Raw genomic sequence first — 55,470 nt, forward strand, 5'->3', positions numbered from 1 at the left:
AGTGAAACGCGGTAGCGCCGATGGTAGTGTGGCATTCGCCATGCGAGAGTAGGACACTGCCAGGCACCCAATTAAACAGCGATGTGAAGAATCACGTCACTGGCTGCGAGGATGACACCTCAGAAGAAGCAGCAAAAGATTTAGCGAAAGCTAACCGAATGCGGAGCGGTAGTTCAGTCGGTTAGAATACCGGCCTGTCACGCCGGGGGTCGCGGGTTCGAGTCCCGTCCGCTCCGCCACTAATTTTAAGGCCTTCCCTGATGGGAAGGCCTTTTTGCTATGTGCGATCTTGCCCATAAGTCCCACAGATTTGTACGCAAGAACGAGTACAAAAGCCCAGTCTCACGACCGCGCGTTGGTGTTTTTAGCGTGTTAAACAGCCAGTGTTAGCATTTATCTAGAGGAAGAGAACTAAAACCCTGTCATCTCCTCCATTTTCTATCTATATCAAGATCTTATCTGATGGATTGCTGGCCATTTTAACTGGTTTACTTTTGGCCAAACTCTGTTCATGGTGCGCGATTAGGGTTGTATCTCGCTTATAACTCGGTAGAGTAAGGGCATCTTGAGTTTGCCTGTCCCGTGCCGAGTTTGCCGGGTTCCAGGTGTAACTTGGCCAGTTTTTATCAACCTTAAGTCAGTGGTATCGATATGGAACAAGTAAACAAGTCCACCTTCAGCGATGTACTGGAATATGTGCGTATGTCCCGTCGCCAGAACAAACTCAAGCGTGAAATTGCGGATAACGAAAAGAAGATCCGTGACAACCAGAAGCGCGTACTGCTGCTCGACAACCTGAGCGACTACATCAAGCCGGGCATGAGCATTGATGATGTACAGGCGATCATCGCCAACATGCGTGCCGACTATGAAGAGCGCGTGGATGACCACATCATCAAGAACGCCGAGCTCTCCAAAGAGCGTAAAGAGCTGAGCACCAAGCTGAAGGGCATGAGCTCTCACAAATAAGCGTTCAGCTTTCGCTTAAGAGACACCGGCCACTGGCCGGTGTTTTGTTATCAGCTCGGATCTCTGCCACTCCTGCAACAATCGGCTCCCCTTTTTAGAATTGCCCTGTTACCATCACTACAAAGCGGTCAATAGTTTCAAGCCATTGACTTGAAAAGACTAAGCTTGAGTGAAACACAATAAATTGCGCAACCATGGTGGGGCTGATATGGGCGCATCAGAACAGACGGATTTGACACAAGTGGCATCTCACGATTCATCTGTCCAGACCTCGGACGGGAACCCAAAGCGCAAGCGTCGTCCCTGGTGGCGTTGGCTGTTCTGTTTTCTCTTTTTATTGTGCCTGGGGGCGGTGATCGCTCTGGTTGGCTATGAGATGAAAACCTCGAAGCTGCAATCTCAGGAGATCTCCCGCTATGCTGCCAAGCTCACCTATCAGGTCGAGCCAGGCCAGAGCAAACAGATCGCCTTCCCTGAGGATGGCCCGTTCGACAAGCGGCTCGGCTATGTGCAACTGCCGATGATGCAGGAGCGTCTGCTGCAACGGGGTTATGAAGTCAGCAAGCAGGTGCATTTTTCCGACGCACTCTATGACTACGCCAGTCGTGGCTTCTTCGTGCCCTATACCGAGAAGGTACAGGCCGGGCTGACGCTGCACGATTGCCGCGCCGAGCCCTTCTATCAATTCAAGTATCCGACCCATCACTATCCGGATTTTGACTCCATTCCGCCGCTCGTCATCCAGTCGCTGCTGTTTATCGAGAACCGCGACTTGCTGAGCAATGAAGAGCCGTTGGCCAACCCGGCGGTCGACTGGCCCCGTTTTGCCAAGGCGGCGCTCTCCCAGGTGGGCAAGGCGCTCGATATGCAGGATCAATCTGCCGGTGGCAGTACCCTGGCGACCCAGGTGGAGAAGTATCGCCACTCGCCGGATGGCCTGACCCTGTCGCCGACCGAGAAGATCCGTCAGATGGCCTCTGCCAGCGTGCGGGCCTATCGTCTCGGGCCGGAAACCCTCGAAGCGCGCAAACTGGTCGCCTGGGCCTATCTCAACTCGGTGCCGCTCTCGGCTGCGCCGGGATATGGTGAGGTGCATGGTTTGGGAGATGGTCTCTGGGTCTGGTTTGGTGCCAACGTCGATGACGTGAACCGTCTGCTGGATCCCGCCCGCAACCAGAATGCGCCGCTGGCCGAACAGGGACTTGCCCTGCGTCAGGTTGTCTCGCTGATGATTGCGCACCGCCGTCCCTCTTACTATCTGGCTCAAGGGCGAGAGGCATTGGCTACCCTGACCGACAGCTACCTGCGCCTGTTTGTGCAGGAGGGGATGATCACGCCATCTCTGATGGAGGCGGCGCTCAAGGCCAAGATTACGTTCCGTGACTTCCTGCAGTCCCCGGCTATCACCCGGGTGAACAATAACAAGGGGTTGCAAGTTGCCCGTACTCGCCTGAGCCGCCAGCTCGGGGTGCAGCTCTATGACCTCGATCGGATGGACCTGACTGCCGATACCAGCCTCAACATGCCGCTGCAGAACGAAATCTCCCGTTATCTGCAACAGCTGGCCGACCCGACGTTTGCCGCCCAGGTAGGGCTGTTTGGTGAGCGCCTGCTCTCGCCTGAGAAGACGGGCGATGTGCGCTACAGCTTCACCCTGTTCGAGAAGTCGCCGGAAGGGTTCAAGGTGCGGGTGCAGACCGACAACACTGATCAGCCGTTCGATATTAACGAAGGCTCCAAGCTGGAGTTGGGCTCAACCGCCAAGCTTCGGGTGCTGACTACCTATCTGGAGATCGTGGCCGAGCTGCACGACAACTATGCCGGGATGCCGGTCGATAATCTGCGTAAATTGGCTGCCGTCTCTCAGGACAACCTCAGCCGCTGGGCCATCTCCTATCTGATGACGGCTCAGGACAAGAGCTTGCCTGTAATGCTGGAAGCGGCGCTGGATCGCAAATACTCCGCCAGCCCCAACGAAGGGTTCTTTACCGGTGGCGGCATGCACACCTTCAACAACTTCCGCCGCGAGGATAACAATCGTATTCCGACGTTGCGTGACTCTCTGCGTGAGTCGATTAACTTGCCCTTTGTGCGGCTGATGCGCGATATCGTGCGCTACAGCCTCTACAAGGAGGGCAACCGTGCCCAGTTGCTGAAGGATGACAAGGATCCCCGCCGTCAGGAGTATCTGGCCAAATTTGCCGACAAAGAGGGCCAGACCTATCTGCTGCGCTTCTGGCGCAAATATCGCGGCAAGACCCCCGAGGAGCAACTCGATACCTTCCTCGACGGTCTCAAGCCGAGTGCGGTACGTCTGGCGGCGGTTCACCGCTACCTGATGCCGGAAGCCAGCGAAGCCGCATTTGCTGCCTTCCTGGCGGAGCGGCTGCCGCGCGAGAAGCTGAGTGCGAAACGGATCAATCAGCTCTATGTGAGCTATGGCCCGGGCAAGTATTCACTGCCGGATCAGGGCTACATCGCCCGGGTTCACCCGCTGGAGCTGTGGTTGCTGGCCTATCTCAAGGAGTTCGACAAGACGACCTTTGCCGACGCGGTGGCGGCCAGTCGTGACGAGCGGCAGGAGGTTTACAGCTGGCTGTTCAAGACCCGTCATCGCAGTGCCCGTGACAGCCGGATCCGCACCATGCTGGAGGTTGAAGCCTTCCTCGATATCCATCAGCGCTGGGCCAAGCTCGGTTATCCGTTCGACCATCTGGTGCCTTCGCTGGCGACCGCGTTGGGTAGCTCCGGCGATCGTCCGGCTGCACTGGCCGAGCTGATGGGGATTATCCAGAATGGCGGTGTCCGCTCGCCAACCTTGCGTATCGAGCACCTCTCGTTTGCCAAGGGAACGCCCTTCGAGACCGAGTTTGAGCCGCAGCACACCGAGGGTACCCGTGTGATGCCGGCAGAGGTGGCGGCCGCCCTGCGCAGTGCGCTCTCCAAAGTCGTTGAAGGGGGCACGGCAAGACGTATTGCCGGTGCCTTTACCCTGCCGGATGGCACTGTGCTGCAGATGGGGGGCAAGACCGGAACCGGGGATAACCGGATTGAAACCGTGGGTCGTTATGGCAACGTGACCAGCTCACTGGCGCGCAACCGCACCGCGACCTTCGTTTTCTATCTGGGTGAGGATCACTTCGGTACCCTGACCGCCTATGTACCGGGTAGCCAGTCTGACAAGTTCCGCTTCACCTCGGCGCTGCCGGTGCAGGTGCTCAAGGGGATGGCTCCTCTGCTGACGCCTTACCTGCAACCGGGTTCCCATACCCAGTGTCTTGCGAACCAGTGATGCGCACGAATTACCGCTCATCACGCAGATAACTAACCAGAGAAAAAACGGGGAGGCTGACAGCCTCCCCGTTTTTATATCCTCATCGGGCGCAGCGGCGCTCGATTGCGATCAGGCGTTCAGTACGAACTGTTCGATCACCTGAGCTACACCATCTTCATCGTTGCGGGCGGTGGTGTGCTGGGCGAGCGCCTTGATCTCGTCGGTGGCATTGCCCATCGCAACCCCGAGGCCTGCGTACTCGATCATATGGCGATCGTTGCCCGCATCCCCGACGCAGATCACCTGATCGGCGGTCAGGCCAAGATGCTCGGCCAGTGCGGCCACGCCTGTTCCCTTGTTGCTCTGCTTGTTCATGAACTCTAGGAAGAAGGGGGCGCTCTGTACCACGGTATAGCGCTCATAGAGCTCTGCAGGCAGTCGCTCGATGGCGCGGGAGAGCTGGGGCGGCTCGTCGATCATCATCACCTTCATGATCTGCTCGTCGGCAGGCAGGGTGGCGAAGTCGATCAGATTGATCGGCATGCCGATCAGGCGAGATTCGTGCTCGGTGTAGGTGCTGACACGGGGACTGATGAGGCCCTGGGTGACCGAGAAACCGTGGACGTTCACTTCCAGCTCATCAGCCAGTTTGGCGACGGCGCTGGCGTCACTGCCGGTCAGCAGCTGGCTGCGGATGATGCGCTGATCGGCCACCTGCTGCACCAGAGCGCCGTTGTAGCAGATGACATAGTCATGCTCTGTGGTGAGGCCGAGCTCTTCCAGATAGCGGCTCATCCCTTCCAGCGGGCGGCCGGAGGCCAGCACAACGGTGACCCCTTTGGCGCGCGCGGCACTGATGGCGGCGTGGGTTCGGGGAGTAATCTGGCCCTGCGGGTTGAGCAGGGTGCCATCCATATCCAATGCGATCAGCTTGTACATCTCTCACTACCTGAGTCTGGGTGGCCCGCCCGGTGGGGCCAAGGAAGTGGCGAGTGTAGCGAAAATCGGCGGCGGGATCACGGCCGGTTCAGCGATGGGGCCGTGCCGGTTGAGCTATTTGTGTCCCTCGTAAGGGGTCATCTCCAGGGTTTCATCATGGATGGTCAGGCGGGTAGGGCCTCGGGTGATGGTAACCTTGCGTTTGAAGCTGGCCATCTCGACCTCGATGCCGGAGTAGAGGTGCTGGGTGGCAATGACCTCCATCTGAGCCATCAAGTTTCGTAGCTCCTCCTGGTTAGCGGTGAGCTGCTCATCGAGCTGGGCCAGTTCGGCCAGCTGATGGTCCCGGATCGGTTTGAGCTTGCGCAAGGTATCCGGATTGCGCTTGTCGCTGGGCAGTTGCAGCAACTTCATGACCAGCTCCTTGATTTTCTCCAGCTGGGCCTGACACGCCTGCTGGCGCAGCTTGAGCTGGTGTTCCTGCTCCTTGTGGGTGAAGTAGCCGCCAAGGATCTGCAGTCGGGTATGGTTGGCGGCCTCGGCCCCCAGGCTGGGAGCCATGATCAGGCGATTGGCAATGCTGGTGCCCCCCAGCAGAGTGCCTTTGCGCATGTTGCTATCGCCCACCTTGATATCTTGTCCGCTGCGGGAGTAGCAGTGGCTGAGCTGGCTCTGGATCTGGATATCCCCCCCCGCTTCCAGCTGGGCATATTGGGCGTAGCTGGCGTGGATCTCCCCCTGCGCATTGAGTTGGCAAAGGTACTCTCCCTGCTCGTTGCGGCGGCCAATGATGCCGTGGCGTACCGTGATGCTGCCCCCCGCCTCGATCCAGCCCCCTTCGATAAAGCCGCCGATGACGATATCACCGCTGACTCTGATCTTCATGCCCGGGTTGACGTCGCCGCTGACGATTAAGCCCCCTTCAAAATCAATGTGGCCGTGGCGGGCATCCACCTGTTTGACGCTGAGCACCTCGTCCACCTTCATGCCCGCTTTCTCCTGACAGGGCAGGCCAGCCCGACCGGCAATCAGCAGGTCGGGATCGTCGGGGGAGATGAAGGTGCCCTCGCCAGCGCTCATCGGACTGTCTTTGCCATCTTTGGCGGGCAGGTCCTGACCGGTCACGGTAAAACCGGGCACCCCGACGGTGGCCGGATGACGGCGCATCAGCGGAGCGCCGGCCTTGACGGTGACGATGGAGCCGAGATCCCGCAGGTCGACCTTGCCATGCCCCAACTCCTGCGGTTTGAGGATCCGTTCGGCCGGGGTCTCCACCAGCCGCTCATAGCGAGTGTCCTGACCATTGACGGCAGGCTGGCCGTTGGCAATCACCAGCTTGAGCTGACTGCCGGGGGCGGCCTCCTTGGCCGACTGGATGGCAGCGGTGAGCAGTTGATCACTCACCCCCTGTTTGATTTCGCTGATGGCGATCGCCTCTTTCAGCTGTTCCAGCGTCACATACTTGCCCCCCCAGTCGGCAGTGATCTGGGCGATGGCGCTCATGCGATCCTTCTCCACTATTACGGCGAGTCGGGCATCCTGACGCTTGCCGACAGGGATGGGGTTGGCGGGGACGGGGGCGGCAGGGTTGGTGAGCAGGGTATTAAGCAGGCTGATAGCCTGTTTGATCCCCTCGGGCAGCGGCTGATAGCGGCGACAGTTGGAAGCGAGCAGCAGAGCCTGCACATCTTGTTCCGTGACAGGTTTGGTGAGACCGGCGGCAATCCGCAGGCAGACCAGCTCCATATCGCTTGATAGCAGCAACCACTCTTTGCTTAACACCGCATCTCCTTGCTGGATGAGAACGGAGCGATCGGCTCGCTCCTCTACTGTCATTTAATCTCTCAATGATTAATAAAGCGAGTCGCCAACCCTGAGAGTGGGCAGTATTCAGATATTTCCTCTGAATGGTCAATGAATTGAAGTCAAATCGGTGATGGCGGCCAGATAAATGTGGGCGCTGTTTGGAAACGGAGTGAAAAGACGGATCGTAGCGCCAGCGACCTAGGGTCGCTGGCAGGTGAATGGCGGTTCTTATCAGCTGCGCTGGGCTGTTCTGGCCAGGGTGAGGTAATCGCCGAGCACCGGCTCACCCAGCATATGGCGGCGCAGCATGTCGAGGGCGGCAAAGGCGAGGATCTTGCGGCGACTCTCCGGGTCGGGGTGGCTGACCTTGACCGTCTGACCGACGTGCTTGCCATCGGCGCTGAGCAGCAGTGGTACCCCCTCTGTGCCCTCTCGCCCTATGGTCAGTTGCAGGCCCGCATCGGTTGTCGGCAGTTGCGCCAGCTCATCGGCCAGTTGCGTACTGAAGTTGGCCTCCAGCCGGGGATGGCCGTGACAAAGCGCCAGCAGGGCGCCGCCACTATCTCCCTCCAGCAGAGCCAGCGGTTTGCCTTGCAGCAGCGCGAGGATCTGCTGCGCCGGTTCCGTATCTCCGCTGCCAACCAGCCAGGGGCGGATCGTATCCAGCAGTCGGCGCTCTGCACTCTCCATGTCAGCGGTACTGGCGCCGTGGCCGATCAGTTTCAGCTCGATAAGGGGCATGGAGGAGCGGTAACCCAGCTCAAGACCAGCTGGCCAGGGTTCGGCATCCAGCATATCGCTGAGGGCTGATTCCGAGATGCCGAAGGTGTAAAAGCGACGCAGCTCGGTATCAATCTGCGCACCGGCCAGCTGTTTGAGGCGCGGCAGAATTTGCTCGCGCACCATCTGCTTGAATTCGAACGGCACGCCCGGGGTGAAGAAGAGCTGACTCTGGCCACTTCGCACCACAAAGCCGCAGGCGGTGCCAACCGGGTTGTCGAGGATTTCGCACCTCTGTGGCAGCCATGCCTGTTTGGCATTGCTTTGTGCCATGGGGCGGCCACGGCTGGCGTAGCGCGCTTCGATGGTAGCGAGCCAGTCGGGGAAGAGGGTGAGCGGTTGGTCAAAGGCCTCGGCGGCGGCCTGAGCGGTGAGATCGTCGGCAGTGGGCCCGAGCCCGCCACACACCAGCACCACCTCGGCGCGGCTGGCACTCTCTTGCAGCACCGTTTTCAGGTCGGCGAGGTTGTCCCCCACTGTCAGGCGACGGCGCACCTGCCAGCCCTGCTCCAGCAGCAGAGCGCTGAGCCAGGCTGCATTGGTATCCACCACCAGACCCGTCACTATTTCGTCTCCGGTACTGATGATCTCGATACGCATGGCAGGCTCCTTGGATTAAACGGGTGGCAACGGTTGGTCTTGGGCCAACACAATCAGGCTTTGTTGTGCTCGAAGTAGTAGCTGATCCGGGTACGCGGATTGAGGTACTCGAACACGGCGGGCGGCAGCCGTTTGGGGTGGATCACCTTGGCGATCGACAGTTCGGCTTGCTGCAGGTCGATGATGGCGGCTTCCTGACGGGGAATGCGCGGATCGTAGACCAGCACCGAGGGGTAGAGCAGGCGGGAAGCGTTGACCGACATCACCAGCCCCACCTGACCGTTGGAGAGTTGCACCACGCTGCCGGGGGGGTAGATCCCCATCAACCGGATCAGCATGCTGAGGTACTCCGGATTGAACTGCGCCTTGCGCTGCTTGTAGAGGCCGCTCAGGGCCGAGTAGGGCACCTTGGCCTGCATGTGGCAGAGGTTATCGTACTCGTTGATCAGCGACACCATCTGGGTCAGCGGATCGAGCTGGCCACCCTTGAGCCCTTCCGGCCCGCTGCCATCGAGATATTCATGGTGATGGAGCACGATCCCCTTCGCCTCGGCCGGGAAATCCTTGGCCAGATTGAGCAGATCCAGCCCATAGCGCGGGTGCTGGGCCATCAGGTTCTGTTCCGGCTTGGTCAGCGGCTCGGTCTTGCGCAGGATCTGGCTCGGGATCTTCAGCTTGCCGATATCGTGGAACAGCGCCCCCATGCCGACCTGACGGATCTCGTCGGCCGTCATGCAGCACTCCTTGGCCAGCAGCATGCTGAGCACGCTGACGTTGAGGGAGTGGAAGTAGAGGTTGTTGCCATCCTCACTGTCGGAGACCAGATGCAGCACCATCTCGTCCACCGAGAGCAGCTGTTCTGTCATGGCGTTGACCAGCTCCTGCGCCTCGCCGATGGCATTGAGGGGGCGGGACTGGATCTTGCTCATCACGCTGCGCACCTGCGCCAGCGACTGCTGGAACTGCTTCTCGCACTGCTGCAGGTTGCGGCGATAGAGTTGCAACTGCTCGATGCGGCGATCTTTCTCCTGCTGCATCTGGGCCTGACGCTGGGCGGCGTCTGCGCTCTCTTGTTGCTGAGGCTGTACCTGATTGAGGGGCTTGGGCGGAACGTCGCTCTTGTCGGGAATGATGGTGACCAGTTTCAGGCCGAGACGGCGGATCAGCTCGATCTCTTCTTCACTTTTGATTTTGAAGCTGGAAAACAGGAACGGGTGTTCGCGCCACCCCAGTGGCAGGGAGACATAGTTGCCGACTTGCAGTCGATCTACGGAAATCTTGATACCGGTCATTATCTTGGAAGCAGGAGACACACTGAGCCGTATGCTAGTCAAAGGCGGGGGTGAATACAAAAGGTATCTGATGACAGGGCTGGAGCTTTATTATAGGCTTCTGGATGTCCAGACATATTTACCGATGCAGTACAGGGAGTAAGCATGCCGATCAAGATCCCGGATCAGTTACCCGCCGCCGAAGTGCTGGGGCAGGAGAACATCTTCGTGATGACGGAATCCCGGGCCGTCACCCAGAACATCCGCCCGCTGCGGGTGCTCATCCTCAACCTGATGCCAAAGAAGATTGAGACCGAGATCCAGCTGATGCGGATGCTCTCCAACTCGCCGCTGCAGGTGGATGTGGATCTGCTGCGCATCGATGACAGGGAGTCAAAGAACACGCCGCAGGCGCATCTGGAGAACTTCTATCACGACTTCGAGCAGGTGCGTGGCAACAACTACGACGGCATGATCATCACAGGGGCGCCGCTCGGGCTGGTGGAGTTCGAGGAGGTGGTCTACTGGCCGCGCATCGTCGAGATCATCGAGTGGTCCCATCAGCATGTCACCTCCACCCTGTTCCTCTGCTGGGCGGTGCAGGCAGCGCTGAAAGCCTTGTATGGCATGGAGAAGCAGACCCACGGCGAGAAGCTCTCCGGGGTTTACCGCCACCATCGCCTCGATGAGCACGAGCCGCTGCTGCGCGGTTTCGATGACGAGTTTGTCGCCCCCCACTCCCGTTACGCGGCGTTTGATGGCGATCTGATCCGTGCCCAGACCGACTTGCAGATTTTTGCCGAGTCAGAAGAGGCGGGGGTCTATCTGGCGGCGACCAAGGATTGTCGTCAGGTGTTTGTCACCGGGCACCCGGAGTACGATGCCCTGACGCTGGACGGGGAGTACCAGCGGGATCTGGCGGCAGGGCTCGACCCGGCCATTCCGGTCAACTACTACCCGAATAATGATCCGAGCCGGACGCCGCGCGCCAGCTGGCGCAGCCACGGTCATCTGCTGTTTGCCAACTGGCTCAACTACTACGTCTATCAGCTCACCAGCTATCGGGTGGAGGATATCGGCAAGGTCTTTACCTACGACCAGGGAGGCAAATAGTCAGTCGCCCTGCGCCAGCCGCTCGGCCAGCTGGTCGAGCCACTGGCGGTGGCAGGCCAGGGTAAACGCCTTGGGTCTGTGGGCCTTGATGGCGGCCATTGCCTCTTGCTGTGGCTGGCCAAGGGTCATCAGCAGCGCGGCGGCGACCAGACCGGTACGACCGCTGCCCCCTTTGCAGTGGATGACCAGATGTTTGCCATCCCCCAGCAGCTCGCGCAGCTGTGGCAGCGCCTGTTGCCAGGCCGCCTCGAAGTCGGCATCGGGGGCCAGATCATCCTCGATGGGCAGATGGAACCAGCGCATCCCTTCGTGCTCGACCTGCTGGCCGAGCTGCGCCAGTTCGAGTCGGATCAACTCGGCGCTTGTCATCAGGGTCACCACCCCGTGGGCACCGGCCAACCGCAGTTGATCGAGCGCCAGGGTCAGCGGCACCTGCTGGGTGCCGGGGCAGGGGGTCAGCAGCAGCTGACCGTCGACACGGGGAACCTCAAGGCTCCAGAAGGGGTGATACGGGTGCATGGCGGATCCTCGCGTGGTGGCCGCAGGGCTGCGGCCGGTGAATGGCGCCAAGGATAGGCGGGGCAGGGGGGATGTCAATGGCCGTTGTGTTTGCCCCGGTTTACGGGCAGAGTCTAAAAAAATGAGCGGTTCAAGGAGTTAAGATGAGAAACCTGGATCAACTGGATTTGGATATCCTGGCCCATCTGTTTCGGGATGCGGGCATGACCAACAAGGATCTGGCCGCGCTGGTGGGCGTTGCCCCCTCCACCTGTCTGGAGCGGGTGCGTAAGCTGCAGCAGGATGGCGTGCTCAAGGGGGCGCACTGCGAAGTGGATTATCAGGCCCTCGGTGGCCACATTCAGGCCATGGTCTCCCTGCAGCTGGCCCGCCACAGCCGCCAGATCATCGATGCCTTCCGCGATGCCATTCTGGCGCTGCCCGAAGTGATCAGTCTGTTCCACATGGGGGGCAAGGATGATTTTCTGGTGCACCTCTGTGTCTCTGATACCGAGCACCTGCGCAACTTCGTCTTCGATCACTTCACCTCCCGCGAGGAGGTGGTGCACCTCGAAACCTCGCTGGTATTCGAGCACAAGTTCAGCCGCTCCCTGCCCTGCTTTCCCCAGCCATAACGGCCAGTGGGCCGACAGTATGAATAGATAGAAAAAACCGCCAGCTGGCGGTTTTTTCTATTCTGCTATGGGTTGAATCTGCACGGGGAGCTCAATTGGCGGCGGTGCGTTCATCCTTGGCCGTCTGATAGAGACTCTTCTGATAGGCCATGCTGCCCCACAGGGCAAGACCGAGGGCATCCTCCTTCAAGGCGTCCGGCTGCGCCGCCAGAGTCAGCTTCTCGCTGGCATTGTCGTAGACATAGCCCTCTGCCGCCCGCTCCGGTTGCAGGATCACCACATCCTTGCCGCGCATCAGGGCAAAGTTCTTGTCGTACTGCATGATGGCGCGCCCCGGCCAGTCGGCGGGCATGCGGGTCAGATCCTTGCCGAGCATGGGGTAGTCGGCACTGATCCCCATCAGGGAGAGCAGGGTCGGCGCCATGTCGATCTGGCTGACGATGCGCGGATCCTTCCTCGGTGCAATGCCGTCGCCCACAATGACGCCGGGGATATGGAAGCGGGGGATGGGCACCAGACTGGCGCCACCGACCCGGCTGTCGTGATCGGCGATGACCAGGAACAGGGTGTCCTTCCAGTATTCGGATTGTTTCGCCCTCTTGAAGAATTCGCCGATGGCGTAATCCGCATACTTGGCCGCGTTGTTGCGGGTCTGTTTGGGTTGCTCGAAGAGTTCGATGCGGTTGTCCGGGAATTCGAACGGATCGTGGTTGCTGGAGCTGAACACCAGACTGAAGAAGGGTTTGCCCTCTTTGTGCAGCGCCTTGAAGGTCTCGTCGGCCTTGGCCATCAGATCCTCATCGGAGGCGCCCCAAGAGCCTTTGAACACCGGATTGTCGAAATCCTTCTGTTCGACGATGGTGGTGAAGCCGTTGCCGAGGAAGAAGCTGCGCATGTTGTCGAAGTGACTCTCGCCGCCATAAATAAAGCTGGTGTCATAACCCCGCTGTTTGAGCAGATCCGCGATGGTGAAGAAGTTGGTCTGGCTCTTGCCGAGTTTTACCACCGCCTGTGCCGGGGTCGGCGTGAAGCCGGTCAGTACCGCCTCGATACCGCGCACCGAGCGGGTGCCGGTGGCGTAGAGCTGCTCGAAGGCCCAGCCCTGCTGCGACAGGGCGTCGATGTTGGGGGTAAGCGGCAGGCCGCCGAGGGAGCCGACAAACTGGGCGCCCAGACTCTCCTGCAGCAGGATCACCAGATTCTTCGGTTTACCCTGGAAGCTCGCCTGGTTGAAGGTCTGGCTGGGCAGTAGTTCGGAGTTGAAATCACTGGCCGGACGGCCACTCTCCTTGCGCATGACCTCGAGCACCTTCTGCTCCGTCATCTCGCCGTAAAACTGGCCGGCATCCTCCTCGGCGCCCATCTGCTTGATGGCAAAGAAGAGGGAGTAGGCGGAGTTGACGGTGAGCGAGTTGACCAGCGGGTCTTCGGCAAAGGCGACCATGGCCGGGTTCAGGGCGCGGTGACCGAGACTGGAGCGGGCACCGAGAAAACCTATGGCCAGAATGAGCAGGGCGAAGGCAGGACGCAGATACCAGCGGGGGAAGCTGAGGCCACGCACCAGACGGCCGCTCAGCCACCAGCCAACAGCCAGCACGGCGCCACTGAAGAGTACCGACAGCAGCAGCTCGGCTTTGCGGCCCGCCCACAGCATGGCGAACACCTCTTTCGGATAGATGAGGTACTCCACATAGAGACGATTGGGGCGTAATCCGTACTCATTGATAAAGGAGGGGGTGGAGATTTCGAGAAACAGCATCAGCCAGAGTCCGACGGTCAGCCACACTCGCATCAGTTGCAGCCAGCCGCGACCGATGGCATGGGGGCCTGCCAGCAGCAGAGTGAGCATGGCGGGGACACCCCAGACCCAGCAGAGGGTCGCAAAGTCGACCCGGATCCCTTGCAGCAGCATCTCCTGCCAACCGGCCACGGCATCCACCCGTTCCAGTTGCCAGAGACCGAGGGCGATTCGGCTGAAAGAGAGAGAAAAAAGCGCGAGCGCGCAGAAGACGGCGAAGGGCCAGAACGGGCCAAGTCGCTGTTTTAGATCTGTCATGTTTGTTCCTGAATGAGACTGTAAACGTCTGTCCACAGACGTTTTTTTAGTTGTTGTGAGGTTATGACAGATCGAATTGGTTAAGGTTGCATTCAAGTTTGTTAAAAGTCAGCATTAACACATTTATCATCTAAAAATGTGATGTCGCGCCACTAATGAGCACAGCATAATCTGCTGGATAAAATGTGAGCCACAGCGTGTATGGATGGGGAGTTGGTGTTTATAATTGCCGCGAATTATCTCAATCGGAGCCGAAGGGATGCCGGTCTTTATCGATGTCGAGTATGTGCGGGGATGGCGCCTGTTTCTGGTGTTATCGGATGGCACCACGGGGGTGCTGGATCTGACCCCCTGGCGAACCCAGCCGCTATTTGCAAAGCTGGAGAGCGAGCGTCATTGCGCCCGGGTCTTCATCAACCGTCACCACCAGCTGGAGTGGCCTGTTGGCTGCACGCTATCTGCCCATGAGGTCTATCACCTCATCTCTCCCATCGATGAGCGGGAAGCCTTTAGCTAATCCCCATTTTTTGTGAGCCAACGCCAGATTCCTGTTGCTGGAATGTTTGCCCGTTTGCCTTTCTGAGCCAACTTGGGTAAAACCTGCGCAACATTTTGCCAACTTGCCTTCGCTTCACCTGACAGAGGCTTGCCGCTTTCGCGCCGCAGGCCTTTTTTGCGGCCAGATGGTGAACCTTTCCCTTGCTGAAAGGTTTGGTCGGTTGAATGAAAATAACAAAACAAATACATAAGGAAAATGTATGGCTTGTCATATGCGCACACCCCTTGCCCTGCTGGTTGGTGGGCTCGCCTGTCACGGCGCTGCCGGTCAGGAATCGGTTCAACAGCTGGATCCCATGGTGGTGGTGGCAACCCGCCCCGCCAGCACCCTGGAGGTGACACTGGATCCCAAGAAGCCCGGTTCCCCCATGCCCGCTGCCGACGGCGCCGGTTATCTGAAGAATGTCACCGGCATGAGCATGGTGCGCAAAGGGGGGCTCGGTGGCGACCCTGTATTGCGGGGGATGGGGATGTCCCGCCTCAACGTGCAGATGGATGGCGGCATGCTGGCCGGTGGCTGTGGTGGCCGGATGGACCCGCCCACGGCCTATGTGTTCCCCCAATCCTTTGACCGGATCCGGGTGCTGAAGGGGCCGCAATCCCTTGAGCAGGGTGCCACCCTGGCGGGAACCGTGCTGTTCGAGCGGGACAGGCCCGAGTTCACCGCACCGGGCCTCAAGGCCGATGCCTCGGCCCTCTATGGCAGCTTTGGCCGTGATGATCAGATGGTGGATATGACTGCGGGCTCGACCGACGGCTATCTGCGCGGTCAGTTCACCCACTCCGATAGCGACGATTACCGCGATGGTCACGGCAACGAGGTGCGCTCCTTCTATCGCCGCGAGAACGGCACCGCCCAGCTGGGCTGGACGCCGGGGGAGCACACTTGGCTGGAACTGACCGCCGAGCGCAGCAACGCCCGCGCCGCCTATGCGGACCGCACCATGGATGGCCCCATGTTTGATCGCGAATCCTTCGGGCTGAAGCTCAAGCAGGAGCAGATCACCACTCACTGGCAGCGTAGCGAGCTGACCCTCTGGGATAACTACATCGACCACATCATGGACAACTTCAGCCTGCGGCAAAACAGTGGCATGAAGATGCTCTCCAACCCGGATCGCCGCAACACTGGCGGTCGCTGGGCCAACGACATCGCCTTGCCAGCAGACTGGCTGCTGACCGCCGGGCTAGACAGCAACCGGGATCAGCACCGCAGTCGGAGTGGGGTCGACTATGCCACCAAGGATCGCCAGCGCACCCTGCGTTTCGAGCAGCAGGGCGGCTTCGCCGAACTGGGTCGTCAGCAGGGGGCTCACAGCTACAAGGGCGGTTACCGTCAGGATAGGGTAGAGACCACCCGCTATGGCGCCGGTGAACAGACCCTCTACAGCGATACCCTGAGTCTTAACAGCGGGTTTGGCCGCTACGAATATCAGTGGTCGCCACGCTGGTCCAGCTATCTGGCCTGGGGGCAGGCAGAGCGTGCGCCGGACTACTGGGAGCGCAGCAAGGACAGCACCCCGTTCACCCTCAACCCGGAGCGCAGTCGCCAGTGGGATGCTGGGTTGGCCCTGCGCAGTCGCGAGCTGGACCTGACCCTCTCCCTCTTTAGCGCCGATATCAAGGACTACCTGCTCTACAACAGCAAGTCGAACAAGGTGCGCAATATCGATGCCCAGACCCGGGGTGGCGAGTTGGAAGGGCGCTGGCAGTTTGCCGAGCAGTGGCGTCTCGATGGTGGTCTGGCGGTGGTCTACGGCGAAAACCAGAGCGACAACAAGCCGCTGGCCCAGATGCCACCGCTCGATGGCAAGCTGGCGCTGGGCTGGCAGCCGGACGAGGCGCTGAGCTTTACCCTGCTGGGGCGCGCCGTGGCGGCGCAGGATCGGGTGGATGTGGGCTCCGGCACGGTCGCCGGTCAGGATCAGGGGGAGACTCCGGGCTTCTTCACCATGAACCTGAGCGGCGCCTGGCAGTTTGCCAAGGGGTGGCAACTCTCGGCCGGGGTAGACAACCTGTTCGACACCTTCTACTACGAGCACCTCTCCAAGTCGGTCCACAGCAGTCAGGCCGGGCTGGGCTACGAGCAGAGCGGCCGCATCCCCGAGCCGGGTCGTTCCTACTGGCTCTCTGTCAACTACCGCTTTGCCTCGGCCGGTGTGCTCTAACCAGTTGAGTCAGATAACGTTTTCAGTCACAGACACCGCTGTGTGAGCATCGCTATCATGGTGAAAAACAGGCGTATCAGACGCCTGCTCTCACAGCGGGAACATAACAATGAAACAGGGAACGTTACGCTATGGCGGCCTGCTCGGGGCCGCCCTGTTACTTGCGGCTTGCGGCGGCAGCGGTAGTTCAGGTGGGGAGAGTTCTCCCCCCGTCGTCAATCCGCCGGTCACCCACCCTCCGGTCGCCACGGCCAGTCGTGCCTGCTATGGCGACGATCAACCCGCCTGCAACCTGCGCATCTATCAGGTAATGGTGGAGTCGTTTGCCGATGGTGACGGCAGTGCCAACTACGGCGTCGGCTATGGCCCCTCCCAGCACAACGGCGATCTGCAGGGGATCATCGACAGTCTCGACCACATCAAGAGTCTCAACGTCAACGCTATCTGGCTCACCCCGGTGTTCGACTCCTGCGCGGGGCAAGGCGGTGATAACAAGCTCGATGCCACCGGCTACTTCGCCTGCGACTTTTTTACCGTGGATCCCAACTTTGGCAGCAATGCCAAGCTCAAACAGCTGGTGGATGCAGCGCATCAGCGCGGCCTCTACGTCTTCCTCGACGGGGTGTTTGGCCACGTCAACAAGGTGGGGGTGAGCAAGCCCTCGCCAGAGGGGCGTCTGCCAGCCCTCACCAGCGGCGGTGCGGGTTATCCCGGCCAGCTGGTGGATTACAGCAAGCCGGAGAGCCTCGCCTACTTCAAGGAGGTCGCCCGCTATTGGGTCGAGCAGTACGGTATTGACGGTTGGCGCCTCGATCAGGCCTATCAGCTTGGGCTGGATGATTGGCGCGCCATTCGCAGCGAGGTGGAGCAGGCCAGCGCGGCGCGCAAGGCCGCCGGTCAGCAGTGGGGCACCCTTGGCTACATGGTGGGCGAGGTGTGGAAGGGTGCTGATGACATTCGCGCCCAGGCTTACGGTAGCAGCGACAATCCGGCGCTCTCCTCAGCCTTTGACTTCCCGTTGCGCTACGGCATCGTGCAGGCGCTGGCGGTGGAGGAGTCCGGCAAGGGCGGCCAGGGGGCCAGCGTGCTTGACGCTAGCTGGAACAAGGTGGAGAACTACCCGAATCACGCCATGCCGAACCTGATGCTGGGCAACCACGATCTGGTGCGTTTTGGTGATCTGCTGGAGCGTGGCAATTTCAAGTCGACCGAGTACTGGCAGCGCCACAAGGCGGCCTTCAGTTTCCTCGCTGCCCGCTCCGGCCCCATCACCTTCTACTATGGCGAGGAGTTTGGCGATGAGGTGCCGGGTTTTGCTGCCAAGGTCAGCGGTGACTGTGCGGCACAGGGCTTGTGCGACGATCATGTGGCCCGCAGCGATGGCAAGGTGCCCGCTGTCACCGGTTTTGTGCCGGGTAGCGAACAGGCCGAGCTGAAAGAGTGGCTGGCCCAGTTGCTGGCGATGCGTGCAGCGCACCCCGCCCTCTATCAGGGGGAGCGAGTCAAACTGGTGGCCGAGGGCAGCCTCTATGGTGACATCAAGCAGACGGCGGGGGAGCAGATAGTCTACCTGCTCAACCTCTCCACCACGGCGCTCAGCTACAACCTGCCGACGGGCAAACTGCGCAGCGGCAGCGCGCTGGTGGATCTGCAAAGTGGCGAGAGTCTGGCTATCGGCGGCAGCAGCGTAACGGTGGAGATACCGCCCTTGAGCGGGCGTTTCCTGCGTCTGCAATAAGTCAGCCACAGCACGCTTTGATATGAGAGAGGGCCCCATCGCGGGGCCCTCTCTGTCATTGTGGGTGACAAAGTCATGGCGGGTTATGCGGTGCTCTGGCCCCGGTTTTCCAGCCGCTGGCGGAAGGCACGGGCCAGTCGCTCGTAGAGATCTTGCGCCTCCTTGTCTTCGATATCGCCGCGGATCCAGGGGTTGTCGACTATCTCCAGCAGCACGCAGTCACGCCCTTGCTGGCGCAAGTCGAGCCCGTAGAGGCCATTGCCGAGCTGATGGACGGCGCGGCGGGCGGTCTGCAGTACCCGCTCCGGCACCTCGTTAAGCGGCAGCGCCTCGATCCGGCTCATGTCGAGAGGGTGCTTGCGGCGGCGGATGCGGTTGCCGGGCTCGGGCCGGAAACGGCGGCAGGCAAACAGCGGAGATCCATCGAGAAAGCCGATGCGCCAGTCGAACTCGGCGGGGATCCGGCTCTGCACCAGCAGCAGGGCGGATCTCCCCAGCCCCTCGTCCAGCAGGCGAGCCAGCTGCTGCTCGTCGCTGGCCATGGCCAGATCCCGCCCCTGCGCCCCGTCGGGCACCTTCACCATCAGCGGCAGGCCGAGCCGCTGTACCAGCTCATCCACATGGTGGCGGCCGCGGCGGGTGACCACCATGGTGGGCGGCATGGGCACGCCGCTGCGCACCATCAGCTCGTAGAGGTAGAGCTTGTTGCTGCAGGCGAGGATGGCGCGGGAGCTGTCGATCACCGGCATCTTGAGCTGTTCGGCGCGATGGGCAAATTCGAAGGTGTAGTGGCCGACCGCGGTTTCGGCACGCAGCCAGAGGGTGTCGAACTCCGGCAGCCGCTCGATGGCCGACGGTGGCAGGATCTCGGCCCGGATGCCTTGGGCTGCAGCAGCACGGATAAAGCGCTCCAGCGCCAGCCCGTCACTGCTGGCACGGCCATCATCGGGGTCGACCAGAATGGCGAGCTGGTAGAGCGGCGCCGCCTGCTCCTCATCACCGGTCCCCACCAGCGCCTGAGCGTGGTGCAGCATTAACTCTTTCTCGCTTGGGCTCAGCTCCAGCGGTGACAGGCTCTGCTGCTGGCGCACGGACCAGCCGTGGCGGCCGCGCTTGAGGGTCAGCTCCTGCAGCGGCAGCTGGCTCAGGCCATAGTAGTAGCGGGCCAGCCCCGCCAGCTCGCTCTGTTCACACTGGCCGAAGATGGCGCGCACTCTAATCCGATCCTCGCTCTGCTGGGCCAGCCACCCCTGTGCCTTGCGCCACAGTTTGGCCGGTGGCTGCTGGGGTTGCAGTCTGCTGATGGCCTGCAGACCCGGCAGACAGTGGTGGCCGCGTGCCTGGGCCAGCAGCGAACAGTAGTAGCCTGCGCTAAGGTGTTCCAGATTGCGGCAGAGGTTGATGATGCGGGGTCGGCCGCCGGTGGTCGGCACGCCATGTTGCAGATAGGTGCGGGCGGTCAGCAGATAATCGGCATGGCAAGGCCAGTCGCCCAGCTCTTCGACGATGACATAGGTACTCATATTTTCGGCTCCACAGATCAGACTGCCTGAACAGGCAGGATCCCCAGTGGGCTTCGATGCACCGACAAGCACGACAATGGCGCGAGGGGAAACAAGAGGTTACAGTGCCTAATATGACGCCTTGGTAACTTGTGATACAAGTCGCATTTTTGGTGCTGAGGATAAATAACCGAACAAGGACTCCCCGTGTTGACCGTACGAGCGGCCCGAACCGATGATCTGGGCGCCATCGTTAATCTGGAACGCTACTGTTTTCCCCCCGAAGTCGCCTTCGGCCGCAGCCGCTGGCACTATCTGCTGGCCCATGCCAAGGGGCGCACCCTGTTACTGCTGGATGAGAAACATCAGCTGATGGGCTATCTCTGCCTGCTGGAGCACAGAGGCTGGGATCGGCTGGTCATTCAGGCGCTGGCCATCCGCTGGACGGTGCGCCGTCTGGGCTGGGCCCGCCGCCTGCTGGAGCAGGTGATCCGCGAGGGCAAGGCCGCTGGCTGGGGGGCGATTCGTCTCGAAGTGGGGGACGCCAACGAAGAGGCGCTGGCGCTCTATCAGGGATTGGGATTTCGTCCCCAGCAGCGGCTGGCGGACTACTATGGCCGCGACCAGCACGCCCACCGGCTGGTGCTGCCGCTGGTGAGCGACGAGGAGCGTGAGCGGCGCAGAGTGGCTCGCACTCAGGCGCGCAAGCCCTCTTCACAGGCCAACTGATCATGTTGAACGAGCAGAATAGAGGAGCAGGATGAGCTGCGACAACTGTCTTGCCACCGCCATCAGGGCCAAGCTGGGGCGCTGTCCGGTCTGCGCCGGCCAGACCTTTGCCATCGGCATGGTCGGTTGGCTGGTCTGGTGGTGGTTTGGTGCCGACACCTCGGTCAACGCCCTCACCGGCCTGCTGTTTGCGCTGGGTGGCTCGGCCCTTTTGCTGCTCCATCTGGCGGTATTTGTCTGGCGCAAGGCGACCGGACGTGAATTGAGCGATGAATAAATCATATTGGTTTCAACAACATAAATAACAATATCGGTTGAGATAATGGAGGTTCAGATGATTGCAATGGTAACGGGCGCCTCGTCCGGTTTTGGTGAGTCCATCAGCCGCCAGCTGGTGCAGGCGGGCTACAAGGTGATCGGTACCGGTCGCCGTGCCGAGCGGCTGGCCGCACTGGCCGACGAGCTGGGCGCGCAGTTCCTGCCGCTGGCGTTCGACGTGCAGGACAAGGCGGCCACCCGCGCTGCCATCGCCGCTCTGCCGGCCGAGTGGTGCGAGGTGGATCTGCTGGTCAACAACGCCGGTCTGGCGCTGGGGCTGGAGCCGGCCCACAAGGCGGATCTGGAAGATTGGGAGCAGATGATCGCCACCAACATCAGCGGTCTGACCCTGCTCACCCGACTGCTGCTGCCGGGCATGGTGGCGCGCAATCGCGGTCACGTCATCAACATCGGTTCGATTGCCGGCACCTACCCCTATCCGGGTGGTAACGTCTACGGCGCCACCAAGGCGTTCGTGAAGCAGTTCAGCCTCAACCTGCGCGCCGATCTGGCGGGTACCGCCATCCGCGTCACCAACGTGGAGCCGGGCCTGTGCGGCGGCACCGAGTTCTCCAACGTGCGCTTCCACGGTGATGATGCCAAGGCGGCCTCCGTCTATCAGGGGGTGGATTCGATCCAGCCGGAAGATATCGCCAATACCGTGCTCTGGGTGAGCCAGCAACCGGCCCACGTCAACATCAACAGCATCGAGATCATGCCGGTGGCGCAGACCTTCGGCCCGCTCCATATCAGCCGTCGCTGATGGCTGCTGCGGATGAAATAAGAGAGGCTCCCAAGGGAGCCTCTTTGCATTGGCGAGCCGTTCATAGGCTCATGATCTTCTTGAACTCTTCCTCTGAATACTTCTTCTCGGTGCGCTTGGTGAGATCCGTCATCAGCTTGTAGCGCAGATCTTTGGCCATCTGATAGGTCTGCTCCAACTGGCCATAGGAGTAGTCGGCGGCCAGCCCGATGGCGGTAGCCTTGTCGCTGGCGTAGGCCTGTTTCAGGCTCTTGTCGAACAGCGCTACCTCCTTGTAGAGCTTGCGGCTCTCCTTGCTCCAGACGCTGCGCAGTAGCGGCAGGTACTTGTCCGGATCGGCGCTGGCCAGCGCGGTCAGGCTGCGGAACTGCCAGTAGGCGGAATCATCGGAGTAGCTGTCGCTACCGGTGCGATAGGGCAGGGGGTAGGATTCCAGGGTGTTGTAGAGCGGCACCATCACGGATTCGGCCAGCACGCCATAGCTCTGCCAGATCAATCCCTGCAGCTCTTTGGGCATCTCCTTGCGCAACTGGATGACGTGGGATTCCAGCTGGCGATCGACGCGGATCGGCCGCTCCGCCTTGCCCGCCAGCGGCGTGCCCTCATAGGTGGCGCTCAGCAGCCTGGCCACGTCCGGCACGGCGATGGGGGCATCCGGCTTCATAAACAGTGGATATTGCGCCTGCCGGGTCGCCTGTTTGTGGGAGGCAGTCAGCATTTTCTGGCCGAGCCACTCCCGATCCACGTTGTAGGGATCGGCAATCACTCCGAACGCCTTGGCGAAGTTGAAATCTTTCGGGTCGGCGTTATCCAGCAGTTTGTGCTCGCGCACGAACTCCAGCAGCTTGGGCGAGTGCAGCACATCGGCGCTGTCGAGATTGACGCCATGGATGCGCAGGCCGTTGGCCACCATGGCGTAGCTGTCGTCCGGCACTCGCACCGCGATCCAGTGGTGGCCGGAGCCGATCTCCATCAGCCAGGCCTCGTTCACATCCGCCAGATAGAGGCTGTTGCCCTCACCGGCGCCATATTGCTCCACATAGCGTCCAAGCAGCTCGACCCCCTCTTTGGCTGTTTTGACCTGCGGCAGGATCAGGGTCGGGATGATGGCCTCGATGACCCCCTTCTCGATCAGCGGATCGGCTTTCCGGGCCTTGTCGTTGACCTCGGCACTGGTGGTGGCCGAGATGGCGACGTTGAACTCGTTGATGCCGCGCTCTTCATAATATTTGCCTGCCGGATCGCTGGTGGTGGCATCCCAGTCGTGGATGGCGGAGTAGGCTAAGAACGCCTTGGGCATCGGCACTTCCAGCCCGTTGCCCAGTTTCCAGAGTTTGCCCTCGTTCTGCTGCGCGGGCCGGAAGGCGAGGTACTTGTTCCAGTTGTTGACGCCAAAATCCTCGTTTCTGGCGATCATTACGCTGCCGTCCAAGCTGGCTCCCTTGCCGACGATAAGGCCGGTACAGGCGTCGGCACTGGTGCCAAGCAGGGTGAGCAGGGTGGCGGAGAGAAGGCTCAAGGTGTGTTTTTTCATAGTTATGCCCGAAAGGTTGCGGTGAGTGAGAGTCAGACGAGGGGATGAGGTGTGGGGAGGCTGCAACTCCGAACTGGCAGCGGAGCGAGCACGGCAGATTGGTCTGCCTGTTATTGGTTTTTCGAACAGATCATCCATGACACGGCTGGCTGGTTGTGATGTGCGCCAAAATTGTATTCCTGAGTGGTTGTTTATTTTGTGATCGAGCTGCTGTTCCTGACTTTTCTCTGGCATTGTGGTGCGCGGACGGCGAAATGTGCCAAAACAGCGTGAACCGGCAGCAGATGAGTCATGATTCTGACGCCAGTTTGCGTGGGGGACGTGGTGAGATCCGCCATATCTCTGGATCTCGCACTATCTGACAAGTTGGCCTGTAACTTGCTGGTTTAATTGATAATGGTGGGGCCTGACGCCCCATGTGACCGGATCAGCCTGTGCTCATTGCCGCAGATGCGCACCGAATTGGAGCCCCCATGGATATCAAACCCTACAGCCAGCAGCTTGCCCAGAGCGCATCCAACAACCGCGCCCTCGCCACCCTCAACAGTGCCAGTAGCGGCGGTCAGGGTGGTGGCTGGGAGGAGATGGTCAGCCTCTCCACCCAACGCATGACCGGTCAGGCCCAGCAGGTGCTGACCTACGAACATCTGGCCAAGAACAACAAGCTGCCGCCGGCGCTGGATATGAGCTCCGACAAGGGGGGCGTGGTGCAGCAGCTGGTGGACAAGGCGCTTGGTTTCGATCGCAAGAAGTTCAACGAGATCGAAGAGAAGCTCAAGACCATCGCCGATAACAAGAAGCTGACGCCGGAAGAGCGGGCGGAGCAGAGCAAGCCGCTCAACGAACAGCGAGAGGCGATGCTCAAGGAGGCGATGGATCGCCTGACCGGCAAGAAGAGCTCATCCAAAGATGAGGCCAAAACTGCCTGATCCTGCCGCCGTTCTGAGATCTACCCGGTCGGCACCGATGGGCCAGTGTCGACCGCTGATGGGCAAGCTTCTGCCACCTCTTTTGACCTCCCCTCCCCACAGGCGCACAATGTCCGCGCATTGAGCCAGTCGAGGAGTCCGCCGTGTACAACTTCCAATATGCCAATCCGACCCGTATCTGTTTCGGCGAGGGGCAGATCGCCAGCCTGCCCGAACTGATCCCGCCCGGCAGCCGGCTGCTGGTGCTCTATGGCGGTGGCAGCATCAAGCAAAACGGCGTCTATGAGCAGCTGACCCGTGCGCTGGAGGGGGTGACGTGGCAGGAGTTTTCCGGCATCGGCGCCAACCCCAGATTCGAGCTGTTGATGGAGGCGGTGGCGCAGGTGAAGCGCGAGCGCATCGACTTCTTGCTAGCCGTCGGCGGCGGCTCGGTAGTCGATGGCACCAAGTTTGTCGCGGCGGCCGCCTGCTACGAGGGGGATGATCCCTGGGATATCTGCGGCAAGCAGGCGAGTGTGCACAAGGCGCTGCCGATGGGCTGCGTGCTGACTCTGCCGGCGACCGGTTCCGAGAACAATCCCACCTCGGTGGTGAGCCGGGGGGATGTGAAGATCTCCTTCAGAAGCCCGCTGGTGCAGCCGCAATTTGCGGTGCTCGATCCGACCACCACCTACAGCCTGCCACCGCGCCAGATCGGCAATGGTGTGGTGGACGCCTTCGTCCATATCGCCGAGCAGTACCTCACCTTTCCGGTGGGGGGCGAGGTTCAGGACAGACTGGCGGAGGGGCTGCTGCAGGTGCTGGTGGAAAACGGCCCCAAGGCGCTGGCGGAGCCGACCAACTATCAGGTGCGGGCCAATCTGATGTGGGCGGCCAGTCTGGCGCTCAACGGCCTTATCGGTTGCGGGGTGCCGCAGGATTGGGCCTCTCACGCCATCGGCCATCAGCTGACGGCGCTTTACGGGCTCGACCACGGCCAGAGTCTGGCGGTGGTGCTCCCCTCACTGCTCCGTGAGCGGGCGAGCCAGAAGCAGGACAAGCTGGCCCAGTTTGCCGAGCGGGTGTGGCATTCGACCCGCGAGGACAAGGCCCTGCGCATCGAGGAGGCGATCATCCGTACCGAGCAGTTCTTCCAGAAGATGGGATTGGGTACCCGGCTGGCTGACTATGGCCTCAGCGAAAGTTGTATTCCGGCGGTCTGCTCCAACCTCAAGCGGGTGGGGCGCACCGCGCTCGGTGAGCAGCAGGATATCGACCCGGATCGGGTGGCACGCATTCTCGCCCGCGCGCTATAAGCCGGCGCCGGTTTGTGTCCCTGGCTGATTCATTTTCCCAATTAAAGAGGGCCGCTTGTTGCGGCCCTCTTGCATGACGGGTTAGCCGATCACTCGGTGCGAGCCTTCAGATAACCGGCGTAATCCGGGATCTGTACGCTGAACGCCTGGCGCATATGGGGGCTGTCCATGATGAAGTCGGCGGTCGCCTCGTTGGTGGCGACCGGGATGTTCCAGACCGCCGCGAGGCGGAGCAGCGCCTTCACATCCGGATCGTGGGGCACCGCATTGAGGGGATCCCAGAAGAAGATCAGTACGTCGATCTTCCCTTCGGCGATCAGGGCGCCGAGCTGCTGGTCACCCCCCATCGGGCCGGAGAAGAGGCAGGTGATGGGCAGCTGCGCCTGCTTGCCGAGCATGGTGCCGGTGGTGCCGGTGGCGTAAAGATGGTGGAGCTTGAGCTCCTCCTTGCGGCGCATCACCCAGTTCAGCAGAGGGGTCTTCATGTTGTCGTGAGCCACCAGTGCCACCCGTTTGTGGGGCGCCATCTCGCGTGCAATCTGTTCCATGGAAATCGTCCGTAGCATTGTTATTGGCAGAGAGCCGTATCCTAATCGAAAGCCATGACAGATGCTGTGTCGGGCGTATTAACTGTGATCCTGTCGAAAAGTTTTCGGGTCATGTGACTCAAATATGGCGGTCCAAATAAAGAGACCCGCGCTGGCGGGTCTCTTTATTTGCTGGCCTGCTGGCTCAGGAGCCGTGGTGCAGTTGCGACTGCTGGTAGTTCTCCAGCCCGATGCGATCGATAAGGTCTAGCTGGGTCTCCAGCCAGTCCACATGCTCCTCTTCATCCTCCAGGATCTCCTGGAACAGGTCGCGGCTGATGTAGTCCTGCACCGATTCAGCGTAGGCGATGGCTACCTTGAGGTCGGGGATGGCATCCATCTCCAGCGAGAGGTCGCAGCGCAGCATCTCTTCCACCGTTTCACCGATACGCAGCTTGCCCAGATCCTGCAAATTGGGCAGCCCTTCGAGAAACAGCACGCGCTTGACCAGCTCGTCGGCGTGTTTCATCTCATCGATGGACTCGTGATACTCCTTGTGCCCGAGCGCCTTGAGGCCCCAGTCATCGTAGATGCGGGCGTGCAGGAAGTATTGGTTGATGGCAATCAGCTCATTGGCCAGCACCTTGTTGAGGTGGGCAATGATCTTGGGATCTCCTTTCATCGACAGTGCTCCTTGGTTCGTGCCTGAGGCTTCGATCGTTAGAGCTTAGTCCAGAAAAGTGACAACAAGAGGTATGGCGAGCCAGCTCGCCTGAGAAAAGGGGGGACCCTGTTGGCGGGTCGCATCAGAAAAGAGGTGTCCGGATCAGGCCACTTCGTAGTAGAGCACGGGTTGCTCCTGCTCCATCTTGTCGAGCTCGGCGGCAATGATCTCCATGGTCATGCGCACGCATTTGCCACATTGGGCGCCCACCTCGAGCGACTGCTTGAGCTGGCGGAATTCGCTTTTACCTGACTGCACCGCTTTGCGGATCTGGGTATCTGTGATGCCGCGGCACAAACAGACGTACATGATGGTCACCTCTTGTGGAATGAGATGAAATCTAAATGAGAATGGTTCGTAGTGCAAATAACCATTGGTAATAAGACCCCCTGCTTGCCACTGTGCAACCCCTTGGGGACAATGCTGGCAACCAGAGGAGATCACCATGCTCAAGAAACTGTTCAGCGCCCTGTTCGGGGGCGAGCCGACCAAGGTTGTGGAAGTGACCCCGACCGAATATGCCGGCTATCTAATCTATCCGGAACTCATGGCAGAAGGTGGCCAGTATCGGCTGGCGGGCCGCATCACCAAGGAGCTGGATGGGGTGCTGCAAACCCACCGTTTCATCCGCTCCGATCTGTTTGCCAATCCGGCCGATGCCGAACGTTTCATGGTGCAGAAGGCCCACACCTTTATCGATCAGATGGGAGATCGCATGTTCGAGCCCCGCAAACCGGCTGACAGCCAAGCTTCATGACACTGCAAGAGGTCACCCTGCTGCGTGAGGCGCTGGCCCGCGCCGGTGAGCGGCGCCTGATCTGGCTGGAGGGGGAGGAGGCCGACTGCATTGCCCGCGCCCAATCCCTGCTCGGCGAGACCGTCTTCTGGCTGGGTGCCGGGCCCGAGAGTTATGCCCCGCAACCCGCCGCCAAGGCGCTGCAGCGGCTCGGTCAGGAGTGTGACACGCTGGTGTTCAATGCCTTTAGCGGCTTTCACCCCGACGCATTCGGAGCGCTGGCAGGTACTCTATGCGCCGGTGGCTTGCTGCTGCTGCTGACCCCGCCCAGAGCACAGTGGCCTGCATGGCCGGATCCTGACCGGATCCGGCTGGTGGCCCAGCCGGAGGAGGTGGGCCGGGCCGGGCACGGCTTTATCGCCCGACTGGTGCGGTTGCTGGAAGGTGAGCCAGCCCTCTCTCTGGAGCCGCCGCTTTGCTCACAGCCGTGGCAACCGCTTGGGCCCGAACGCAGGCTGAGCTGCGATCAGGCGCGGGCGCTGCCCGCCATCCACAAGGTGTTGCACGGTCATCGCCGTCGGCCGCTGGTGCTGAGCGCTGACCGCGGTCGTGGCAAGAGTGCGCTGCTGGGGCTGGCTGCCGCCGAGTTGCTGCGCCAGCAACCCTCGCTGAACATCGTGGTGACGGCCCCCTCGCAGGCGACGGTGGCGACCCTGTTTGCCCACGCCGCTCGCGGGCTAGATACTACGCCTGAACAGCTGACCGGACTGAGCTACTGCTCGCCGGATCGGCTGGTGCACGAGGCGATGAATCCCGATCTGCTGCTGGTGGATGAAGCGGCCGCCATTCCGACCCCGCTGCTTGAGGCCATGCTGGCCCGCCACAGCCGCATCGTGTTTGCCACCACCGAGCACGGTTACGAGGGGACGGGGCGCGGTTTTCACCTGCGCTTCAAACGGGTGCTCGATAGCCAGACCCCGGAGTGGCAGGAGATCCGCCTCTCTGAACCCATTCGATGGAGTGAGCGTGATCCGCTGGAGCCGCTGATTTTCCGCCTGCTCGGCCTCAATGCCGAAGTGGCAACTCCCTTGCCGCCGACCAGCCCGAGCTGGCGTCTTATCTGTCAGGAGGCGCTGGCGAGCGACGAGGCGTTGCTCAACCAGCTGTTCGGCTTGCTGGTGCTGGCTCACTACCAGACCACGCCGAGCGATCTCAGGTCCCTGCTGGAGAGCCCGGATCTCGACATCCATCTGCTGGAGCAGGATGCGAGCCTGCTGGGTGTGGCGCTGGTGGCGCGGGAAGGGGAGATAGAGCCCGAACTGGCCGAGGCGATCTGGGCCGGGCGTCGCCGTCCGCGCGGCCATCTGCTGCCCCAGTCGTTGCTGGCTCATGCCGGTTTCAAAACGGCGGGGGGGAGCAGCTACGCCCGGGTGATGCGTATCGCCATCCATCCCGAGCTGCATCGCCACGGGCTGGGGTCGCTGCTGCTTGGCAAGCTTGAGGAGCACTATCGCCAGATTGGCACCGACTACCTCGGCTCGGCTTTTTCGGCCAGCGCCGACCTGCTCCCTTTCTGGCGCAAGGCCGGACTGACGGTGCTGCGCATCGGTCTGCAACGGGATGCCGCCAGCGGCTGCCACGCAGCCCTGCTGCTCAAAGTGCTGAAACCCGAGCATGAGCCCGAGCTGGCCGGGTGGCAGCAGCGTTTCGTACGCCAGTTGCCAACCTTGCTGGCAGGCGAGCTGAAAGGATTGGAGCCCGAGCTGGTATGGCAATGTCTGCAAGGCAGCACCGTCACCGCGGCTGAGCTTGACGAGTTCGAGCGCGATGAGGTTGGGTGCTTTGCCCTGCATCACAAGCCGTTTGAACTGAGCCAATCCAGCCTGCAGTTGTGGTTGGCGCGCCATCTGGCTGGGCTGGGTTCACTGACTCCTGAAGAGCGCTATCTGCTGATTGCCACCATCTGGCAATATGCCGACTGGGGAAGACTGGCCGCTAGGTTGCAACTGGCGGGCAAGCCCGCCGTGATCAAGAGGTTGCGGGCGCTGTTGGCGCGTCTTTTGAGTTCCTCTACCACTCGATAGGTTTGCCCTGCCAGTCGAGAAAGCTCAGCTCGCCATCCGGTTGCAGCCGGTTCATCAGGTTAATCAGATGGTCGGCTACCAGCTCGGGACTCTGCACATTTCCTGGCGGTACATTGGCGTGAAACGGACGGGAGAGTGGGGTATCCACTATGCCGGGATGGAAGGCCAGCAATTTGACGCCGGGGGCCCGCAGGGCCAGCTCGATGGCGGCACACTTGAGCAGCATGTTGAGGGCGGCCTTGGATGCGCGATAGCCATACCAGCCGCCAGCCCGGTTGTCGCCAATGCTGCCGACCCGGGCGCTGAGAACGGCCAAAGTGCAAGGCTCGCGGCCAAACAGCGGTAACAACTGGCTGATCCAGCGCAGCGGCAGCAAGGCGTTGGTCTGGTAGAGGCGGGTCATGGCATCGAGATTTATTGCTTCGAGCCGTTTCTCCGGCTGAATTTCCCCCTGATGCAGAATACCGTTGCAGATCACCACCCGATGTGGTTTCGGCGCCAACTCCGCGATGCGGGCCACCACTTCTGTCATCTGCTCATCGCTGTAGTCACAACATAGCCAGTGCAGGGCCGGCGAAGAGGCTCCTGCTGGTGCGGGCTGACGGCTGATGGCAATCACTGGCCCAACACCCGCCACCAACCAGTGTGTCACCAGAGCCGCCCCGATCCCGCCAGAAGCGCCAATCACGACGATACCTTCACTCATCTCAGGCTCCTTGTGAGTACATGATGGATTTCACCATCTGCCAATATTGTCCTGAGTGGCAGATACGATCGTGCCAGCCTGCGGGATCAAGCGGTTAACGCTGCAATCTTGCCGAGATCCGAGCCGTTGGGTGAATTCCATTCCTATACTGAGGGAAAACCGCAGCGGTCTGCTGCCCGCGCAACCAGAATGAGAGTCACCATGATGTCCAAAGATGGGGAAGAGCGTAAATCTATCCTGACCGAAAGTGGCACCAACGAACTTGAGATCATCGAGTTTCACCTCAAGAAGCAGCTACCGGACGGCCGTGAAAAAACCGCTTATTACGGGATCAACGTCGCCAAGGTGCGCGAGGTGATCCGGGTGCCGGAGACCACAGATTACCCCAATGCCCAGCGCCATATGGTGGGGGTCTTCTCCCTGCGGGATCGCCTCATCCCGCTGGTGGATCTGGCGGGTTGGCTCGGCATCAAGACCAACCCTGACCCCAGCCACAAGGTGGTGATCGTCACCGACTTCAACAAGATGGCCAACGGCTTTCTGATCGATAGCGTCAGCAGGATCCACCGGGTCTCCTGGGAGGATGTGGAGTCCCCCAGCCAGTTTCTGGAAGCGGGGGAGAACGACTGCGTGGTGGCCGTGGTCAGGCGCGATGGCAACCTCATCATGATCCTCGATTTCGAGAAGATCATCGCCGATATCAACCCCGAGCTCAGCATGGAGAAGTACGACGTCACCCAGGATCGCAAGGTGCTTATCGACGATCGCATGATGGCGCTGCGCCAGGGCAAAACCATTCTGGTGGTGGACGACTCGGCCTTTATCCGCAAGATGATCGAAACCACCCTGCGCACCGCTGGCTACAACGTGATCACGGCCAAGGATGGGGGAGAGGGGCTGGAGATGATGACGGATTTCGATCGCCTGGCCCAGGAGGAGAGAATGCCGGTGACCGGCTTCGTCAATGCGGTGATCACCGATGTGGAGATGCCGCGCATGGATGGCATGCACCTGCTCAAGCGTCTGCGGGATACCCCCTCCTACAAGGAGATGCCCATCGTGATGTTCTCCTCCCTGATGAGCGATGACAACCGCCAGAAAGCGCTGCAACTGGGGGCCAACGATACCATCACCAAGCCCGAGATAGGGCGCATGGTGGGGATGATGGACCATATGCTGCTGGGGATTGCCCCGCCTTCGCCCGCCAACAACATCTGACCTGCCATTAACTTGCCATTGGCCGGTCGAATCCACTGACCGGTTGCCTCAAGCGGCCACTCCTTGCCAAGGAGTGGCCGCGCTGTTTTGGCTGTTTGCTGCGATCCCGACGCCCCTTGTCTCCCGGATACGATTCATGTAATGATAATTATTATCATTTGTTGGTGTGAAGCATATGACAGCAACCTGGGTGAAGGGGTGGGTCGAGTCGACCGAAGGTGGCAGCAGCATGAGTCACTGGAAACAGCAGACCCGAGAGGGCAACCGGCTGTTTGACTGCGGCGAGTATCATCAGGCGTTGGCTCATTATCAGCAGGCGCTCTGGCTGGCTCGTCAGCAGTTGGTGCAGTGGCATGACGCCGATGAGGCGGTGGCGGCGCTGGTGGTGGCTCACCACAATCTGGCGGATCTGCTGGTGGCCATGACTCTGCCCGATCGCGCCGCCGACCTGCTCTGCTATGTGCACGACTGCCTGTTGGCAACCTGTCACTCCCCCGCTTGCTCCTCTCGCCTGCGAGAGGCTGCTTTGCGCCATACCCGCACAACCCGTGCCGAGTTGCTGACGTTCGTACAGCGCCACGGCAGCCACGCCGGGATCATGCGTTCGCTCGGTCACTGCCTGTGTCAGAGCGAGCCCTCATCCCGGCTCCATTAATCCGAACAGAGGTCATCATGAGCCATACCCTGCCTGCCCTGAACTATGCCTACGACGCACTGGAACCCCATATCGATGCACTGACCATGGAGATCCACCATAGCCGTCATCACCAGACCTATATCAACAACCTCAACGCCGCACTGGAAACGGCGCCCGAGCTGGCCGCACTGCCGGTAGAGGAGCTGCTGCGCAGCTTCGATACTTTGCCCGCCACCTTGCAGGGTGCGGTACGCAACCATGGCGGCGGCCATGCCAATCACTACCTGTTCTGGCTGGTGATGAGCCCGCAGGGGGGCGGTGAGCCGGGTGGTGAGCTGGCTCTGGCCATTGAGCGGGAATTGGGGGGATTCGATGCCTTCAAGCAGGCTTTCACTCAGGCGGCTCTGAGCCGCTTTGGTAGCGGCTGGGCCTGGCTGGTGGTGGACAAGGCGGGCAGATTGCAGGTGGAGAGCAGTGCCAATCAGGATAGTCCCCTGATGCATGGCCATACCCCGATCCTGGGACTGGATGTGTGGGAGCACGCCTACTATCTCAAGTACCAGAACAAGCGTCCTGACTATATCGCAGCCTTCTATCAGGTGGTGTATTGGGCCGAAGTGGCCCGCCGCTATCAGGCGGCGCGAGGCTGACCTGGTCGCTGGGTATGGGTGTGCAGGCTCACCGCCACAATCCGCGCTGTAATAACAAGACCCGCCAGTTGGCGGGTCGTCTGTTTATGGTGTGGCAGTGCTGACGCTGGCGGCTGAAGGGGTCATCGGCAATGTGGGCAAGGCCGCGCTGGGCATCTCGGCGGTGGTTTGTGCCGCGGGGTTGGCGGGAGTGACCGGCTCAGTGGCTGCCGCTGCGGATAAAGCAGGAGTGACTTGTTCAGTCGCGGCCGAGGCTGATGGAGTAGCCGACTCGGTGGCAACCGCGGCAGATACTGCCGCTGGCTTGGCCTCATCCACCGCCGGTTTGGGCTGTTTGAGGCAGGGTTGCAGGCTGCCGATGGTGCTCAGTGACTGGCAAGGCACAGGCAGACCGATGGGCACAGGAGCGCCGAGGAACTTGGGCCCTTTGTCCAGCACATAGAGGTCGAGCAACCCCATCAGGCGGGCAAAGACTTCCCGCACCCGGGTGCGGATCCCTTGATAGGCGCTGGGATCCTCGGCATTGAAGCCGACCGCATCGATACCGAAATGGCGAGCGATGAAAATCGCCCGCTCGTTATGAAAGCCTTGAGAGACCACGGTAAAGCGCTCCTGGCCGAACACCTCTTTGGCGCGAACCACTGAGTCGAGGGTGCGGAATCCGGCGAAATCCATATAGATGGCGGAGGCGGGGATGCCCGCCTTGATCAGGGCGCGGCGCATCTGGCGTGGCTCGTTGTACTGCACGGTGGCGTTGTCACCGGAGACGATGATGAAGTCCACTTTGGCATTGTTGTAGAGCTCGGCCGCCGCCTTGATGCGGTATTTGAAGTAGTGGTTGGGGCCGCCACCGGAGAGGTATTTGGAGGTACCCAGCACCACCGCAACCCGGTTGTAGGGCACCTTGTCCACCTGATCGTAGGTGTAGTGACGGGCATCCGAGACGATCCACTCGCTGTAGCCCAGCAGCATGGCAATCAGGGCCAGCAGCAAAACGAGGCAGGCGAGGAGGATCTTGGCAAACTTCTTCATGCGCGGTGCGGTCAGGGTCTGAAGTTGGGAGTGGCTATCGGCATTCTATTACAACTCGGCCGCTGGCGTCAGGCTTGATAACGGGCGGGCACCTCATTCGGGCAGAGGTTGTCGCAGCATAGGCCGGGAGAGCGGGAGGATAAAGAGAGGGGCTGCGGTGGCAGCCCCTCTGGTCGGTGAAGGTCTATCAGTGGGCGGAGTCGTTACCCTTGCAGGCGTCTGACTCCTTGTTGGCTTGCCACCAGGGCAGCAGATCCCGGGCGAGCCACGCCCGATAGGCGTCGCTGTCGTTGGCGATCAGCCGGTCCAGCTCCCCTTCGAAGTCGCTCATCGCCTGCTGCCGATCCGGATTGCGCAGCGCCTGTGCCAGCGCCAGCCAGCTGGCGCCGCGACCGGTATCGTTGAGGAAGCGGTGCACGGTATAGGACCAGGAGTAGACCATCTCGCCACCCTGCTCGTAGTCAAGGTGGAGGATCGCCGCCAGTGTCGGGCGCTGGTTGGCAGGGCGGTTTGCCACGTTATCCAGACCACGGGCAAAGCACTGGCCGTGGGCGATGTACTCTGCAATCCCCTCTGCCCACCAGGTAGTGCGGTTGAGCGGATAGTGGCCGAAGCTGCCGTACTGGTTAAAGCGGCCGTCGAGATAGTGAACGTACTCGTGGCGCAGGTTCCACACCTGGAAGGCAGGGCGTTTCCACTCCGCCTCATAGGCGAAGAAGCGGGCCTGATTGCCGGGGCGAGCCGGATCCCCCTCGATATAGATGCCGCCATTGTCAGTGGAGACACCAAACAGCGCGCTGCCGTAGCGGCCCCAGTCGGCGGAGGAGTTGAAGATCACCAGCTCCAGCGCCTCGTTGTGATCATCGGCCACCGGTTGCCAGCCAGTCTCCATCTGCTGGTGGAAGCGCTGCTCTTCATCACCCAGCTCGCGGCAGATCCCTTCGGCCTGAGCCTGAGTCAGATCCTGGGCGCGCAGACGCAGGGTGGGTGAGCAGGTGTGCTCGAACGGCAGAATATCTTCCATGCGGATCGGGGTACAAAGCCCGGCGAACTCGCCGCTGACACAGGCTTCGCTGGTGCGATCCGTGTAGGTGAGGTAGTAGCTGGAGAGGGTCAGGGATACCTCTTCCAGCATGGCAGCCGGATGCTGGCCGCCCGGGACCAGCCCCTGCTGGCGCATGATGGCGATGACATCGCGATCCAGCTGTTGGCGATAGGCGATCGCCTTATCCGGGCTGGTGTGATGGAGGTAGCGCATCATCTGGTAGAGACGGCTATGGGCATCGAGGATGTTGTTGAAGATAAACAGATCCCGTGAGCCATCGCGCTGTTTCCAGAGGGCCAGCTCGCTCAGGCCCAGTTGCAGCAGGCTCTGGCGCAATGCCGCCTCCTGTTGCAGCACAGCTGCGCTGAAGTCAGCCTGCTGACCGTAAGAGGCGCTCTGATCGACCAGATTGAGCAGCTCGAACAGGCCATCGGCCCAGGGTTTGTGGCCATTGATCTGCGCCGCATGTTGCACCGCATAGCCGAGCGCCTGGTTGAGCTGGGTCAGCATGGGGGCGGCACTCTGGCGGAAGGCGGCTTGGCCAAGTTGTCCCTGCGCCGCCACGCTCCAGGCTTCCAGCACTGTGCCAGCTTGATCCTGCGGTTCAGCTCCCAGCAGCAATGGGTGGTTGAGCAGATCAATCATCACCCCGGCCAGAGCCCGGGCGGGCTGATCACTCTCTTTGCCAACGCCGCCGTGGTAGTTGTGGGCGCGCACATAGTAGAGCAGCTTGTCCATTGCCGGATGGGTCGGCTGGTTGGCCGCCAGCAGGGCACGCATGCCGCGCACCACCGCCATCAGCTTGGCGTCATCGTGGCCGTAATCCGCCTGCCAGGCAGGGCTGTTCTGGCCGCTCACGTCAGCCACCAGTTTGGCTGCATCGCTGTCGAGCAGATCTACATCAGGTTGTTCTGGCTCGGAGCAGAGGCGACCGTTGGCGCGGCGGCACTCCAGTTGCTCCTCCTTGCTGGCCAGCACGATGGGGCGATTGAGCACCCGGCTCTCCTGCCACTCTTTGCTCTCTGGCAGGGGTTGCCACTCGCCGCCGGCGACCGGGTATTGGTAGCCGCTATCTTGCAACGTTACCTGAACCTCGCTGCCTGCGGGGATCACCTGACGGCAGATGCGATAGCGGATGGTGTTGCTCCCCTCCTTGCGCTCCTGCGGCTCATCACACTCCTGCTGAGGCGTGAGCTGATCCAGCTGCCACTGATAGCGGCGCCAGACGTGGATCTCGCTGACCTGAGCGGCAGCCTGACTGCCTGCCACCGGTTGCAGACGGAAGAAGATCTGCTCCAACCGGCCATCCCGCTCGCTCGGGGTCTCTTCAAGTACCTGCAACTGCTGCCAATCCTGCGGCTGATAGTGCCACTCCGACTCGGCGCAGCGGCCCCGCGCGTTGAGTTCGCAGCGATCCAGCTCCCTTTCGCTCTGACCCAGGATGATGGCTTGCGGCAGCGGCAGACGATCCTGCCGCTGGGCGGTCGGCGTGCCCGCCAGCTGCTCCCAGCGACCCTGCTTGAGGCCATAACCAAAGTCATAACTGCTGGCGGGAATGAGCTTGCCCGCCGGAATCCGATCTTCACAGCGCACGAAGCGGATCTGCCAGCCCGCATCTACCTTGAGCTGCGGCTCGCCACACTGTTGCTCGGCCAGTGCGGCGAGATCGCTGCTCTGCCAGTCGAAGCGACGGTAGACCCTAAGCTGCTGGTAAGGAGCATTGCTGCTGCGCGCCTTGAGCTCGTAGGTGATCTCGGTGATGCGAGCGGCCAGTTGCCGGCTCGATTCGCCAGTCAGCCGATACTGTTGCCAGTCATTGGGGGAGTAGTTGGCTTGCGCCGAGGATGTAGCCAAAAGCAGGGGGCCTGCCAGCAGCAGCCACCCGGTACCTGAACGGTTCATTTTTATCCCTTTGTTCTTGTTTGTGTATTGTCTTGCGAGTAATCGCAAGGCAATTTAACCAGTTCCAAAGGGATATCAATTGCCAATTAAAAATCAGATAAATCAATAAGATGATGATTTTTTGAGTCTGATCGAGATATCGTGGGTTGGCGCCGCAGTGAGGACTCACATGTTTCTTTTTCTGTTTTCAGAGCAGATCGGGAAATTGTGAGTCCGATCTCATTCAGCTTGTTGTGACGAGGTGGTCTGTTGTCGGGCAACCTTGCCCAGTCGTTGGCGGGAGGGTTTGAGATTGCCGCCAAGATCGGGCCAGGGGAGCCAGTGGTCGGGCACCATAAAGCCGGGCAGGGTGGCACGGATCCAGGCAGCTATTTCTGAGTCGGGAACCGGCTCGCCGTGCCAGTCGATAAAGGCGGCGGGGCGTTGCCCCCACTCATCGCTCGGTACCGGCACCACCAGCGCCTGGGCGACAGCGGGATGATCTACCAGTCGCTGCTCTATGGTTTCGGGCTGGATGTTTTCGCCACCCGAGATGAAGAGGTTATCTAGCCGTCCCTCTACCAGCAGTTCCCCTGCCGCAGTGAACCTCCCCTTGTCGCGGGTATGAAACCAGCCTTCGTCATCGAGGGGCAGTTCCAGCTCTCCATCTCGGTAGTAACCGGCAAACAGGGTGGCGCCGCGCACGCAGATCTCCTGCTCCCTGATGCACACTTCCCGTCCCGGTAGCGGTTTGCCAACTACGCCTGTATCGCCGGGGATAGCGGTGCAGACCTGACTGCCCATCTCGGAGAGACCATAACTCACCTTGGGTTCGAGCCCCATGGAGCAGAGGTGGCTCACCAGCGGTTGCGGGATGGCGGCGCCACCGAGCAGCAGCTCGCGCAGGCGGGTACGGGCGGGATCAAAACCCTCTGCCAGCAGACGCCAGAGCTGGGTTGGCACCAGCGAGAGATGGGTAATGGGTTGCTGTTCAAGCCGTGCCTTGAGCGGCTGACTGCGATCGTCTAGCACCAACGTGGCACCCGCCAGAAAGACCCGAAACAGGATGGCGTAGCCGCCCACATGGAACAGCGGCAGGGAGAGTAGCCAGCCGCAGGCCTCATCGAGGGGAATAAGGGTGGCAGAGCCGCGTGCTGAGGCAAGGTGGTTGCAGAGCCGGTGCACCACCGCTTTCGGCGTGCCGCTGGAGCCGGAGGTGAGGATCATGTTGTTGAGTTGGGTCGATTCCAGCGGCCACGCTTCCTCGCTTGCCGGCAGTTCGCGCGTGAAGTCGAGCGGCAAGGGCTGCCAGTTGCCTGCCGGGATCTCCCCTGCCGACCAGAAGGCATCGGCATCGAGTTGCACCGCCAGCTCGCTCTGCTTTTCGAGAGGAAAGGCGGGGTTGAGCGGGCAGAACACCACGCCGCTGCGTACGCAGGCCCACGCCAGCAGCACATCTTCCAGCGCACCGCGCACCACCGCAGCCAGATGTTCACCACGGCGCACTCCGGCTTGTTTCAGCTGTTGGCACAGGCTGTTGAGGCGGGCATCGAGCTGGCGGTAACTGAGGGGCGAGGCGGCGTGGATGGCAATGCGGTTCGGGGCTGTGATTGCCCGGTGGCGTACCGGGCAAGGTGTCTGTTCGGGTGAACGTGTGGGTTCAATCACGGTAATACAGTTGCTCCAGTCGGCTCAGGTCCGGTTTGCCATCTTCCCCCAGCAGGTTGCCCGCCATCCAGCGGCGGGTATCCAGACCCGGCGCCTGTTCCGGCGCCCATTCGCTCGCCAGATGAAAGAGCTGGTTCAGGCCCAGATCCGATTCGAAGCAGGAGGAGATGATCACCTTGAGCCGCAGTTCGCGGGCGCGGGCGATCAGGGCTTCGCAGTTGGCGAGTGAACCGAGCAGGGTAGGCTTGAGCACCAGCGCGCGCAGTTGCGGGATCGGTTCCCACGGCTTGCCTTGTGCCAGCAGTTCGTCCAGCGCCACCGGCATGCCGGTGCGGTTGGCGACAAAGGCGATGTCGGCAAAGTCGGCGCAAGGGTCTTCCAGATACTCGATGCGATTCGGGTCGAGGTGGCCGCAGAAGGTCCACGCCTCCTCGCGAGTCCAGCCCTGGTTGGCATCCAGCACCAGCTTGAGGGAGGGGAGGCGGTCGCACAGCAGGCGGATCAGCGCCAGCTCGTCACGCATCGGGTAGCGTGCCACCTTCAGCTTGGCCTTGCCGGGCGTGCGGTGCAGCCACTCTTTCCAGTTGCGCAGCAGCTCCTGGGGGGAGCCTTGAATGAGGGGATAGGGCTCCGGCAGCGGGTTGCGCTGCTCGGGCCATGTCCGGCGCGCGCAGTCGAGGCCAAATTGCACCGACGGCAGCACGGGGTTCGGGGTGTCGCCGGCGGCCAGTGCTGCCAGCGTGGCAAGGGCTTCTGCCTCTGCCTGTTGCAGGCTCTCTTTCGAGAAGCCGGGCAGGGGGGCAATTTCCCCCCAGCCGTCGTTGATGCGCACCAACAGCCCCTCTCGCGCCACCTCCACCTTGCCGTGAAAGGTCAGTGGCTGGGTAAAAGGCAGTTGATAGCGATACAGGGCGAGTGTCATCAGGGGTTCCGCTTGTATTTGGAGAAGTCGGGGCGACGCTTTTCGTTGAAGGCGTTGCGGCCTTCCTGACCCTCTTCGGTCATGTAGAAGAGCATGGTGGCATTGCCCGCCAGCTCCTGCAAGCCCGCCTGCCCATCACAGTCAGCGTTGAGGGCGGCTTTCAGGCAACGCAGCGCCATCGGGCTGTTTTGCAGCATTTCACGGCACCAGCGCACGGTTTCACGCTCCAGTTCGGCCAATGGTACGACGGTGTTGACCAGACCCATGTCGAGGGCTTGCTGGGCATCGTACATGCGGCAGAGGAACCAGATTTCGCGGGCCTTCTTCTGGCCGACGATACGAGCCATGTAGGAAGCACCCCAACCGCCGTCGAAGGAACCCACTTTCGGGCCGGTCTGGCCAAACTGGGCGTTGTCGGCGGCGATGGTCAGGTCACACATCATGTGCAGCACGTGGCCGCCACCGACCGCGTAGCCCGCTACCATGGCAACCACAGGTTTCGGGCAGGTGCGGATGTCGCGCTGGAAGTCGAGCACGTTGAGGTGGTGAGTTCCCTCGTCATCGCGGTATCCACCGTAGTCGCCACGGATCTTCTGGTCGCCGCCGGCGCAGAAGGCTTTCTCGCCAAAACCGGTCAGGATGATGGTACCGACCTGATCGTCATAACGGGCATCGGCCAGTGCCTGCAGCATCTCTTTGACGGTGCGGGGGCGGAAGGCGTTGCGCACCTGAGGGCGGTTGATGGTGATCTTGGCAATGCCATCGTTGGACTTGTGATAGAGGATGTCCTCGTAACCGGCGGAGCAATCCTGCCACTCAACCGGAGCGTACAGTTCCGCTTCCGTCATTGCTTCAATCATGGTTTTTTCCTTCTGATCTGGGAGAGTGCAGTTGAGCACCGAGTTGAACTCTGAGTTGAGCAATCCCGGCATGTTGAACAGGTGCATACAGTTCAGCTTCCGTCATTGCTTCAATCATGACTCGTCTCTTCTTGTTGGTTGACCCACTCCGCGAGGAGTCGGGCAAAGTTATCAGGCTGATGGGCGTGCAGATTATGGCCGCCATCCAGCACCAAGTGGTTGATTCTGCGATTTTGGTTCGCCAGCTGGCAAGCCAGCTGATGGAATTTGTGATCCCGCTTGCCACTCACATAAGTAACCGGCAGCTGGCTCGCCATGAGCCAGGGGGCGAGATCCGGCTGCTTGCCGAGCGAAGTGGCGCGCAGCATGGTGGCGATGCCCTGACCGTCGTTGCCAAGGCGGCGGGCGATCTGGCGGGCCCGGGCCGCATCGTCAAGATCGGCAAACACCCCTTGCCGGTACCAGTCTGCCAGCACGTCAGCCAGGGGCTCACGCTCGAAGCGCTGCGCCCACCGTTCATCGTGCTGGATGCGGGCGGCTCGCTCATTGTCTGGTAGCCCCGGGTGGCAGTTCTCCAGCAGCAGCCCCCGCAGCCCGGCGGGCTCGCGGCTGGCGTGGTAGAGGGCCAGTCGCCCCCCCAGCGAATAACCCGCCAGCAGATAGCGTTCAATGTTGCGGCTGGCCAGCTCGGTGACCAGCCACTGGTGGCTCTGCTCAAAGTCGCTGACGTTGAGAGCGCTATGCTGACCGTGACCCGGCAGATCGAGGGCGATGCAGCGGATGGCGGGCAGCCGGTCGATCACCGGTTGCCAGTCGCCGCTATCCCCCAGCAGGCCGTGCAGCAGCACCAGCGGCACATTGGCATATTTATTTGCCACGGATGGCGGCCCCCAGTGCCTTGAGATCATCGGCCACCTGCTCGCTCGGTACCCGGATCTCGATCAAGGTAACGCCATGTTGGAGGGCGGCGCGGTAATCGCGTTCGAACTCGGGCAGGGTGGTCGGCGCCCGATAGGCGAGGCCAAACATGGCGGCGGCATGTTCAAAGCCGAGGCCGTGGGGCAGCCGGTAGTAGCTCTCCAGCAGCTCCCCTTCGGTGGGCACCGGCAACATACGAAAGATGCTGCCGCCATCGTTGTTGAGCAGGATCACCACCAGCGGTCGACTCGCCTTGCTGAGCAGGGCGAGGCTATTGAGATCGTGCAGGGCGCTGAGATCCCCAAGCAGCAGGGTGGTAGGCTCATCACTGCCCGGCCGTGCCGATTGGGCAAACCCGTAGGCGGTGGCGATCAGGCCATCGATGCCGGAGGCGCCACGGTTGGTCATCACCCGGCTCGGCCCCTTGCCCGTTTCGCCGAGCATATCCATCAGTCGGGCGGGCATGCTGTTGCCGACAAACAGTTGGCCTTCGATCAGGCGGTTGAGGCGATGGCAGACCCCAAGCTCGGAGAAGTGCTCGCAGGCCGCGGCGATCTGCTGGCTGGCGTTGTGTTGCAGCTCGGCCAATGTGTGCCAAGGGGCTTGTGTGGTGACCGGATGGGCCGCAGCAAAGGCGCTGGCACTGCAGAGCAGCCGGTTGCGCAGCCGGTAGTCGGGATCGAGCCGCGCCGGTTGCGGATCCACCAGCCAGTAATCCTGCCATGAATGGTGCTTGATGAACTGGCCAAGCCGCTTGGAGACAAGCCGCGCACCAAATTGCAGCAGCACCTCGGCACGGCCCAGCTCTGCGACGAATTCAGGGTCGTTGAGCGCCATATCCATGTGGATGAGGTTGCGGCTGTCGAAGCGGATCTGGCTCTGCAGATCCGCCAGCAGCGGCCAGCCAAGTTGCTCCGCCAGCGCGGCGACCACCTGTGCCTGATTCGGGTCGGTAATGCGGCCAGCTATAACGATGCCGCGCTGTTGCCGAAAGCTTTCCCACTCCGCCTGAGGTGGGCAGGTCGGCTCGCTTTGCTGCCACGGGCTCCATGGCTTGTGCGAGCCGAGCCAGTCGCCGAGGGGGGCCAGATAGTCGGAGAAATCCTGATAGTGCTCGCCCGGGTAGAGGGGCTCGGGGTACATGCAGTTGAAGTGCACCACTCCGGGAGTGAGCGCCTGTTTGGCCAGCGCCTGATCCACCGAACTCAGCACAAACGCCGCCGGAATGGTCGGGGTGGGGCTCGGCAGGTTCTGCTGATAGACGGGGTAGCGGCCGAAGATCCCTTGCTGGTCGATCGCCTGATTGGCGCCGTTGTCGATAAGCTCGTGAGGGCGATCGGCGGAGAGAATAATCAGCGGCACGCCGGTGAGCTGGGCCTCTGCCACGGCGGGCCAGAGGTTGGCCACTGCGGTGCCCGAGGTCATGATCACCGCCACCGGCCGGTTGCTCCCCTTGGCCAGCCCCAGCGCCATAAAGCCGAGGCCACGCTCGTCAAAATGCTGATGGCGGCGAAAACCGGTATGGGCGGCTGCCGCCATGGTCAGCGGCGCAGAGCGGGAGCCGGGGGCCAGCGCGATATCGCGCACCCCGAGGCGAAAGAGCTCCTCCAGCAAGAGGGAGGACCAGACGTGGTTGAAGGTGGCGTGCTGGCTCGAAAACGGTGTGCAGGCAAGCTCTTCGCTGGCAGGCTCTTTACGGGTGGGCATAGGGGCTCTCGTAGCGTGAAAAGGGTGAATGACTATCCCAGCAGGGAGAGCACATTGGCGATCTTGTTGTCGAGTTCGGCCCACTCGGCGACAGGCTCGGAACCGGCGACAATGCCGGCACCGGCAAACAGGGTGACGCTGCCCGGCTGAATACGGGCGCTGCGAATGGCGACCGAGAACTCGGACGTCTCCCGACTCAGCATGCCGCAGGCTCCGGCGTACCAGCCCCGATCGTAGGGCTCGAACTCGCGGATAAAGGCGAGCGCGGCCTCGCGCGGAGCGCCGCCCACCGCCGGCGTCGGGTGGAGGGCGTCGAGCAGCTGCCAGTCGCAGACCCCGGGCTTGAGCTCGGCTTCGATATCGCACTTGAGGTGTTGCAGCAGCCGCAGTTTGAGAATGCGCGGCTCGGTCAGGGTGGCATCGTGGGTCAGTGGCGCCAGACGGCTGAGGATGTCGGCGTGTACCAGCCGGTTCTCCAGTCGGTTCTTGCTGTCGGCCAGCAGCTCGGCGGCCAGTTGGGCATCCACCTCTTCATCGCCGGAGCGGCGAATGGTGCCCGCCAACGCCTCGGTAAAGAGGTGACGATCTTCCCGGCGGTAGAGCCGCTCGGGAGAGCAGGCGATAAAGGCCTGCTCGGGGGAGAATTGAAAACCGAAGTGGAAGCAGTCCTGGGCATGGCGGGCCCACTGGTCGAGCATGGCCCAGGGATTGATATCTGCATCGTGGTTCGGACTGGTCAGCACGCTCTCCCGCGACAGCACCACCTTGGGTGTGTGCGCCTGAAAATCGGGGGCAGTGACGCGCTCAACCAGCGTCTGCCACTGGGCGGGGCCGGGGCAATCCTGTCGCTGCCAGGGCTGCTTTTGCAGGGCAGGTAGCGGGGCCTCCGGGCGCAGGGCATCGAGGGCGGCGTCGGCCGCCTGCAGTTCGGCCTCGAGATTGCTTTCATCCAGCCAGAGGTTGAGGCAGAGACTGACGCATTCACCACGGCGCACCAGCTCGATGCGGGGCAGCACGAAACGGCAGGGGCCAAACCCTTGCCAGCCGGACTGGGCCGGATCGAACGCCAGTCCACCATAGTAGCGGGGGCTGTCGTCATGATGCTGGTTGGCTGTGTTCGTGCACACCTGCTTGATGGCGTGCGGCTCGGTCAGTTCATGGATGGCGCCCAGCGCGACATACTCGGGACGAGCCTCTCCACGGGCCTGCCAGTAGATGCGGGGATAGAGGGTTTGCGCCGCGAGCCAGCCCAGAAAGGAGCGGATTTCGATCGCCACTCGCAACCGTACGAAGCCGCTGACGTTGCTGTGACGCAGGGCGTCCAGTTGTTGCTTGATATGGGTCTGAGCCAACATGGATTCTTGTCTGAGCCGGGTAGTAACGAGCGATCCGGTAGCTGGATGCCGTAGGTTTATGCCAAAGGGCGATGATTTCCTATATATTATCTGCCCATTCGTCCATGTAAATCGCCCGCGGGAGCTTCACTCTCCGGGGCCAAGTATACCCAAATCCGGTTCGATAACCCTTAACACGATCAATATCCGATTGTTTGGCCATCACAAAATGACAAATACCTTCTCTGTTTGGTTGCTGGCGGCGCGTTTGCGAACACTACCGCTCGCCTGCTCTTCCATCCTGCTGGGCTCGGGGCTGGCTGCCAGTCGTGGCGCCTTTGATGGCACCATCATGGCGCTCTCCCTGCTGACCGCCATCTTGCTGCAGATCCTCTCTAATCTGGCCAACGATTACGGCGATGCGGTTTCCGGCGCCGACAACGGTGAGCGGATCGGCCCGCAGCGGGCGGTGGTCTCCGGCCTTATCACCAAAAAGCAGATGTGCGTGGCGATGGGGCTGACTGCGCTGGCGGCGGTGGCCAGTGGCCTGCTGTTGCTGGGCTGTGCCTTCGGCGGTCAGTGGCTGCAGATTTTGGCATTTGTGGTGCTGGGTGGTGCGGCCATTGTCGCGGCGGTGACCTACACGGTCGGCAAGACCCCTTACGGCTATCGCGGGTTTGGCGATATCTCGGTGTTCCTCTTCTTCGGCCTGCTGGGGGTGCTCGGCTCCTACTACCTCTTCACCAAGACGCTGGAGTGGGATCTGCTGCTACCGGCCACCGCCTGTGGCCTGCTGGCTACCGCCGTGCTCAATATCAACAATGTGCGCGATATCGAGACCGACGCCGCCAGTGGCAAGATCACCCTGGCGGTGCGCCTTGGCCGCAACCGCGCCATCGCTTATCACTGGGTACTGTTGGGGGCGGCGTTGCTGGCAACCATCGCCTTTATCCTGATCCAGCCCGCCAGTTTCTGGCCGTGGATCTTCCTGCCCGCCATGAAGCCTCTTAGCGATGCGGCCCGCACCTTGCGCGAAAGCTACGATGGCGAGGTGCTGACCGGCGCTCTCAAGAAGACCGCCATCAGCGCCTTTCTGTTCAGCCTGCTACTCTCCATCGGGTTGGCGCTCTCCTGACCGCTGGTCGCAGCTCGCCAAGGCGAACAATGAAAAGGGCTCCCGAGATGGGAGCCCTTTTTGGTTTTGGCCGGTTTAGCTGGCGCGCGCCACCCTGAGAGGGCGGCGGGAGAAAATCAGGGTATCCAGCAGCCAGATGGCGACCATGGAGGCGCCCACCAGCGGGAAGGCGATCCCCAGCAGGATCAGCAGGGCGATGGCACCTCGCATCGGCGGGAGTTTGGCGGGCAGCGGCGGCGCGGCGAGACGGCCCTGCGGACGGCGGCACCACCAGATCCAGAGGCCGCTCACGGCGCTGGCCAGCACCATCAGGCAGATAAGCAGCATGGCGAGCTGATGGGGCCAGCCGTAGAGCTTGCCCATGTGCAGCATGACGCCGCTCTCCACCGTTTTGGCGACCGGGCCGTAATCCTGCCAGCGCACATCGGCCAGCACCTTGCCGCTGTATTGATCGATATGCAGGGTGGCATCGTTGCGCGGATCGTCGGCAAACAGGGCGATGGTGTAGACGCCGGTGGCGCCGACCGGCGGGGTGATGCTGTAACCCGGTTGGACTCCCCGCTCATGGGCGATCTCGACCACCCGTTGCAGCGCAATGCGCTGGCTGGCCATCACCACTCCCTCGTGCTCGCCGTGGTTCATGGCACCGTGATCGTGCCCCTCATCAACCGGCTGCGAGCTGGGCATAGGGGTGCTCTCAACCGCCCAGGGGACGGTCTGCTCGTGAGCCTGATTCAGGCTGCGGGCCAGCGGTGCCGATTTGGGCACCTCGTTCCACATGGCGGCGGGGAAGCGGTTCCAGACAGCGGCAAACTGATCGCCCCAGAAACCGGTCCAGGTCATGCCGCTCAACAGCAACAGCAGCAGGAAACCGGCGCCCCAGAAGCCGACCACGGCGTGCAGATCCCGCCACCAGAGGCGTCCGCGCTGGCTCACTCTGGGCCAGAGGATGCCGCCCACCCCGGGCCCCTTGCGTGGCCACCAGAGGTAGAGGCCGCTGATGAGCAGTACCAGCCCCCAGCCTGCCGCCAGTTCGATCAGCCGGTCCCCCGTGGTGCCGAGCAGCAGGTCGGCGTGCAGGGAGCGAGCCACCGCTTGCAGATTCCACTTGTTGTCCATGGTGCCGAGCAGGGCGCCGCTGGCGGGATCCATAAACAGAGTCAGCTCGCGATCCCCCTGATTGACGATGAACTGGGCGCTCTGATCGGGTGCGACAGGCGGCAGGTATTTACGCAGGCTGGCATCGGGCATGGTCATCATCGCCTTGGCCAGCAGCTGGTCGGCACTCAGGGTCTGGCTGGCGGGGGCGACCTTCATCAGCTCGGGGTACATCAGGTTGTCGAGCTGGGGTTTGAACAGATAGACGATCCCGGTCAGTGACAGCAGGATCAGGAAAGGGGCGACAAAGATACCGGCGTAGAAGTGCCAGCGCCAGATCCGTTGGTAATGACTCGAGTCCCTTTTTTTCATTGCACATCCTTGTTGAGGTGCTAAACCTTTCGGCTGGTGGAATGTTTGTGGCGGCGCGGATAATAGCAGTAACGTTTCGTTAACTGCAATCACACATCTTGAGATCGGTTCGGTGCGGGATGTCGGTAACATGAGGTGCCGACGGTTTGCTGGATAGGATGACCACGCTTTGGGGAAAGCCTGTTTGCTGCTGGACTTTTCCTTATAAATTATTACCTTGTGGTAACAATTTGCAGGCGATGATGGTGGTAACGGAATGGGAGCAGTCATGCAGCCACATGGGCAATTCGACATGGAGCGCAGGGGCCAGATGCTGATCTGCCGCCCGAGTGGCCCCTTCAATCTGGCAGGTGCCATGGCCTATGAGGCGCGCTTTCGTCACGAACTGGCCGGTCTGATGGATGGCCCCTGGGGGATTGTCGAGGTCGCGACCGAGTTTGAAGCGGCTGGGCCCGAGGTGCTGGCCCGTTTTCGTCGCCAGTTTGGCTGGTGTGCCGAGAGTGGCTGTCAGTTTCTGGCGGTGGTTTTCGTAGGGGGCTTCAAGCGCTATCTGGCGGATAATATCTTCACGGGATTACCCTTTCGGGCAGTACGTTACTTCGAGCAAGAGGCAGCGGCGATCCAGTGGCTGGGGGAGCAGCTCAACACAGCTCCCTGTGAACCTGCGAGCGCTTGACCACCCTTATCCTGACTGGCCTTGGCTCAATCCAGCTTGATAAACCACTTGTCCCGCTCGTCAACACAGTCGGGTTCACCCATTTCGAATTCGCGGCAGATCAGCGGCCGCACCTCGTAGATACGGCACATCATGGTGTTGCGGTCGAGGGCGGCGCACCAGCCATCGTCCAGCCGGCGCATGACCGGTATCTCGCCATCCCTTTCCAGTACATAACGGTCCGGCACGCCGGTATCGGTAAAGAGCATCACTTCGAGGCGGCAGCAGCAGGCTTCGCAGTTCTGGCAGCTCACATCGGTCTGGATTGCTTGGGTCATGGTGCCTGTCTTGCCGCATGGCGGCATCGGAGATATGAAACAGGCGCCTGTCAGGCGCCTGTGGTCTGGCTAACGGCTTGCAAAGAACCTTAGCCCAGTTTGCGGGCGCGGTAGCTGCGACCCTTGATCTTGCCTTCCTGCAACCGCTTGAGGGCGGCGCTCGCCACGCTGCGCTTCACGGCGACGTAGGAGTACTGTTCGGAGATCTGGATCTTGCCCACGTCGGCGCCGGCAATGCCGCCTTCACCGGTCAGGGCGCCCAGAATGTCACCGGCCCGCACCTTGGTCTTGCGGCCTGCATCGATGGAGAGGGTCACCATCTGCGGGGCGATCGGCTTGATGTCGCGGCCGATGCTGCCGAGATCACCCAGCGGCATCGGGGCCTGCTGGTACTCTTCGATAAAGTTTACGCGCTGAGCTTCGTTCGGTTGATAGAGGCTCAAGGCCAGACCCTGCTGGCCGGCACGACCGGTACGGCCGATGCGATGCACGTGCACTTCCGGATCATAGGTCAGCTCGTAGTTGATGACGGCGCCCAGCTCCTTGATGTCGAGGCCGCGGGCCGCCACATCGGTGGCCACCAGAATGGTGGCGCTGCCGTTGGCAAAGCGCACCAGCACCTGATCCCGCTCGCGCTGCTCCAGATCGCCGTTCAGCGCCAGCGCCGAGAAGCCCTTGGCGGCCAGATGGTCGGCCACGTCGTTACAGGCGCGCTTGGTGTTGCAGAACACCACGCAGGAGCTGGGCTGGTAGTGGCTCAGCAACCAGGTGAGGGCGTCGAGGCGCTGACCGGCAGGCACTTCGTAAAGCTTCTGTTCGATGGCGCTCCCCTCGTGCAGGGACTCCACGCTCACCTCGACCGGATTGCGCTGCACGCCGCGGCTCATCTGGGCGATCCCTTCCGGATAGGTCGCGGAGAAGAGCAGGGTCTGACGCTGCTGGGGGGCATAGCTGATGACCCGGTTGATATCTTCGCCAAAGCCCATGTCCAGCATGCGATCCGCTTCATCCAGCACCAGCGTCTTGAGGCCGGAGAGCTCCAGCGTGCCTTGCTCCAGATGTTTGAGAATGCGACCCGGGGTGCCGACGGCGATGTGGGCACCAAAGCTCAGGGTGGCGGACTGCGGTGCGGTCGGGGTGCCGCCGCACAGGGTCACCAGCTTGACGTTGGGCAGGGCGCGCGCCAGACGACGGATCTCCTGAGCCACCTGATCCGCCAGTTCGCGGGTCGGGCAGAGCACCAGCGCCTGCACTTCGAGGCGGTTGACGTTGAGCTTGGCCAGCAGGCCGAGGCCGAAGGCGGCGGTCTTGCCGCTGCCGGTTTTTGCCTTGGCGATCAGGTCTTTGCCATCGAGCACCAGGGGCAGGCTCTGGGCCTGGATCGGGGTCATCTGCAGGTAACCCAGGCTGGTGAGGTTTTCTTGCAGGGCGGGGGAGAGATTGAGGCTGCTAAATTCGCTGTTGTTCACAAAAGGACTCTATTTCGGAGAAAACGGGGATGCGCGAGCGCTAAGGCCGCGCATCATACCAGAATGTGGCCCCGGATGTGGCGGATTTTTGAACGGCTGGCCACGAGGGGCCATGAAAGGTTCATTTGTTGCCAAACCGATCGCGGACGATCACCGACAATGCGATAAGGACTATTTTTCAAACACTCATCTAATTATTTATCGCGGATAAACGTTTTCTGTTTTCAGTATTTTAATATAATGGCTGGAAAATATTTCACGAGCAGTTATTGCGCCACATGGAATGTTGCAAAAATGCTGATTAAATATTTTCAAAGAACATGAAAACGGCACGACCATTACTCAACGTGATGTTTTAAAAGGATTTATGTTGTCCGCGTTGCGCGATTAATATCAGTTCATTGCACAATTAATTTAAAAACGTTTGTATTATCCTGCCTCCATAATATTGCGCGGGATTGTGATGGCTATCTGATTTTTAAATGTGCAAATGTCTATGATGGCGCCGGTCAAAAATTACAATTTACTCAGGTGCTACAGGTATGGAATACGTTCACTTTGTGCTCGGACTGGTGATGGTCCTCGCTCTCTCTCTGCTGGCTAACCGCCACAACTGGAAACAGATCAAACTGCGTTATATCGGCCAACTGTTGGTGGTCGAACTGGCGCTGGCCTGGTTCATGCTGAACTCAGAAGTGGGTCTGGCGGTGGTGGGGGGCTTTGCCGCCGGCTTCACCAAGTTGATGGAGTTTGCCAAACAGGGTACCGACTTCGTGTTCGGTGGTCTGGTCAACGAAGGGGCCTTCTCCTTCTTCCTGATGGTGCTGATGCCCATCGTCTTCATCTCAGTGCTGATCGGTATTCTGCAGTACATCCGCCTGCTGCCGCTGGTGATCCGCGGTATCGGTACCGTGCTGGCCAAGATCAACGGCATGGGCAAGCTGGAGTCTTTCAACGCCATCAGCTCGATGATCGTCGGCCAGTCCGAGAACTTCATCGCCCTCAAGAACATCCTGCCGCACCTGAACGAGAAGCAGATGTACACCCTGGCGGCGACGGCGATGTCTACCGTCTCCATGTCCATCGTCGGTGCCTACATGCAGCTGATCGAGCCGCGCTACGTGGTTGCCGCGCTGGTGCTCAACATGTTCAGTACCTTCGTCGTGCTGTCGCTGATCAACCCCTACGAGCCGGATAACTCCGTGACCGACATCAAGGCCATTGCCGAAGGTGACGAGCACCACACCCCGAAGAAAGAGAACTTCTTCGAGATGCTGGGCGAGTACATCATGGCCGGTTTCACCGTTGCCGTGATCGTGGGTGCCATGCTGGTGGGTTTCATCGCCCTGATCGCCCTCATCAACTACCTGTTCGAGATGGCATTTGGCGTGAACTTCCAGTTCGTCATGGGTTACCTCTTCTACCCGATCGCCTGGATCCTGGGTATCCCGAGTGGTGAAGCGCTGCAAGCCGGCTCCATCATGGCGACCAAGCTGGTGACCAACGAGTTCGTGGCGATGATGGATCTGGGCAAGGTGGCTGCCGAGCTCTCTCCGCGCACCGTCGGCATCCTCTCCATCTTCATGGTCTCTTTCGCCAACTTCAGCTCCATCGGTATCATCGCCGGTGCGGTAAAAGCGCTGAACGAAGAGAAGGGCAACATGGTTTCCCGCTTCGGCTTGAAGCTGGTCTACGGTTCAACTCTGGTCAGCCTGCTCTCTGCTGTTATCGCTGGCATCATGATCTGATCCTCTAGTGGTTCGCACCACTGCTTGGGCCCCTGACTTTGTCAGGGGCTTTTTTGTTTCTGGCTCACAGCCGCCAGCCGCACCACCAGCCCGCGACCAGCAGGGTGAGGGTGCAAAAGCCGGTTTCGATGGCACCGCCGCTGCGCAGCGGCCAGCCCGGCAGGCGGTAACGGCGCTTGATGGGCCAGAAGAGCGGAATGCCCGCCGGGGTGAGCCAGTCCCCCAGCAGATGGCTGAGGTAGCCAACGATCAGGGCATCCTTGACCCCCATGGGCAGGGTGTCTGGCGGCAGGCTCTGGTTCAGCCCCCAGACGGCAGCGGCGACCGCCAGCAGACTGTGGGTGAAGCCGCGATGGCCGAACAGCCGAGACAGAGGTTTCGAGATCCACGGCAGGCGCTGCCCCAGCACCGATTTGGGGTGGTCGAGGTCGGGCAACAGGGCGCTGGCCAGCGCGGCAGGGATGGTCTGCCACAGACTGGCATCGGCCAGCGCCGGAGTGAGCTGCAGTTTATGGGCGATCAGGGTGCAGGTAACGGAGAAGAGCAGGTGCCCTTGGGCGGTCATGATGATTACGGCGTGGACAAGATGGCGGCGCATCTTACCAGCCTGGCGGTTGTGGTCAGCTCTTATTTTAAAAATCAGGATGTTACGGCGAAAAAGCGCCCAAATTGGGCGCCTTTATAGCCTATTTATAACTTGCCTTTGACCAGCCACTTGTCGAGGGCGTTGGCGAAGCGCTGCTTGTCGGCGGCATTGAAGGGGGCCGGGCCGCCGGTTTGCACGCCGGCCGAGCGCAGCTCTTCCATAAAGTTGCGCATGCCGAGCCGCGCCTTGATGGTCTCGCGAGTGTAGATCTCGCCACGGGGATTGAGCGCCTCGCCACCGGCATCGATCACCCAGGAGGCGAGGGGGATGTCGCCGGTGATCACCAGATCGCCGGGCTGAACCTGCTGGGCGATGACATGATCTGCCACATCGAATCCCTTCTCCACCTGCTGGGTTTTGATGAAGGGCGAGGGGGGCACCCGCAATCCCTGATTGGCCACCAGGGTGGTGACGACCTGGGCGCGGTGGGCGGCGCGGTAGAGGATCTCCTTGACCGGAATGGGGCAGGCATCGGCATCAACCCAGATGGGCATGGCATGGTTTCCTGTAGTGAAAGCGGATGGAAAACGAGAGCGGCCATGTTAACACAGGCCTCCCTTCCCGGCGCGGGGCTGAGTCGGCCCAGCCTTTGGTGTAAGCTGGGGCCAGCACATGAAACGAGAAGGAGACGAGATGGATCGGGTGCCCGGTGAAGTGATTTATGCCCTGACCCTGGATGGCAAGGGTGGCATGGCGCCGCTGACGGCGGGAAGCGAAGTCCCGGCGGCACATCCCGGCTGGCTGCATCTGGATTACGGCAATCCCGATTCGGCGCGCTGGCTGTTGCAGACACCCTTGCTCAGCGAGGCGGCCAGGGAGTCGCTGCTCGGCCAGAGCAATCGTCCCAAGCTGGTGCGGATGGGGGAGACGGTGCTGCTGATCCTGCGCGGCATCAACCACAACAAGGATCACAGGCCCGAAGAGATGGTGGCGCTGCGCATCTTCATCACCCCGGATCTCATTATCAGCAGCCGTCGTCGTCCGCTGCTCTCCGAACAGGATGTCTTCAACCAGCTCAAGCTGGGGGGCGGCGCCGATACCCCGGCCGACTGGCTGGTGGAGATCTGTGATGCCCTGACCGATCGGGCGGGGGAGTTTGTCGAGGAGCTGCACGACAAGATCCTCGATCTGGAGGAGATGGTGCTGATGCGCGACATGCCCGCCAATGGCCGCTTGGCGCTGATCCGCAAGCAGCTCATCATGATCCGCCGCTACCTCTCGCCGCAGCGGGATCTGGTGGCGCGGCTGGCCAACGAGAAGATCAGCTGGCTGGATGAGGATGACCGCCGTCGTCTGCTCGATATCGCCGATCGGCTGCGGCGCTGGCTCGATGACCTCGATGCCGGAGTGGCACGCACCGCCGTGCTGGCAGACGAGATCAACAATCTGATGGCGGAGGCGACCAACCGCCGCGCCTACCAGATGTCGGTGATGGCGCTGCTCTTTTTGCCCGCCAGTTTCCTGACCGGCCTGTTTGGCATCAACCTCGGCGGTATCCCCGGGGCCGAGAATCCGACTGCCTTCTGGGTCTTCTGTGGTTCGCTGGTGGCGCTGGCCAGCGGGCTGGCTATCTGGCTCAAGCATCGGCGCTGGTGGTAAGGAGGCATAACCCATGTGGCAATCAATTGGCCTGACCCTGCTGCTGTTGCTGGGGCATACCCTGATCCGGCGGCTGATTCACAAGAGCCTGCTGGCGCTCGGTCAGAGCAGGCAGGTGAGCGAGAACCGGGTGCTCTACGTGGCCCATGTGTTCCACTTCCTGCTCGGCTGCGCCACCTTGCTGGTACTGGCCGGGGTGTGGGGGCTCGACTTCTCCCGACTGGTGGTGCTCGCATCCTCCTTCTTTGCGGTATTGGGGGTCGCCATGGTGGCCCAGTGGTCGATCCTCTCCAACATCACCGCCAGCATCACCATCTTCTTCGCCTTTCCCTACAAGATTGGCGACCGGATCCGCATCCTCGACAAGGATGATTCGGTCACCGGCGTCATCACCGAGATCGGCCTCTTCTATGTGCGGGTGCGTGATGACAACGGCGATCTGGTCACCTATCCGGCCAACCTGATCCTGCAAAAGCCGGTCAGAAAGCTGGAGGGCAAGGTGGCGGAACCACTGCAACCGGAATAGAAAGCAACCGGAATAACAAAAAGGCTCCCTCGGGAGCCTTTTTAGTGTGTGGTGGATGGCGCTAGCGTTCGAAGAAGCGGTAGAGGTGCTCCACCTGAACCGGGCAGTCGGCCACCTGATGCAGATGTTCGCGGGCCTGCTCGACGGTGCCGAAACTGACCGGGCAGCCGAGGGTGTCGGTCAGCTCGTAGAGGGCGCCATCCTTGCCTCTGAATTCGATGAGCCAGCCGGGAATGGCCACATCGTGGAGGATTTCAGCCTCTTGCAGGATCTGTTGCTGATAGAGCTTACGAAGTTCACTGACTGTCATGATGCTCTCCTGTGGGGAATATCCAGCTCCAGTCTATGCCTGCCCTTTATATGCGGCAACGGGATCATCCCCGCAGGACCTCCCATGCCCAGCGGATGCGGATAAAGGTCTCTGCATTGCCGCCCCGATCCGGATGGTGCAGCAGTGCCAGCTCCCGCCAGCGGCGGCGGATTGCCTCCTGACTCGCCCCTTCATTCAGTTCTAACAGTGCGAGCGCCTCGGCTTTGTGCCCCTCACCGTCATAAGCGCGCCAGAAGCGGTTGAGCAGGGCCTCCACTTCGGCACGGTCGGTCTGCCAGAACACCTGCCAGTCGAGATAGTAGCTACGCAGATTTTCGCCAACAGCAAAGCCGTGGTTGGCCTCCTGGTTCCCGGCCAGCGGTTCGAGCCGGATATCCAGGGTGCTGATCACCAGCCACCATCCCTCTTGCCAGAGCTCGGCCTGCAACTGGTAGAGGGCGTTCATGATCAGGAAGTTGACCCGAAACAGCTGCAGCTGCTCGTCGTCGGCCAGCAGGGGGATCGCTCCCTGCTGGCGCAGAGCGGCCATCAGTTCATGCACCTTGTAGCTGCCCGCCGCCTGTTGCAATAGCACCAGCAGCGGGGCGACCAGCGGATTGTGGTTGGCTTCGCTCATTCAGTACCCTGCTCTCTGGGCGGTTGCAGGGCGATCAGCAGCTCACCTGCCTGCGGGGTGACGGGGCCGGTAACGATCTGGGGCTTGCCCTTGCCATCCATGATGAACAACGGGATGGCGCCGGGATTGGCGGTCTGATACTGGGCCCAGTCGAACGCCTCGCTCAGGCGGGTCGCCTTGATCTGGCCACCCCGGCTCAGCAGGCCGCTCAGCTTGGCATAGTTGATGTCGGGGCCGAACAGGTTCTGGCGAGCGCGAAAGGTGGCGCTCTCCCGGTTGGCCTTGCCGTGCTGCTCGCTGGAGCGCAGGGAGTAGACCTGCTCCTCGCCGTAGAGGTGGGCAAAGTGCAGCACCCCGAGGGCGTTGTTGTGGCGGTTGGGGGATAGCGCCAGCACGGTACTGATGCTGGTGAGCGGCAGGTGCAGCTCGGCATGTTCCGACTGGGGGTTGCCGAAGTAGCAGGGGAGGTTGCTCATCCGCGCCTGTTTGCAGAACTCCCAGGCGGGATCGCAGAGCTGCACCGGCACCCCCTGATCCGCCAGCGCCTTGCCAATGGCCCGCGCCACCGAGTTGGCCCCTATGATGAGCCAGGTGTTGGGGGCGCTCTGGCGCATCTTGAGCAGGCTGGCCAGCGGTGCCGAGGTGAGGCTCTGCAACACCACAGTAGAGATGATCACTGCAAATACCAGCGGCACCAGCTTGTCGGCATCGGGGATCTCGGCCTGATGCAGGCTGATGGCAAACGAGGCGCTGACCGCCGCCGCGACTATGCCGCGCGGGGCGATCCAGCTCAGCAGGGCGCGAGCTTGCCAG

52 protein-coding genes and 1 tRNA gene (1 of these 53 only partly in view) are annotated in these 55,470 nt (G+C 61.3%); 23 read left to right on the forward strand and 30 right to left on the reverse strand.

Annotated features, from left to right (window positions below; translation table 11 throughout):
* Positions 1-162 precede the first annotated feature (162 nt).
* The 3 genes from AB5Y67_RS11735 (at position 163) to AB5Y67_RS11745 (ending at position 4,261) form a co-directional block, all read left to right on the forward strand.
* Positions 163-239 (forward strand) — tRNA-Asp (locus AB5Y67_RS11735).
* A gap of 412 nt (positions 240-651) precedes the next feature.
* Entirely contained in the window at positions 652-969 is a 318-nt protein-coding gene (gene tmaR, locus AB5Y67_RS11740) for a PTS system regulator TmaR (protein ID WP_005336024.1), read from the forward strand.
* Between the two features lie 208 nt (positions 970-1,177).
* The gene (locus AB5Y67_RS11745; protein WP_199427708.1) at positions 1,178-4,261 is read left to right on the forward strand and encodes a transglycosylase domain-containing protein; all 3,084 of its coding nucleotides are present in this window, start codon (positions 1,178-1,180) and stop codon (positions 4,259-4,261) included.
* A 111-nt stretch (positions 4,262-4,372) separates the two neighbouring features.
* Here AB5Y67_RS11745 and yidA read toward each other — a convergent pair whose 3' ends face one another.
* The 4 genes from yidA to AB5Y67_RS11765 all read right to left on the reverse strand — a co-directional run bounded on the left by yidA (position 4,373) and on the right by AB5Y67_RS11765 (position 9,660).
* The gene (yidA, locus tag AB5Y67_RS11750) at positions 4,373-5,182 is read right to left on the reverse strand and encodes a sugar-phosphatase (protein ID WP_005363212.1); all 810 of its coding nucleotides are present in this window, start codon (positions 5,180-5,182) and stop codon (positions 4,373-4,375) included.
* A 114-nt stretch (positions 5,183-5,296) separates the two neighbouring features.
* Complete coding sequence (locus AB5Y67_RS11755) at positions 5,297-6,964, reverse strand: FapA family protein (protein ID WP_199427769.1); 1,668 nt, start codon at positions 6,962-6,964, stop codon at positions 5,297-5,299.
* Positions 6,965-7,219: 255 nt separating this feature from the next.
* Positions 7,220-8,368 carry a CinA family nicotinamide mononucleotide deamidase-related protein gene (locus tag AB5Y67_RS11760; RefSeq protein WP_199427709.1) on the reverse strand — a complete coding sequence of 383 codons (1,149 nt, stop codon included), beginning with the start codon at positions 8,366-8,368 and terminating at the stop codon, positions 7,220-7,222.
* 53 nt (positions 8,369-8,421) lie between these two features.
* Complete coding sequence (locus tag AB5Y67_RS11765) at positions 8,422-9,660, reverse strand: DUF3391 domain-containing protein (RefSeq protein ID WP_005336014.1); 1,239 nt, start codon at positions 9,658-9,660, stop codon at positions 8,422-8,424.
* Positions 9,661-9,804: 144 nt separating this feature from the next.
* Here AB5Y67_RS11765 and metA point away from each other — a divergent pair, with 144 nt between their 5' ends.
* Positions 9,805-10,752 (forward strand): homoserine O-succinyltransferase, encoded by a 948-nt coding sequence (gene metA / locus AB5Y67_RS11770; protein ID WP_042053667.1) that lies wholly within the window; start codon positions 9,805-9,807, stop codon positions 10,750-10,752.
* Here the strand turns inward: metA and AB5Y67_RS11775 are convergent, their stop codons facing one another.
* Entirely contained in the window at positions 10,753-11,271 is a 519-nt protein-coding gene (locus AB5Y67_RS11775; RefSeq protein ID WP_043825993.1) for a cyclin-dependent kinase inhibitor 3 family protein, read from the reverse strand. It lies immediately after the preceding gene.
* A 143-nt stretch (positions 11,272-11,414) separates the two neighbouring features.
* On the opposite strand from AB5Y67_RS11775, the gene AB5Y67_RS11780 reads away from it, so the two are divergent.
* Positions 11,415-11,885 carry an Lrp/AsnC family transcriptional regulator gene (locus AB5Y67_RS11780; protein ID WP_005336001.1) on the forward strand — a complete coding sequence of 157 codons (471 nt, stop codon included), beginning with the start codon at positions 11,415-11,417 and terminating at the stop codon, positions 11,883-11,885.
* Positions 11,886-11,976: 91 nt separating this feature from the next.
* Here the strand turns inward: AB5Y67_RS11780 and AB5Y67_RS11785 are convergent, their stop codons facing one another.
* Positions 11,977-13,941, reverse strand: coding sequence for an LTA synthase family protein (locus tag AB5Y67_RS11785; RefSeq protein ID WP_199427710.1), 1,965 nt, complete (start codon positions 13,939-13,941; stop codon positions 11,977-11,979).
* Between the two features lie 259 nt (positions 13,942-14,200).
* Here AB5Y67_RS11785 and AB5Y67_RS11790 point away from each other — a divergent pair, with 259 nt between their 5' ends.
* On the forward strand, positions 14,201-14,458 hold the full coding sequence (locus AB5Y67_RS11790) for a DUF2442 domain-containing protein (protein WP_005335997.1): 258 nt from the start codon (positions 14,201-14,203) through the stop codon (positions 14,456-14,458).
* Here the strand turns inward: AB5Y67_RS11790 and AB5Y67_RS11795 are convergent.
* On the reverse strand, positions 14,451-14,711 hold the full coding sequence (locus AB5Y67_RS11795) for a hypothetical protein (protein ID WP_184237457.1): 261 nt from the start codon (positions 14,709-14,711) through the stop codon (positions 14,451-14,453). The two genes, AB5Y67_RS11790 and AB5Y67_RS11795, sit on opposite strands and share 8 nt — an antisense overlap.
* On the opposite strand from AB5Y67_RS11795, the gene AB5Y67_RS11800 reads away from it, so the two are divergent.
* Both AB5Y67_RS11800 and AB5Y67_RS11805 read left to right on the forward strand, forming a co-directional pair.
* Positions 14,700-16,667: a TonB-dependent copper receptor gene (locus AB5Y67_RS11800; RefSeq protein ID WP_199427712.1), complete on the forward strand. Its 1,968-nt coding sequence runs from the start codon at positions 14,700-14,702 to the stop codon at positions 16,665-16,667. The two genes, AB5Y67_RS11795 and AB5Y67_RS11800, sit on opposite strands and share 12 nt — an antisense overlap.
* Positions 16,668-16,776: 109 nt before the next feature.
* Positions 16,777-18,405, forward strand: a complete 1,629-nt coding sequence (locus AB5Y67_RS11805) for an alpha-amylase family glycosyl hydrolase (RefSeq protein WP_199427713.1) — start codon at positions 16,777-16,779, stop codon at positions 18,403-18,405.
* An 83-nt stretch (positions 18,406-18,488) separates the two neighbouring features.
* Here the strand turns inward: AB5Y67_RS11805 and AB5Y67_RS11810 are convergent, their stop codons facing one another.
* Complete coding sequence (locus AB5Y67_RS11810; protein WP_199427714.1) at positions 18,489-19,928, reverse strand: RimK family protein; 1,440 nt, start codon at positions 19,926-19,928, stop codon at positions 18,489-18,491.
* Between the two features lie 186 nt (positions 19,929-20,114).
* On the opposite strand from AB5Y67_RS11810, the gene AB5Y67_RS11815 reads away from it, so the two are divergent.
* From AB5Y67_RS11815 to AB5Y67_RS11825, 3 genes are read left to right on the forward strand one after another with little or no spacing between them, the layout of a single operon-like run.
* Complete coding sequence (locus tag AB5Y67_RS11815; protein ID WP_021231662.1) at positions 20,115-20,636, forward strand: GNAT family N-acetyltransferase; 522 nt, start codon at positions 20,115-20,117, stop codon at positions 20,634-20,636.
* A 31-nt stretch (positions 20,637-20,667) separates the two neighbouring features.
* On the forward strand, positions 20,668-20,913 hold the full coding sequence (locus AB5Y67_RS11820) for a DUF3624 domain-containing protein (protein WP_199427715.1): 246 nt from the start codon (positions 20,668-20,670) through the stop codon (positions 20,911-20,913).
* Between the two features lie 57 nt (positions 20,914-20,970).
* On the forward strand, positions 20,971-21,717 hold the full coding sequence (locus AB5Y67_RS11825) for an SDR family oxidoreductase (protein WP_199427716.1): 747 nt from the start codon (positions 20,971-20,973) through the stop codon (positions 21,715-21,717).
* Between the two features lie 61 nt (positions 21,718-21,778).
* Here the strand turns inward: AB5Y67_RS11825 and AB5Y67_RS11830 are convergent, their stop codons facing one another.
* A complete protein-coding gene (locus AB5Y67_RS11830) occupies positions 21,779-23,251 on the reverse strand; it encodes a C69 family dipeptidase (protein WP_199427717.1) in 1,473 nt (490 codons plus the stop codon).
* 473 nt (positions 23,252-23,724) lie between these two features.
* Between AB5Y67_RS11830 and AB5Y67_RS11835 the strand changes: the two genes are divergently transcribed.
* Positions 23,725-24,180: a hypothetical protein gene (locus AB5Y67_RS11835; RefSeq protein WP_019446593.1), complete on the forward strand. Its 456-nt coding sequence runs from the start codon at positions 23,725-23,727 to the stop codon at positions 24,178-24,180.
* A 143-nt stretch (positions 24,181-24,323) separates the two neighbouring features.
* Entirely contained in the window at positions 24,324-25,475 is a 1,152-nt protein-coding gene (locus AB5Y67_RS11840) for an iron-containing alcohol dehydrogenase (protein ID WP_199427718.1), read from the forward strand.
* An 89-nt stretch (positions 25,476-25,564) separates the two neighbouring features.
* Here AB5Y67_RS11840 and AB5Y67_RS11845 read toward each other — a convergent pair whose 3' ends face one another.
* From AB5Y67_RS11845 to AB5Y67_RS11855, 3 genes are all read right to left on the reverse strand, one after another.
* Complete coding sequence (locus AB5Y67_RS11845; RefSeq protein ID WP_005354960.1) at positions 25,565-26,023, reverse strand: methylglyoxal synthase; 459 nt, start codon at positions 26,021-26,023, stop codon at positions 25,565-25,567.
* A 184-nt stretch (positions 26,024-26,207) separates the two neighbouring features.
* On the reverse strand, positions 26,208-26,684 hold the full coding sequence (gene bfr, locus AB5Y67_RS11850) for a bacterioferritin (protein ID WP_005354959.1): 477 nt from the start codon (positions 26,682-26,684) through the stop codon (positions 26,208-26,210).
* A gap of 144 nt (positions 26,685-26,828) precedes the next feature.
* A complete protein-coding gene (locus AB5Y67_RS11855; protein WP_005335965.1) occupies positions 26,829-27,035 on the reverse strand; it encodes a bacterioferritin-associated ferredoxin in 207 nt (68 codons plus the stop codon).
* 136 nt (positions 27,036-27,171) lie between these two features.
* Between AB5Y67_RS11855 and AB5Y67_RS11860 the strand changes: the two genes are divergently transcribed.
* Both AB5Y67_RS11860 and AB5Y67_RS11865 read left to right on the forward strand, forming a co-directional pair.
* Complete coding sequence (locus tag AB5Y67_RS11860) at positions 27,172-27,483, forward strand: HlyU family transcriptional regulator (RefSeq protein ID WP_199427719.1); 312 nt, start codon at positions 27,172-27,174, stop codon at positions 27,481-27,483.
* Positions 27,480-29,546: a tRNA(Met) cytidine acetyltransferase TmcA gene (locus tag AB5Y67_RS11865; protein WP_368207806.1), complete on the forward strand. Its 2,067-nt coding sequence runs from the start codon at positions 27,480-27,482 to the stop codon at positions 29,544-29,546. The genes AB5Y67_RS11860 and AB5Y67_RS11865 overlap by 4 nt, the downstream gene beginning before the upstream one ends.
* Here AB5Y67_RS11865 and AB5Y67_RS11870 read toward each other — a convergent pair.
* Positions 29,533-30,252 carry an SDR family NAD(P)-dependent oxidoreductase gene (locus AB5Y67_RS11870; protein ID WP_199427721.1) on the reverse strand — a complete coding sequence of 240 codons (720 nt, stop codon included), beginning with the start codon at positions 30,250-30,252 and terminating at the stop codon, positions 29,533-29,535. The genes AB5Y67_RS11865 and AB5Y67_RS11870 overlap by 14 nt on opposite strands.
* Positions 30,253-30,453: 201 nt before the next feature.
* Here AB5Y67_RS11870 and AB5Y67_RS11875 point away from each other — a divergent pair, with 201 nt between their 5' ends.
* From AB5Y67_RS11875 to AB5Y67_RS11885, 3 genes are all read left to right on the forward strand, one after another.
* Entirely contained in the window at positions 30,454-31,470 is a 1,017-nt protein-coding gene (locus AB5Y67_RS11875) for a chemotaxis protein (protein ID WP_005335957.1), read from the forward strand.
* A 175-nt stretch (positions 31,471-31,645) separates the two neighbouring features.
* Entirely contained in the window at positions 31,646-32,125 is a 480-nt protein-coding gene (locus tag AB5Y67_RS11880) for a hypothetical protein (RefSeq protein WP_005354955.1), read from the forward strand.
* A 17-nt stretch (positions 32,126-32,142) separates the two neighbouring features.
* Entirely contained in the window at positions 32,143-32,757 is a 615-nt protein-coding gene (locus AB5Y67_RS11885; protein ID WP_199427722.1) for a superoxide dismutase, read from the forward strand.
* Between the two features lie 84 nt (positions 32,758-32,841).
* Here the strand turns inward: AB5Y67_RS11885 and AB5Y67_RS11890 are convergent, their stop codons facing one another.
* The 9 genes from AB5Y67_RS11890 to AB5Y67_RS11930 form a co-directional block, all read right to left on the reverse strand.
* Positions 32,842-33,789, reverse strand: coding sequence for a vancomycin high temperature exclusion protein (locus AB5Y67_RS11890; protein ID WP_199427723.1), 948 nt, complete (start codon positions 33,787-33,789; stop codon positions 32,842-32,844).
* A 187-nt stretch (positions 33,790-33,976) separates the two neighbouring features.
* Positions 33,977-36,736, reverse strand: a complete 2,760-nt coding sequence (locus AB5Y67_RS11895) for a collagenase (protein ID WP_199427724.1) — start codon at positions 36,734-36,736, stop codon at positions 33,977-33,979.
* 219 nt (positions 36,737-36,955) lie between these two features.
* Positions 36,956-38,383, reverse strand: coding sequence for an o-succinylbenzoate--CoA ligase (gene menE / locus AB5Y67_RS11900; protein WP_325794051.1), 1,428 nt, complete (start codon positions 38,381-38,383; stop codon positions 36,956-36,958).
* The gene (gene menC / locus AB5Y67_RS11905; RefSeq protein WP_075116016.1) at positions 38,376-39,305 is read right to left on the reverse strand and encodes an o-succinylbenzoate synthase; all 930 of its coding nucleotides are present in this window, start codon (positions 39,303-39,305) and stop codon (positions 38,376-38,378) included. Before menC ends, menE begins: the two co-directional genes overlap by 8 nt.
* The gene (gene menB, locus AB5Y67_RS11910) at positions 39,305-40,153 is read right to left on the reverse strand and encodes a 1,4-dihydroxy-2-naphthoyl-CoA synthase (protein WP_201908255.1); all 849 of its coding nucleotides are present in this window, start codon (positions 40,151-40,153) and stop codon (positions 39,305-39,307) included. Before menB ends, menC begins: the two co-directional genes overlap by 1 nt.
* A 4-nt stretch (positions 40,154-40,157) precedes the next feature.
* Entirely contained in the window at positions 40,158-40,283 is a 126-nt protein-coding gene (locus tag AB5Y67_RS11915; protein WP_265114016.1) for a hypothetical protein, read from the reverse strand.
* Positions 40,276-41,073, reverse strand: coding sequence for a 2-succinyl-6-hydroxy-2,4-cyclohexadiene-1-carboxylate synthase (gene menH / locus AB5Y67_RS11920; RefSeq protein WP_325794049.1), 798 nt, complete (start codon positions 41,071-41,073; stop codon positions 40,276-40,278). The genes AB5Y67_RS11915 and menH overlap by 8 nt, the downstream gene beginning before the upstream one ends.
* On the reverse strand, positions 41,033-42,790 hold the full coding sequence (gene menD / locus AB5Y67_RS11925) for a 2-succinyl-5-enolpyruvyl-6-hydroxy-3-cyclohexene-1-carboxylic-acid synthase (RefSeq protein WP_325794048.1): 1,758 nt from the start codon (positions 42,788-42,790) through the stop codon (positions 41,033-41,035). Before menD ends, menH begins: the two co-directional genes overlap by 41 nt.
* Before the next feature lie 32 nt (positions 42,791-42,822).
* On the reverse strand, positions 42,823-44,145 hold the full coding sequence (locus tag AB5Y67_RS11930) for an isochorismate synthase MenF (protein WP_199427729.1): 1,323 nt from the start codon (positions 44,143-44,145) through the stop codon (positions 42,823-42,825).
* A 208-nt stretch (positions 44,146-44,353) separates the two neighbouring features.
* Between AB5Y67_RS11930 and AB5Y67_RS11935 the strand changes: the two genes are divergently transcribed.
* On the forward strand, positions 44,354-45,259 hold the full coding sequence (locus AB5Y67_RS11935) for a 1,4-dihydroxy-2-naphthoate polyprenyltransferase (protein WP_026034945.1): 906 nt from the start codon (positions 44,354-44,356) through the stop codon (positions 45,257-45,259).
* 75 nt (positions 45,260-45,334) lie between these two features.
* On the opposite strand, the gene AB5Y67_RS11940 is transcribed toward AB5Y67_RS11935, so the two are convergent.
* Positions 45,335-46,729: a PepSY domain-containing protein gene (locus AB5Y67_RS11940; RefSeq protein ID WP_199427730.1), complete on the reverse strand. Its 1,395-nt coding sequence runs from the start codon at positions 46,727-46,729 to the stop codon at positions 45,335-45,337.
* Positions 46,730-46,997: 268 nt separating this feature from the next.
* On the opposite strand from AB5Y67_RS11940, the gene AB5Y67_RS11945 reads away from it, so the two are divergent.
* Positions 46,998-47,405 carry a hypothetical protein gene (locus AB5Y67_RS11945; RefSeq protein WP_005354927.1) on the forward strand — a complete coding sequence of 136 codons (408 nt, stop codon included), beginning with the start codon at positions 46,998-47,000 and terminating at the stop codon, positions 47,403-47,405.
* A gap of 26 nt (positions 47,406-47,431) precedes the next feature.
* Here the strand turns inward: AB5Y67_RS11945 and AB5Y67_RS11950 are convergent, their stop codons facing one another.
* Both AB5Y67_RS11950 and dbpA read right to left on the reverse strand, forming a co-directional pair.
* Positions 47,432-47,722, reverse strand: a complete 291-nt coding sequence (locus AB5Y67_RS11950) for a YkgJ family cysteine cluster protein (protein WP_005341481.1) — start codon at positions 47,720-47,722, stop codon at positions 47,432-47,434.
* Positions 47,723-47,811: 89 nt separating this feature from the next.
* Positions 47,812-49,191: an ATP-dependent RNA helicase DbpA gene (dbpA, locus tag AB5Y67_RS11955; RefSeq protein ID WP_199427731.1), complete on the reverse strand. Its 1,380-nt coding sequence runs from the start codon at positions 49,189-49,191 to the stop codon at positions 47,812-47,814.
* Between the two features lie 542 nt (positions 49,192-49,733).
* On the opposite strand from dbpA, the gene AB5Y67_RS11960 reads away from it, so the two are divergent.
* A complete protein-coding gene (locus AB5Y67_RS11960) occupies positions 49,734-50,939 on the forward strand; it encodes a NupC/NupG family nucleoside CNT transporter (protein ID WP_005363118.1) in 1,206 nt (401 codons plus the stop codon).
* A gap of 64 nt (positions 50,940-51,003) precedes the next feature.
* Here AB5Y67_RS11960 and AB5Y67_RS11965 read toward each other — a convergent pair whose 3' ends face one another.
* Entirely contained in the window at positions 51,004-51,504 is a 501-nt protein-coding gene (locus AB5Y67_RS11965; RefSeq protein WP_041234360.1) for a metal-dependent hydrolase, read from the reverse strand.
* Positions 51,505-51,629: 125 nt separating this feature from the next.
* The gene (locus AB5Y67_RS11970; protein WP_005335916.1) at positions 51,630-52,079 is read right to left on the reverse strand and encodes a YaiI/YqxD family protein; all 450 of its coding nucleotides are present in this window, start codon (positions 52,077-52,079) and stop codon (positions 51,630-51,632) included.
* Between the two features lie 139 nt (positions 52,080-52,218).
* On the opposite strand from AB5Y67_RS11970, the gene zntB reads away from it, so the two are divergent.
* Both zntB and AB5Y67_RS11980 read left to right on the forward strand, forming a co-directional pair.
* Positions 52,219-53,184, forward strand: coding sequence for a zinc transporter ZntB (zntB, locus tag AB5Y67_RS11975; protein WP_005341467.1), 966 nt, complete (start codon positions 52,219-52,221; stop codon positions 53,182-53,184).
* 13 nt (positions 53,185-53,197) lie between these two features.
* Positions 53,198-53,710: a mechanosensitive ion channel domain-containing protein gene (locus AB5Y67_RS11980; protein WP_005354921.1), complete on the forward strand. Its 513-nt coding sequence runs from the start codon at positions 53,198-53,200 to the stop codon at positions 53,708-53,710.
* A 61-nt stretch (positions 53,711-53,771) separates the two neighbouring features.
* Here AB5Y67_RS11980 and AB5Y67_RS11985 read toward each other — a convergent pair whose 3' ends face one another.
* From AB5Y67_RS11985 to AB5Y67_RS11995, 3 genes are all read right to left on the reverse strand, one after another.
* On the reverse strand, positions 53,772-54,020 hold the full coding sequence (locus AB5Y67_RS11985; RefSeq protein ID WP_005363113.1) for a hypothetical protein: 249 nt from the start codon (positions 54,018-54,020) through the stop codon (positions 53,772-53,774).
* Positions 54,021-54,084: 64 nt separating this feature from the next.
* Positions 54,085-54,657, reverse strand: coding sequence for a DNA-J related domain-containing protein (locus tag AB5Y67_RS11990; RefSeq protein ID WP_139735510.1), 573 nt, complete (start codon positions 54,655-54,657; stop codon positions 54,085-54,087).
* Positions 54,654-55,470: the 3' portion of a sodium:proton antiporter gene (locus AB5Y67_RS11995; protein ID WP_199427732.1), read on the reverse strand. 971 nt of this gene lie beyond the right edge of the window; the window shows 817 of its 1,788 coding nt (coding positions 972-1,788); its start codon lies off the right edge, out of view — the gene reads right to left on this strand; it ends in the stop codon at positions 54,654-54,656. Before AB5Y67_RS11995 ends, AB5Y67_RS11990 begins: the two co-directional genes overlap by 4 nt.

The organism is Aeromonas sp. s12, assembly GCF_040907925.1.
In the GTDB taxonomy this organism is placed as follows: domain Bacteria; phylum Pseudomonadota; class Gammaproteobacteria; order Enterobacterales; family Aeromonadaceae; genus Aeromonas; species Aeromonas veronii.

What these genes read in the sequence shown, in the direction of transcription:
- AB5Y67_RS11870 (WP_199427721.1), bottom strand. Translation starts at nt 30,252, where the DNA reads ATGAGTGAAGGTATCGTCGTGATTGGCGCTTCTGGCGGGATCGGGGCG.
- AB5Y67_RS11965 (WP_041234360.1), bottom strand. Translation starts at nt 51,504, where the DNA reads ATGACCGCCCAAGGGCACCTGCTCTTCTCCGTTACCTGCACCCTGATC.
- AB5Y67_RS11895 (WP_199427724.1), bottom strand. Translation starts at nt 36,736, where the DNA reads ATGAACCGTTCAGGTACCGGGTGGCTGCTGCTGGCAGGCCCCCTGCTT.
- AB5Y67_RS11885 (WP_199427722.1), top strand. Translation starts at nt 32,143, where the DNA reads ATGAGCCATACCCTGCCTGCCCTGAACTATGCCTACGACGCACTGGAA.
- yidA (WP_005363212.1), bottom strand. Translation starts at nt 5,182, where the DNA reads ATGTACAAGCTGATCGCATTGGATATGGATGGCACCCTGCTCAACCCG.
- AB5Y67_RS11865 (WP_368207806.1), top strand. Translation starts at nt 27,480, where the DNA reads ATGACACTGCAAGAGGTCACCCTGCTGCGTGAGGCGCTGGCCCGCGCC.
- AB5Y67_RS11935 (WP_026034945.1), top strand. Translation starts at nt 44,354, where the DNA reads ATGACAAATACCTTCTCTGTTTGGTTGCTGGCGGCGCGTTTGCGAACA.
- AB5Y67_RS11985 (WP_005363113.1), bottom strand. Translation starts at nt 54,020, where the DNA reads ATGACAGTCAGTGAACTTCGTAAGCTCTATCAGCAACAGATCCTGCAA.
- AB5Y67_RS11760 (WP_199427709.1), bottom strand. Translation starts at nt 8,368, where the DNA reads ATGCGTATCGAGATCATCAGTACCGGAGACGAAATAGTGACGGGTCTG.
- AB5Y67_RS11790 (WP_005335997.1), top strand. Translation starts at nt 14,201, where the DNA reads ATGCCGGTCTTTATCGATGTCGAGTATGTGCGGGGATGGCGCCTGTTT.
- AB5Y67_RS11835 (WP_019446593.1), top strand. Translation starts at nt 23,725, where the DNA reads ATGGATATCAAACCCTACAGCCAGCAGCTTGCCCAGAGCGCATCCAAC.
- AB5Y67_RS11980 (WP_005354921.1), top strand. Translation starts at nt 53,198, where the DNA reads ATGTGGCAATCAATTGGCCTGACCCTGCTGCTGTTGCTGGGGCATACC.
- bfr (WP_005354959.1), bottom strand. Translation starts at nt 26,684, where the DNA reads ATGAAAGGAGATCCCAAGATCATTGCCCACCTCAACAAGGTGCTGGCC.
- menD (WP_325794048.1), bottom strand. Translation starts at nt 42,790, where the DNA reads ATGCCCACCCGTAAAGAGCCTGCCAGCGAAGAGCTTGCCTGCACACCG.
- AB5Y67_RS11875 (WP_005335957.1), top strand. Translation starts at nt 30,454, where the DNA reads ATGATGTCCAAAGATGGGGAAGAGCGTAAATCTATCCTGACCGAAAGT.
- menC (WP_075116016.1), bottom strand. Translation starts at nt 39,305, where the DNA reads ATGACACTCGCCCTGTATCGCTATCAACTGCCTTTTACCCAGCCACTG.
- AB5Y67_RS11940 (WP_199427730.1), bottom strand. Translation starts at nt 46,729, where the DNA reads ATGAAAAAAAGGGACTCGAGTCATTACCAACGGATCTGGCGCTGGCAC.
- AB5Y67_RS11890 (WP_199427723.1), bottom strand. Translation starts at nt 33,789, where the DNA reads ATGAAGAAGTTTGCCAAGATCCTCCTCGCCTGCCTCGTTTTGCTGCTG.
- AB5Y67_RS11745 (WP_199427708.1), top strand. Translation starts at nt 1,178, where the DNA reads ATGGGCGCATCAGAACAGACGGATTTGACACAAGTGGCATCTCACGAT.
- AB5Y67_RS11830 (WP_199427717.1), bottom strand. Translation starts at nt 23,251, where the DNA reads ATGAAAAAACACACCTTGAGCCTTCTCTCCGCCACCCTGCTCACCCTG.
- AB5Y67_RS11775 (WP_043825993.1), bottom strand. Translation starts at nt 11,271, where the DNA reads ATGCACCCGTATCACCCCTTCTGGAGCCTTGAGGTTCCCCGTGTCGAC.
- AB5Y67_RS11810 (WP_199427714.1), bottom strand. Translation starts at nt 19,928, where the DNA reads ATGAGTACCTATGTCATCGTCGAAGAGCTGGGCGACTGGCCTTGCCAT.
- AB5Y67_RS11930 (WP_199427729.1), bottom strand. Translation starts at nt 44,145, where the DNA reads ATGTTGGCTCAGACCCATATCAAGCAACAACTGGACGCCCTGCGTCAC.
- AB5Y67_RS11855 (WP_005335965.1), bottom strand. Translation starts at nt 27,035, where the DNA reads ATGTACGTCTGTTTGTGCCGCGGCATCACAGATACCCAGATCCGCAAA.
- AB5Y67_RS11960 (WP_005363118.1), top strand. Translation starts at nt 49,734, where the DNA reads ATGGAATACGTTCACTTTGTGCTCGGACTGGTGATGGTCCTCGCTCTC.
- menH (WP_325794049.1), bottom strand. Translation starts at nt 41,073, where the DNA reads ATGATCTCAAGGCACTGGGGGCCGCCATCCGTGGCAAATAAATATGCC.
- tmaR (WP_005336024.1), top strand. Translation starts at nt 652, where the DNA reads ATGGAACAAGTAAACAAGTCCACCTTCAGCGATGTACTGGAATATGTG.
- AB5Y67_RS11880 (WP_005354955.1), top strand. Translation starts at nt 31,646, where the DNA reads ATGACAGCAACCTGGGTGAAGGGGTGGGTCGAGTCGACCGAAGGTGGC.
- AB5Y67_RS11785 (WP_199427710.1), bottom strand. Translation starts at nt 13,941, where the DNA reads ATGACAGATCTAAAACAGCGACTTGGCCCGTTCTGGCCCTTCGCCGTC.
- AB5Y67_RS11795 (WP_184237457.1), bottom strand. Translation starts at nt 14,711, where the DNA reads ATGACAAGCCATACATTTTCCTTATGTATTTGTTTTGTTATTTTCATT.
- zntB (WP_005341467.1), top strand. Translation starts at nt 52,219, where the DNA reads ATGGATCGGGTGCCCGGTGAAGTGATTTATGCCCTGACCCTGGATGGC.
- AB5Y67_RS11765 (WP_005336014.1), bottom strand. Translation starts at nt 9,660, where the DNA reads ATGACCGGTATCAAGATTTCCGTAGATCGACTGCAAGTCGGCAACTAT.
- AB5Y67_RS11805 (WP_199427713.1), top strand. Translation starts at nt 16,777, where the DNA reads ATGAAACAGGGAACGTTACGCTATGGCGGCCTGCTCGGGGCCGCCCTG.
- AB5Y67_RS11825 (WP_199427716.1), top strand. Translation starts at nt 20,971, where the DNA reads ATGATTGCAATGGTAACGGGCGCCTCGTCCGGTTTTGGTGAGTCCATC.
- AB5Y67_RS11860 (WP_199427719.1), top strand. Translation starts at nt 27,172, where the DNA reads ATGCTCAAGAAACTGTTCAGCGCCCTGTTCGGGGGCGAGCCGACCAAG.
- AB5Y67_RS11845 (WP_005354960.1), bottom strand. Translation starts at nt 26,023, where the DNA reads ATGGAACAGATTGCACGCGAGATGGCGCCCCACAAACGGGTGGCACTG.
- AB5Y67_RS11990 (WP_139735510.1), bottom strand. Translation starts at nt 54,657, where the DNA reads ATGAGCGAAGCCAACCACAATCCGCTGGTCGCCCCGCTGCTGGTGCTA.
- AB5Y67_RS11915 (WP_265114016.1), bottom strand. Translation starts at nt 40,283, where the DNA reads ATGATTGAAGCAATGACGGAAGCTGAACTGTATGCACCTGTTCAACAT.
- metA (WP_042053667.1), top strand. Translation starts at nt 9,805, where the DNA reads ATGCCGATCAAGATCCCGGATCAGTTACCCGCCGCCGAAGTGCTGGGG.
- AB5Y67_RS11800 (WP_199427712.1), top strand. Translation starts at nt 14,700, where the DNA reads ATGGCTTGTCATATGCGCACACCCCTTGCCCTGCTGGTTGGTGGGCTC.
- AB5Y67_RS11945 (WP_005354927.1), top strand. Translation starts at nt 46,998, where the DNA reads ATGCAGCCACATGGGCAATTCGACATGGAGCGCAGGGGCCAGATGCTG.
- AB5Y67_RS11780 (WP_005336001.1), top strand. Translation starts at nt 11,415, where the DNA reads ATGAGAAACCTGGATCAACTGGATTTGGATATCCTGGCCCATCTGTTT.
- menB (WP_201908255.1), bottom strand. Translation starts at nt 40,153, where the DNA reads ATGACGGAAGCGGAACTGTACGCTCCGGTTGAGTGGCAGGATTGCTCC.
- AB5Y67_RS11820 (WP_199427715.1), top strand. Translation starts at nt 20,668, where the DNA reads ATGAGCTGCGACAACTGTCTTGCCACCGCCATCAGGGCCAAGCTGGGG.
- AB5Y67_RS11970 (WP_005335916.1), bottom strand. Translation starts at nt 52,079, where the DNA reads ATGCCCATCTGGGTTGATGCCGATGCCTGCCCCATTCCGGTCAAGGAG.
- AB5Y67_RS11950 (WP_005341481.1), bottom strand. Translation starts at nt 47,722, where the DNA reads ATGACCCAAGCAATCCAGACCGATGTGAGCTGCCAGAACTGCGAAGCC.